This is a genomic window from Undibacterium sp. GW821-FHT07F11, from assembly GCF_059418665.1.
The window spans coordinates 288,358-346,028 of sequence record NZ_JBWKQH010000007.1; the positions used below are offsets into that span (position 1 = coordinate 288,358).

At 50.7% G+C, this 57,671-nt stretch carries 47 protein-coding genes (2 of these 47 only partly in view); 31 read left to right on the forward strand and 16 right to left on the reverse strand.

Annotated elements, in window-relative coordinates; genetic code table 11:
- Nucleotides 1-590 carry the 5' portion of a TetR/AcrR family transcriptional regulator gene (locus AC07OI_RS19170; protein ID WP_495258332.1) on the reverse strand. 37 nt of this gene lie to the left of the window's left edge, so only the first 590 of its 627 coding nucleotides appear in the window; it begins with the start codon at nucleotides 588-590; its stop codon lies beyond the left edge, outside the window.
- Nucleotides 591-773: 183 nt separating this feature from the next.
- Here AC07OI_RS19170 and AC07OI_RS19175 point away from each other — a divergent pair, with 183 nt between their 5' ends.
- Nucleotides 774-1,217: a hotdog fold domain-containing protein gene (locus AC07OI_RS19175; protein ID WP_495258333.1), complete on the forward strand. Its 444-nt coding sequence runs from the start codon at nucleotides 774-776 to the stop codon at nucleotides 1,215-1,217.
- A 170-nt stretch (nucleotides 1,218-1,387) separates the two neighbouring features.
- Here the strand turns inward: AC07OI_RS19175 and AC07OI_RS19180 are convergent, their stop codons facing one another.
- The 4 genes from AC07OI_RS19180 to AC07OI_RS19195 form a co-directional block, all read right to left on the reverse strand.
- Nucleotides 1,388-1,579, reverse strand: coding sequence for a hypothetical protein (locus tag AC07OI_RS19180; RefSeq protein ID WP_495258334.1), 192 nt, complete (start codon nucleotides 1,577-1,579; stop codon nucleotides 1,388-1,390).
- Between the two features lie 156 nt (nucleotides 1,580-1,735).
- On the reverse strand, nucleotides 1,736-2,386 hold the full coding sequence (locus AC07OI_RS19185) for a response regulator (RefSeq protein ID WP_495258336.1): 651 nt from the start codon (nucleotides 2,384-2,386) through the stop codon (nucleotides 1,736-1,738).
- Nucleotides 2,387-2,661: 275 nt separating this feature from the next.
- Nucleotides 2,662-3,441: a hypothetical protein gene (locus tag AC07OI_RS19190; protein ID WP_495258337.1), complete on the reverse strand. Its 780-nt coding sequence runs from the start codon at nucleotides 3,439-3,441 to the stop codon at nucleotides 2,662-2,664.
- Between the two features lie 21 nt (nucleotides 3,442-3,462).
- Nucleotides 3,463-3,831, reverse strand: coding sequence for a hypothetical protein (locus AC07OI_RS19195; protein ID WP_495258338.1), 369 nt, complete (start codon nucleotides 3,829-3,831; stop codon nucleotides 3,463-3,465).
- Between the two features lie 291 nt (nucleotides 3,832-4,122).
- On the opposite strand from AC07OI_RS19195, the gene AC07OI_RS19200 reads away from it, so the two are divergent.
- The 10 genes from AC07OI_RS19200 to AC07OI_RS19245 all read left to right on the forward strand — a co-directional run bounded on the left by AC07OI_RS19200 (nucleotide 4,123) and on the right by AC07OI_RS19245 (nucleotide 13,440).
- A complete protein-coding gene (locus AC07OI_RS19200) occupies nucleotides 4,123-4,584 on the forward strand; it encodes a cupin domain-containing protein (RefSeq protein ID WP_423009522.1) in 462 nt (153 codons plus the stop codon).
- A 160-nt stretch (nucleotides 4,585-4,744) separates the two neighbouring features.
- A complete protein-coding gene (locus AC07OI_RS19205; RefSeq protein ID WP_495258339.1) occupies nucleotides 4,745-5,254 on the forward strand; it encodes a DUF2199 domain-containing protein in 510 nt (169 codons plus the stop codon).
- Between the two features lie 215 nt (nucleotides 5,255-5,469).
- The gene (locus tag AC07OI_RS19210; protein ID WP_495258340.1) at nucleotides 5,470-6,588 is read left to right on the forward strand and encodes a DegT/DnrJ/EryC1/StrS family aminotransferase; all 1,119 of its coding nucleotides are present in this window, start codon (nucleotides 5,470-5,472) and stop codon (nucleotides 6,586-6,588) included.
- 2 nt (nucleotides 6,589-6,590) lie between these two features.
- Nucleotides 6,591-7,340, forward strand: coding sequence for a WbqC family protein (locus AC07OI_RS19215; RefSeq protein ID WP_495258341.1), 750 nt, complete (start codon nucleotides 6,591-6,593; stop codon nucleotides 7,338-7,340).
- Nucleotides 7,341-7,551: 211 nt separating this feature from the next.
- Nucleotides 7,552-8,280 carry a class I SAM-dependent methyltransferase gene (locus tag AC07OI_RS19220; RefSeq protein WP_495258342.1) on the forward strand — a complete coding sequence of 243 codons (729 nt, stop codon included), beginning with the start codon at nucleotides 7,552-7,554 and terminating at the stop codon, nucleotides 8,278-8,280.
- 3 nt (nucleotides 8,281-8,283) lie between these two features.
- Nucleotides 8,284-9,570: an ATP-grasp domain-containing protein gene (locus AC07OI_RS19225; protein ID WP_495258343.1), complete on the forward strand. Its 1,287-nt coding sequence runs from the start codon at nucleotides 8,284-8,286 to the stop codon at nucleotides 9,568-9,570.
- A 46-nt stretch (nucleotides 9,571-9,616) separates the two neighbouring features.
- Nucleotides 9,617-10,591: a glycoside hydrolase family protein gene (locus tag AC07OI_RS19230; protein WP_495258344.1), complete on the forward strand. Its 975-nt coding sequence runs from the start codon at nucleotides 9,617-9,619 to the stop codon at nucleotides 10,589-10,591.
- Nucleotides 10,588-11,553 (forward strand): glycoside hydrolase family protein, encoded by a 966-nt coding sequence (locus AC07OI_RS19235; protein ID WP_495258345.1) that lies wholly within the window; start codon nucleotides 10,588-10,590, stop codon nucleotides 11,551-11,553. Before AC07OI_RS19230 ends, AC07OI_RS19235 begins: the two co-directional genes overlap by 4 nt.
- Nucleotides 11,554-11,564: 11 nt before the next feature.
- Nucleotides 11,565-12,347, forward strand: coding sequence for a class I SAM-dependent methyltransferase (locus AC07OI_RS19240; RefSeq protein WP_495258346.1), 783 nt, complete (start codon nucleotides 11,565-11,567; stop codon nucleotides 12,345-12,347).
- Between the two features lies 1 nt (nucleotide 12,348).
- Complete coding sequence (locus AC07OI_RS19245; protein WP_495258347.1) at nucleotides 12,349-13,440, forward strand: class I SAM-dependent methyltransferase; 1,092 nt, start codon at nucleotides 12,349-12,351, stop codon at nucleotides 13,438-13,440.
- A gap of 45 nt (nucleotides 13,441-13,485) precedes the next feature.
- On the opposite strand, the gene AC07OI_RS19250 is transcribed toward AC07OI_RS19245, so the two are convergent.
- A complete protein-coding gene (locus AC07OI_RS19250) occupies nucleotides 13,486-16,143 on the reverse strand; it encodes an O-linked N-acetylglucosamine transferase family protein (RefSeq protein ID WP_495258348.1) in 2,658 nt (885 codons plus the stop codon).
- A 704-nt stretch (nucleotides 16,144-16,847) separates the two neighbouring features.
- On the opposite strand from AC07OI_RS19250, the gene AC07OI_RS19255 reads away from it, so the two are divergent.
- From AC07OI_RS19255 to AC07OI_RS19265, 3 genes are read left to right on the forward strand one after another with little or no spacing between them, the layout of a single operon-like run.
- Nucleotides 16,848-18,554 carry an SH3 domain-containing protein gene (locus AC07OI_RS19255; protein WP_495258349.1) on the forward strand — a complete coding sequence of 569 codons (1,707 nt, stop codon included), beginning with the start codon at nucleotides 16,848-16,850 and terminating at the stop codon, nucleotides 18,552-18,554.
- A gap of 38 nt (nucleotides 18,555-18,592) precedes the next feature.
- Nucleotides 18,593-18,925, forward strand: coding sequence for a hypothetical protein (locus tag AC07OI_RS19260; protein ID WP_495258350.1), 333 nt, complete (start codon nucleotides 18,593-18,595; stop codon nucleotides 18,923-18,925).
- Nucleotides 18,926-18,931: 6 nt separating this feature from the next.
- Nucleotides 18,932-20,752, forward strand: coding sequence for a formylglycine-generating enzyme family protein (locus tag AC07OI_RS19265; protein ID WP_495258351.1), 1,821 nt, complete (start codon nucleotides 18,932-18,934; stop codon nucleotides 20,750-20,752).
- Here the strand turns inward: AC07OI_RS19265 and AC07OI_RS19270 are convergent.
- Nucleotides 20,747-20,881 carry a hypothetical protein gene (locus AC07OI_RS19270; RefSeq protein ID WP_495258352.1) on the reverse strand — a complete coding sequence of 45 codons (135 nt, stop codon included), beginning with the start codon at nucleotides 20,879-20,881 and terminating at the stop codon, nucleotides 20,747-20,749. The two genes, AC07OI_RS19265 and AC07OI_RS19270, sit on opposite strands and share 6 nt — an antisense overlap.
- 313 nt (nucleotides 20,882-21,194) lie before the next feature.
- On the opposite strand from AC07OI_RS19270, the gene AC07OI_RS19275 reads away from it, so the two are divergent.
- Together AC07OI_RS19275 and AC07OI_RS19280 are read left to right on the forward strand one after the other, a co-directional pair.
- Nucleotides 21,195-22,400, forward strand: a complete 1,206-nt coding sequence (locus AC07OI_RS19275) for a hypothetical protein (RefSeq protein WP_495258353.1) — start codon at nucleotides 21,195-21,197, stop codon at nucleotides 22,398-22,400.
- A gap of 156 nt (nucleotides 22,401-22,556) precedes the next feature.
- Complete coding sequence (locus tag AC07OI_RS19280; RefSeq protein ID WP_495258354.1) at nucleotides 22,557-23,528, forward strand: alpha/beta fold hydrolase; 972 nt, start codon at nucleotides 22,557-22,559, stop codon at nucleotides 23,526-23,528.
- A 219-nt stretch (nucleotides 23,529-23,747) separates the two neighbouring features.
- Here the strand turns inward: AC07OI_RS19280 and AC07OI_RS19285 are convergent, their stop codons facing one another.
- The 3 genes from AC07OI_RS19285 to AC07OI_RS19295 form a co-directional block, all read right to left on the reverse strand.
- Nucleotides 23,748-24,437 carry a hypothetical protein gene (locus AC07OI_RS19285; RefSeq protein ID WP_495258355.1) on the reverse strand — a complete coding sequence of 230 codons (690 nt, stop codon included), beginning with the start codon at nucleotides 24,435-24,437 and terminating at the stop codon, nucleotides 23,748-23,750.
- A gap of 84 nt (nucleotides 24,438-24,521) precedes the next feature.
- A complete protein-coding gene (locus AC07OI_RS19290; RefSeq protein ID WP_495258356.1) occupies nucleotides 24,522-24,977 on the reverse strand; it encodes an SRPBCC family protein in 456 nt (151 codons plus the stop codon).
- 519 nt (nucleotides 24,978-25,496) lie between these two features.
- Nucleotides 25,497-28,217 (reverse strand): DEAD/DEAH box helicase, encoded by a 2,721-nt coding sequence (locus AC07OI_RS19295; RefSeq protein WP_492701247.1) that lies wholly within the window; start codon nucleotides 28,215-28,217, stop codon nucleotides 25,497-25,499.
- A 384-nt stretch (nucleotides 28,218-28,601) separates the two neighbouring features.
- Between AC07OI_RS19295 and AC07OI_RS19300 the strand changes: the two genes are divergently transcribed.
- Nucleotides 28,602-29,432 carry a hypothetical protein gene (locus AC07OI_RS19300; protein WP_492701249.1) on the forward strand — a complete coding sequence of 277 codons (831 nt, stop codon included), beginning with the start codon at nucleotides 28,602-28,604 and terminating at the stop codon, nucleotides 29,430-29,432.
- A gap of 195 nt (nucleotides 29,433-29,627) precedes the next feature.
- On the opposite strand, the gene AC07OI_RS19305 is transcribed toward AC07OI_RS19300, so the two are convergent.
- Nucleotides 29,628-30,863 carry a hypothetical protein gene (locus AC07OI_RS19305; RefSeq protein ID WP_492701251.1) on the reverse strand — a complete coding sequence of 412 codons (1,236 nt, stop codon included), beginning with the start codon at nucleotides 30,861-30,863 and terminating at the stop codon, nucleotides 29,628-29,630.
- A gap of 522 nt (nucleotides 30,864-31,385) precedes the next feature.
- Between AC07OI_RS19305 and AC07OI_RS19310 the strand changes: the two genes are divergently transcribed.
- The 4 genes from AC07OI_RS19310 to AC07OI_RS19325 are packed head-to-tail and all read left to right on the forward strand — an operon-like array spanning nucleotide 31,386 to nucleotide 37,684.
- On the forward strand, nucleotides 31,386-31,823 hold the full coding sequence (locus AC07OI_RS19310; protein ID WP_423009480.1) for a response regulator: 438 nt from the start codon (nucleotides 31,386-31,388) through the stop codon (nucleotides 31,821-31,823).
- A gap of 9 nt (nucleotides 31,824-31,832) precedes the next feature.
- A complete protein-coding gene (locus AC07OI_RS19315) occupies nucleotides 31,833-33,608 on the forward strand; it encodes a GGDEF/EAL domain-containing response regulator (RefSeq protein ID WP_492701253.1) in 1,776 nt (591 codons plus the stop codon).
- Complete coding sequence (locus tag AC07OI_RS19320) at nucleotides 33,586-36,177, forward strand: PAS domain S-box protein (protein ID WP_495258357.1); 2,592 nt, start codon at nucleotides 33,586-33,588, stop codon at nucleotides 36,175-36,177. The genes AC07OI_RS19315 and AC07OI_RS19320 overlap by 23 nt, the downstream gene beginning before the upstream one ends.
- A 4-nt stretch (nucleotides 36,178-36,181) precedes the next feature.
- The gene (locus AC07OI_RS19325; RefSeq protein ID WP_495258359.1) at nucleotides 36,182-37,684 is read left to right on the forward strand and encodes a sensor histidine kinase; all 1,503 of its coding nucleotides are present in this window, start codon (nucleotides 36,182-36,184) and stop codon (nucleotides 37,682-37,684) included.
- Between the two features lie 148 nt (nucleotides 37,685-37,832).
- Here AC07OI_RS19325 and AC07OI_RS19330 read toward each other — a convergent pair whose 3' ends face one another.
- Nucleotides 37,833-39,437 carry a M64 family metallopeptidase gene (locus AC07OI_RS19330; protein WP_495258360.1) on the reverse strand — a complete coding sequence of 535 codons (1,605 nt, stop codon included), beginning with the start codon at nucleotides 39,435-39,437 and terminating at the stop codon, nucleotides 37,833-37,835.
- 671 nt (nucleotides 39,438-40,108) lie between these two features.
- Nucleotides 40,109-42,454: a putative bifunctional diguanylate cyclase/phosphodiesterase gene (locus AC07OI_RS19335; RefSeq protein WP_495258361.1), complete on the reverse strand. Its 2,346-nt coding sequence runs from the start codon at nucleotides 42,452-42,454 to the stop codon at nucleotides 40,109-40,111.
- A gap of 407 nt (nucleotides 42,455-42,861) precedes the next feature.
- Here AC07OI_RS19335 and AC07OI_RS19340 point away from each other — a divergent pair, with 407 nt between their 5' ends.
- Complete coding sequence (locus tag AC07OI_RS19340) at nucleotides 42,862-44,379, forward strand: hypothetical protein (RefSeq protein ID WP_495258362.1); 1,518 nt, start codon at nucleotides 42,862-42,864, stop codon at nucleotides 44,377-44,379.
- 168 nt (nucleotides 44,380-44,547) lie between these two features.
- Here AC07OI_RS19340 and AC07OI_RS19345 read toward each other — a convergent pair whose 3' ends face one another.
- Nucleotides 44,548-46,221 (reverse strand): methyl-accepting chemotaxis protein, encoded by a 1,674-nt coding sequence (locus tag AC07OI_RS19345; protein WP_495258363.1) that lies wholly within the window; start codon nucleotides 46,219-46,221, stop codon nucleotides 44,548-44,550.
- A 493-nt stretch (nucleotides 46,222-46,714) separates the two neighbouring features.
- Nucleotides 46,715-48,796: an elongation factor G gene (gene fusA / locus AC07OI_RS19350; protein WP_495258364.1), complete on the reverse strand. Its 2,082-nt coding sequence runs from the start codon at nucleotides 48,794-48,796 to the stop codon at nucleotides 46,715-46,717.
- Between the two features lie 653 nt (nucleotides 48,797-49,449).
- Between fusA and AC07OI_RS19355 the strand changes: the two genes are divergently transcribed.
- The 3 genes from AC07OI_RS19355 to AC07OI_RS19365 all read left to right on the forward strand — a co-directional run bounded on the left by AC07OI_RS19355 (nucleotide 49,450) and on the right by AC07OI_RS19365 (nucleotide 51,124).
- Nucleotides 49,450-49,872, forward strand: coding sequence for an ankyrin repeat domain-containing protein (locus AC07OI_RS19355; RefSeq protein WP_495258365.1), 423 nt, complete (start codon nucleotides 49,450-49,452; stop codon nucleotides 49,870-49,872).
- 73 nt (nucleotides 49,873-49,945) lie between these two features.
- Entirely contained in the window at nucleotides 49,946-50,233 is a 288-nt protein-coding gene (locus AC07OI_RS19360; protein WP_495258366.1) for a hypothetical protein, read from the forward strand.
- Between the two features lie 114 nt (nucleotides 50,234-50,347).
- Entirely contained in the window at nucleotides 50,348-51,124 is a 777-nt protein-coding gene (locus AC07OI_RS19365) for a hypothetical protein (protein WP_495258367.1), read from the forward strand.
- A gap of 64 nt (nucleotides 51,125-51,188) precedes the next feature.
- Here the strand turns inward: AC07OI_RS19365 and AC07OI_RS19370 are convergent, their stop codons facing one another.
- The gene (locus AC07OI_RS19370; RefSeq protein ID WP_495258368.1) at nucleotides 51,189-52,379 is read right to left on the reverse strand and encodes an MFS transporter; all 1,191 of its coding nucleotides are present in this window, start codon (nucleotides 52,377-52,379) and stop codon (nucleotides 51,189-51,191) included.
- Between the two features lie 107 nt (nucleotides 52,380-52,486).
- Here AC07OI_RS19370 and AC07OI_RS19375 point away from each other — a divergent pair, with 107 nt between their 5' ends.
- The 6 genes from AC07OI_RS19375 to AC07OI_RS19400 form a co-directional block, all read left to right on the forward strand.
- Nucleotides 52,487-54,178 (forward strand): ABC transporter substrate-binding protein, encoded by a 1,692-nt coding sequence (locus AC07OI_RS19375; protein ID WP_495258369.1) that lies wholly within the window; start codon nucleotides 52,487-52,489, stop codon nucleotides 54,176-54,178.
- Between the two features lie 149 nt (nucleotides 54,179-54,327).
- Entirely contained in the window at nucleotides 54,328-55,587 is a 1,260-nt protein-coding gene (locus AC07OI_RS19380; RefSeq protein ID WP_495258370.1) for a tetratricopeptide repeat protein, read from the forward strand.
- A 33-nt stretch (nucleotides 55,588-55,620) separates the two neighbouring features.
- Nucleotides 55,621-56,121, forward strand: coding sequence for a hypothetical protein (locus tag AC07OI_RS19385; protein WP_495258371.1), 501 nt, complete (start codon nucleotides 55,621-55,623; stop codon nucleotides 56,119-56,121).
- A gap of 385 nt (nucleotides 56,122-56,506) precedes the next feature.
- The gene (locus AC07OI_RS19390; protein WP_495258373.1) at nucleotides 56,507-56,995 is read left to right on the forward strand and encodes a hypothetical protein; all 489 of its coding nucleotides are present in this window, start codon (nucleotides 56,507-56,509) and stop codon (nucleotides 56,993-56,995) included.
- Between the two features lie 108 nt (nucleotides 56,996-57,103).
- Nucleotides 57,104-57,472 carry a DUF6678 family protein gene (locus AC07OI_RS19395; protein ID WP_495258374.1) on the forward strand — a complete coding sequence of 123 codons (369 nt, stop codon included), beginning with the start codon at nucleotides 57,104-57,106 and terminating at the stop codon, nucleotides 57,470-57,472.
- Nucleotides 57,473-57,565: 93 nt separating this feature from the next.
- On the forward strand, nucleotides 57,566-57,671 hold the 5' portion of the coding sequence (locus AC07OI_RS19400; RefSeq protein WP_492701281.1) for a hypothetical protein. The gene runs 86 nt beyond the window's last position; only the first 106 of its 192 coding nucleotides appear in the window; it begins with the start codon at nucleotides 57,566-57,568; its stop codon lies off the right edge, out of view.

The following is a 57,671-nucleotide window of genomic DNA, read 5'->3' on the forward strand; positions in this document are numbered from 1 at the left end:
GCCTGCGTCAGGTGTTCACGGTATTTTTTTGGTGAAGTGCTTACCCGCCCGGACAGCCAGGCACGGCAGTAATTTTCTGCCTGCCCTATCAATAGCGATGGCAGTAAATCATCCGGTATGTGTTTGATCAGATCGCGCCTGCCAGGCGCGGCCCACCATGTATGCATGTTTTTATTGCGAGTACGGTTCCTGGCTGACAATTCATCTGCTTGCGGCCCTTTGGCAATCGCTGCCCGCGCCTGGTATTGAAAGCGCGCCAACTCTGGCTGCTCTGTCACCCAGTCTACATAGGCGCAGACAATCGCCGCCACACCTTCTTGTGCCGAGCGGGCCTTCTCCAGATAGTCTGCCAGCAGGCGTGCCTGGTCTTCCAGCGCACTAAAAAACAGTGCTGCCACCAGGCCTTCTTTACTGCCAAAGTGATGATAGATATTGCCGACGCTGGTATCACAGTGCTGCTTGATGATTTCTATCGTGGTCAGGTCAAGGCCATGTTCATTGAAACATGCGAGAGCACCCAGCAGGATATCGCGCTTTAACTGCGCGCGCCTGCCGGGGTAATTGCGTTCAAGGACATCTGATGTAGCCAAATCAATACTGCCAGAAAATGAGTAATAAGATAGTTCGATGGCGATGATACCGCAGCTCGCCCACGAGTAAACCGCTTGACACAGAAAAATGTTCTAGAATATTATTCTTAAACAGAATTTAGTTCTATTTTAGAATATTATTCTAATTATAGGTATTTCATTTACACTTCAGGAGACAAGAAAATGAGTCAAGCGCTAGAGATGTTCAAACTCGGTGGCCCCGAGCAGTTCAGCAAAATGGTATGTCAGATGGCCCCTTATTTCAGCACCATCAACCCCACCCTGAGTGAACTGCGCCCAGGCTATGCCGAGGCCAAAGTCCCCTTCCGCCGCGAAATTACCAACCACCTGGGCACCATCCATGCGATTGCCCTGTGCAATGCCGCAGAACTGGTGGCAGGCACCATGACCGACGTCTCCATCCCCGCAGGCGGGCGCTGGATACCAAAGGGCATGACGGTGGAATATCTGGCCAAAGCAAAAACCGATGTCACGGCTGTGGCAGACGGCAGCGGCCTGGACTGGACCACCGCAGGCGACAAGATCGTCACCGTGGATGTGGTCGATGGCGGCGGCGTCAAAGTCTTCACGGCGCGCATTACCATGAATGTGAAACTGGCAGAGTAAGTAACTGGATATTACTGAATTACGCTATGCCCCGTTCTAGTGGATGTAACTGAGATGCCGCAAGATCTATCGGTCGCTTTATCCAACAGCGACCGGTATGCAATGCATACTGCATATTCGATATCGACACATGCAAAGAACCCCATTCATTAAAGTCAGATGAAAGACAATTACGATTCAATTACGGGAGCTACGCATTCATCGTCATCTGAAAGTAGCATTTGCATTTTAGTATTCGGAGAAAGAACATTCTCCAAATCATTACAACGCTCTCTCCAGAGTTCGCCTAGTTCAGTTCCTGCATGCTGTTTCGCTGCATCTCGAGCGATAATGAGTTTATGCATAATATCGATGTCACTCATACTTTTCCTTAATCTTTTGGGCTCTCATTCTAAGTAACAACATCTGCGCAGGCGCATCTGCATCCAGAACCTGACGGTTCAGTTCACCTCATACTTTGCATTGATCTTTATCATGAATGAGTTTTAAAGCAGTCTGATACAAGCAACAAACTGATCTTAAGGACTGGCACTTCCCAATGGCAGCATACCTAACAGAGTTGTGCCAGAAGAAGTAATTCCGGCAACACCGGCCCTGGCAGCGTCTTCTTGCATATGTTTTGCTGCCCAAGAACCGCAAAATATGTATATCGGCGTAGTTACGCCAAGTTGTTTCAACTGATAACTCAGGTCCAGGCCCGCATGATCACTTTCAGGCCTGCCCATGTCTGAAATAATGATGTCATAGGTCGACAACTTTATTCTGTTAAGGGCTTCGTCAGTACTTAGAGCAATGTCCACGGTTACCCCCCGGCTTTGTAATGCAGCGACGAGGAAGCTGTTATTCTTTGGCCTGTCGTCCACCCAAAGCACACGTTTATTGGTCGTGGTTGGTATCTCAAGTGCAGTGCGAAGCGGCGGGGTATCGGTAACCAGGCGCTTTTCAAGTTCGATCATTTTCGCTTGCAAATCACTAATGATGGCAAGCTGTTGTTGAGAAACTTCTTCCATCGTCAGTTCGTTGCCCGCCACTTTTAAAGTGAATTTCCGTGACTTGGCAGACTCGACCAATACCCGTATCGGTTCGAACAATTTATACAGCAATATGGCAAACACCAAAGGCCACGCGAGTGATGCAATTGCCGCAATCAGTTTCGCTCCATCTTCCATATATTTCCTCTAAAAAGACAGGGCAAGGCTAAGCTATACCGGTAAAGTTTAATGTTGTGACTGCACCTTTAACAAAGGTGATTTGATACTCAATAATGTTATTTTATTGTACAAATATATAGATTATTTAGTATTTATCAAAATATAACAATCAGCAACAGCAAGTGTTTATTGCATTGTGGATACTTGAACTAGCAGACAGTGATCAAGGGCTAACCCAAGAAACTGGGACTTGCCATTGTGCCTTGGCTGAAACCGGGGAGCGCTTTTACACCTCATCTACTCTTCCACACACTCTCCAGCATCGCATACCCACGCGCATCGTATTGTTTTAGTTCTGCATGTTGATAGGGATAAAAATCATTTTCCCCAAAATAGGCTTCACTGAGTTCTGCAAAATATTCCCGGTGGTTGCTGATGGCGTAGGCTTCTTGCAGTGCTGTGCCATGGTCACGCGTGACCTGGCGGTATAGTCCGGCGGCTTTGGCGTTTTCATAGGCGCGCAGGATGGCTGCATCGAGTTCTGGATGCTGGAAGTGGTAGGCATGTGCCATTTCATGTAACAAGCCATAAGGCTGGCTGCGCACCAGGGTGGCGAATTCTTTCCAGTTGCAGATTTCTATATTGCCAGCGAATTCAACGGGGTAGTCATGTTCCTGCAGCCATTGTGCAGAGGGGTGATGTTGTGCACCAAAGGCGCGGTAGGTGCCACTGGAGACATAGATGCTGACCTTGCGCAAACTGTCCTGCGCCTGGGCTGGCAATTTTCTGAGTTTGTCCAGTTGATCAGTCAAGGCACTGATAAAGGCAGATCTGGATGCCGCATCTGCCGTTTGCAAACCCTGGTCAAACATCAGGGTCCAGCCATCGATCCGGGTTTTCTGGTAAGTGCTGGCGGCGCAAATGGGGGATGAGGCCAGCAAGAGCAATACGGGGAAAAACAGCAGCGCACGGCGGCGGCTGTTGGTAAGGGCAGATGGCATGGGATTGATCAACTGATTTTTGTCAGCAAGATTAAAGCATGCCACCTGCCACGGCGCAATAGTCTGCGCCATGCTCTCATGCAGTAGCCGGGATTAACGGCGATGCGGTGCCCAGTGCCCTTCCCTGAAATGCCAGGAGTGGCCGACATATTCCCAACGGTGCCCTACCCAGACGTGGCCAGCACGTGGTGCCGACCAGTAACCGCGATGCCAGACATGGCGGCCACCTTCCCAGAACCAGGCACCGCCTATCCAGACATAATCAGGGCTGGGTGCCACACCTATCACTTCAGCGTAGGGTGCAGGTGGTGCAGTTTCTACCACGACGACGCCAGGTGCATACGCTGGTTGCGTATACACAGGCTGAGGTTGTGCATGATAATAAGGGCGCGGTGCCACGACGCAACCTGTCAACGCGGTTGCGGCAGCTATCGCCGTCAGACCAAGTGCGATTCTTTTCATTTTTTTCTCCAGATCAATGTCCGCACGATGCGGCAGTGCAGGCATTTGGTATGCCTGCTATGTGATGACATTAACGGCCATGATAAAAGCCTTGTTGACTGGGTTTTGTAATGATTTGTAGCAGAAAATTGCAAGCCGCCTGCGCTGGTAAGTAAATGAAACCACAGCATGGCTTGCACATGGCAAACAATACCGTCGTGACAATGAAAATCTCTTGCCGGACATGGCTTTGTATTGCACACTTTGCATTCCACTCTGCCCCCTATCCGACACTGACAACCTGGAGACATCATGCGCATCAACAAAACATCTGCCATCGCCGCCGCTTTTTTTGCCGGTCTGGTCGCTTCGCCCTTGATACAACATGCCGTCAGCGACGCCCGCGCCGATGCACCTGCCCTGTCTGCCACCATCATTGATTTGCTGGCCATCAAGCATGATGACTTGCCCAAGACCGGCAATGCCGACTTGAATGCACGCGCCCTGGTCATTACCGACCATGCCACGGTCGGTATACAATCAGGCAATGTCGCCAAGCACATGCATCCACAGACCGATGAAATCCAGTACATCATTGAAGGCAGCGGCAGCATGTGGCTGGGCACAGAGCGCAAAGACTTCAAACCCGGCAGCCTGATCATCATCCCCAAAGGCACGGCCCATGCCGGCAGCATCGTCAGCAATGGCCCGGTAAAAGCCATCGCCATCAAGATCCCGCCTCAGGGCAAGACTGATACGGTGTTTGTGGATTGATGTTTGTGCTATGGGCGGTAAAGGTACTGCAATCAGCAGGGTGCGCCATGCGTACCGTTTTTTGACGCACCGATTCATGACTACGGCTCGTTGAAATTTGAATGGTGCGCGCGGCGCACCCTGCCGCCTCTTTCACCCAACTCCAAATAACAGGAAAAAAATGCCCACCGGTTTTACCTGCGCCACATGTGGTGCATTCCATGAAGGATATTCACTATGTTATGGGCCGTCTGCCCCAGAAATCTGGTACAACATACCAGAGGCCGAACGTGAATCACGCTGCGAGCTGTCATCCGACCAGTGCATCGTCGATGACAAGTATTTTTTCGTGCTCGGTCGTGTCGAAATCCCCATCATCGAGACCGGTGAAGAATTCGTCTGGCTGGCCTGGGTATCGCTGAGCGAAAAGAATTTTGAACGTGCCTGTGAATTATGGGAAGCAGAAGGCCGCGAATCTGAGTCGCCCTGCTTTGCCTGGTTTTCATCTGCCCTGCCGTATGAAAAAACCACCCTGCATCTGGAAGCTATACTGCACACCAGGCCACTGGGCGAGCGACCAGCGATAGAACTACAGGAATGCGATCATCCTATCTATCTGCAGCAAAAGAATGGCATGTCACTAACGGAGTTGCAGACTTTGACTGAACGCATCATGCATGGTCACGCATGAAAAGAATTTATCAGCATCAGAGCTCCCGCCATAGACAATATCAAATAAACAATTGCATATCCGGATGCAAGGGAAACGCACTGTGTCTGCTCATGTCAGTTAGCGTCAACACCCTCAAAATTTTGGCTGTTTATGCTATGCTTACAAATAGACAATACACAATATCTACAATAAGCAATCACTTCCGATGATGCATCTGCCACTGCCAAGGCTTTATGGAAAATTCACCTGACAAAAAGCCCATCTACGTCACGCAGCCCCATTTGCCTCCTCTTGAGGAATTTATTCCTTATCTGGAGAAAATATGGGAAAACAAGATATTGACCAATTGCGGCCCGTTTCACCATCAGCTCGAAGAGGCGCTGTGTGAATACTTGGGCGTAGAACATCTTGCCCTGTTCACCAATGGCACTCTGGCCTTGGTCACGGCCTTGCAGGCACTGCGTATTACGGGCGAAGTCATCACCACCCCCTATTCATTTGTAGCAACCACGCATTCGTTGCTTTGGAATGGTATCAAGCCAGTGTTTGCTGACATAGACCCACAAACCTTCAATCTTGATCCATCACGTATAGAAGCAGCAATTACCCCGCAAACCACGGCCATCATGCCGGTGCATTGCTATGGCAATCCATGCGATGTTGAAGCCATACAGGATATTGCCGACAGGTATAACCTGAAAGTGATCTACGACGCTGCGCATGCCTTTGGCGTCAAAGATGAGGGTGGCAGCATCTTGCGCCATGGTGATTTGTCGGTATTGAGTTTTCATGCAACCAAGGTATTCAACACCTTTGAAGGCGGTGCAATCGTCTGCCGCGATGCCAAGATCAAACGTCATATTGATCACCTGAAAAACTTTGGCTTCGTCGATGAAACGACGGTCACAGCACCCGGCATCAACGGCAAGATGAGCGAGATCAATGCGGCCTTTGGCCTGCTGCAGCTCAAGGATGTGGATAATTCCATTGCCAGACGCAGGGCCATCGATGCCCATTACCGCCAGTTGCTCAAGGATGTGGCTGGCATACGCTGTCCGGACCACGTCAATCATGAGCTGGATAACTGTGCCTATTTCCCGATCATGGTCGGGCCAGATTACCCTTTAAGCCGTGATGCACTGTATCAAAAATTACGCGATCACGAGATATTTGGCCGGCGCTATTTCTATCCGCTGCTGTCCGACTTTCCCATGTATCGCGGCCTGCCATCGGCCCAGAGTTCTAATTTACCGCATGCCACCCTCGCTGCGCAGCAGGTCCTGTGCCTGCCCATCTACCCCGCACTGGAATTGGAACAGGTTGAAACGATCGCGGCACTCATCGCCGCATAGTCATGCTTGTTCACTCCGATACACAAAACAGACACGATGCGCAGGGCAATCACATCCGGCTAGGTGTGATGCAGCCCTATTTTTTTCCCTACATCGGTTATTTTCAACTGATTGCTGCGGTTGATCAATTCATCGTCTACGACAACATCAAGTACACAAAAAAGGGCTGGATCAACCGTAACCGCTTGCTGCAAGACGGCAAGGATGTATTGTTCTCACTGCCGTTGAAGGCGGGGTCAGATGCACTGGATATAGTTGAACGTGAACTGGCGCTTGATTTTGATCGTGAAAAATTCCTGCGTCAATTCCGCAATGCCTACCGGCGCGCGCCATACTTTGATCAAACCATGTCACTCATAGAGGGTATCATGCGACATGATGAGCAAAACCTGTTCAGGTTCCTGCATCATGGTTTGAGCGCGACCTGCCAGCATCTGGGTATCACGACGCCTATCCATGTTTCTTCGACTATCAATATTGATCATGGTCTCAAAAGCCAGGACAAGGTCATCGCGTTGTGCGAGGCCATGGGCGCAGGCAGCTACATCAATGCCATAGGAGGAATGGATTTGTATTCAGCCACGGCATTCAATGAACGTGGCATCAGCCTCAACTTCATACGCTCTGCCGCATTTGAATATGCACAATATGGCCAGGCATTTGTGCCATCATTGTCTATTGTTGATGTCATGATGTTCAATTCACTGGAGAGTATCAGGCGACAGATCACACAGGGCTATGATCTGATCTGAGCAGCAATCTTCAATGCAGAAATGGCAGGACTGCAGGGCGATAAACAAAATCCCGGGCCGCACTGGTTTGACAACACCCTGCAGGGCGACGATAATTTCAGCAAAGTTGCCAGAAAAAAACGTTTAAATGCGAGCAAATGCTCTTTGGCAAGCACAACATCATGAGTGAAAATCCGACAATTCACTTCAATTACCAGGAAATGGATTAGGTATGACCAATATACTCGACACTCATGTGCAGGCCTATGAAGGTTCCAGTATTTATGAATTTGACAATCAAATTCAACTGCAGTGGTATCCAGAACGCATAGCGCAATTTTCCGAGGGTGCCAATTCACTGCTGGAACTGGGTTTGGGCCATGGCATTACCGCCAATATGTTTGAGAAACATTTTTCCCGCCATGTGGTGATTGATGCTTCCCGCGCTGTGATTGATCAGTTCCGTACCCGCTTCCCTCAGTCCAAGGCAGATATCGTCGAAGCCTATTTCGAAAATTTTGCGACGGAAGAACGATTTGACGTCATCGTCTTTGGTTATATCCTGGAACATGTAGATGAACCGGTGCGCATACTCAAGCACTTCCGCCAGTTCCTGGCACCGCAGGGGCGCATGTTTTTGACAGTACCGAATGCTGAAGTACTGAACCGTCGTCTGGGCCATTTCGCAGGTTTGCTGCCTGACATGCAAGAACTATCAGACTATGATCATCAATTGGGTCATAAGCGCTATTACACGGTAGAAACCTTGAAAAAAGATATTCTTGAAGCTGGCTATGACATCAAGCGCATGGAAGGTATTTACCTGAAACCGCTAACGACCAAACAAATGCTGTCGCTCAATTTTGACGCGAATATTATCCGCGCATTTTGCCTGGCAGCGATTGATTACCCTGAACTGTCCTGCGGTATTTTGGCTGAGCTGGCCTCGCCGGCAAACTGATCCATGATCAGCAAAAACAAGGTTCTGGTGTTTCCTGCTGGCTCTGAAATCGGGCTGGAGATATATAACTCGCTCAAATACAGTCACCATGTTGAATTGTTTGGTGCCTCCGGCAAAAATGATCATGCCTCGTACGTGTATGATGAAGCGCATTATGTTGAAGACCAGTTTTACGTAGACCGCCCGGATTTCATTGAGCGCTTCAATCAATTGTTGCGCAGGCTGGGGATAGAGTTTGTGTACCCTACCCACGATACCATTGCCAATTTTTTGGCAGCGCATCAGGATCAGCTGGCTGCACACGTCATCACGTCCTGTGCAGATACCAACCAGATTGCACGCTCCAAGAGCCTGACGTATGCAAAGTTTGGCTCCTTTGATTTTTGTCCCAGGATTTTTGTTGCGGGTGACAAGCACCTGGAGTTTCCTCTATTTTTAAAACCCGACGATGGCCAGGGCGGCAAAGGTAGTTTCATTGCTGAAGACCAGGCAGATCTGGATTTCTATTTGCGTAAAAGCCCTGGCTTGTTGCTCAGCGAATTTTTGCCAGGCGAAGAATTAAGTGTTGATTGCTTCACTGACTTCAAGGGTGAATTGAAATTCATCGGTCCCAGAACGCGGGAGCGTGTGCAAATGGGCATCTCGTTTCGCTCAACAGCGATGGCAGTCACTGACGAAATTCTGCAGATTGCCCAAGCGATTAATAACACTGTCTCGCTCAATGGTGCCTGGTTCTTCCAGCTTAAAAAAGACGGTGCAGGTAAATTCAAGTTGCTGGAGTTCGCACCGCGCCAGTCCAGCACCATGGGTTTGTACCGGGCCGCAGGGGTCAACTTTGCGCTGCTCAGTCTGTTCAATGCCTTGAAAATTCCTGTGCAAACGATGAAAAATAATTATGCGCTGCAACTTGACCGTTGCCTGCATAATCGCTACAAGGCAGACTTCAAGTATTCACATGTGTATATCGATCTTGATGAAACCATCATCATCGGCACCCATGTTCACCCCATGGTGATGGCCTTCGTCTATCAATGCCGCAACCGTGGCATAGACCTGACGCTCATCACCAGACACCGTTACGATGTCAGCGCCAGTTTGCTTGCCTGCGGTATTGCAGAAAACCTGTTTGCATCCATCATCCACCTGACAGATGATGAGCCAAAATGGAAGTCCATCAACAAACAGGGCGCCATTTTTATCGACAACTACTGGAAAGACAGACGCGAGGTGGCAGAGGCACTCGGCATACCGGTATTTGATGTCGATGCCATCGAAACCCTGCTGGCCTAGCAGCGCTGCACTGTACTGCACATCTACTATTTGCAAGGAAAGATACATGTTCAAGTGGGAAAAACTGGGGAAGATATTTGATCCCCGGGATCTGCAAGGAGCGAACTGGATGCATGAGTTCGCCCAGTCCCCCTCTGTCGTTATCCATGATGATTACGTCAGGGTCTATTTTTGCTCCCGCCCTGCCCCGTCTGCAGATGGCCAATACCTGAGCTATCTGGCTTTCATCGACCTGGAACGCCATGACCTGACACAAGTCCGGCAGGTATGCCAGCAAGCGGCGCTCAGCCTGGGGGCTTGTGGCACATTTGATGAGTTTGGCACCAACCCCACCTCCGTCATTCGTGACGGTGAACAATACCGCGTCTATTATGCTGGCTGGACACGCTGTGAATCCGTGCCCTTCAATGGTGCCATCGGCGTTGCTGTCAGTAATGATGGCGGCAATTCCTTTCACCGGCTGGGTGATGGCCCTGTCATCTCCTATAGCCCGGATGAGCCCTTTCTCATGGGCAGCCCAAGGATAAGAAAATTCCAGGATCAGTGGACGCTCTGGTACGTGGCAGGCAAAGAATGGCTGAAAACCAGTGGCAGACCCGAGCCAATTTACCGCATACGCATGGCGACATCAGCCAATGGTTATGACTGGGTCAAGGCAGGCAAGGATTTGATAGAAAGCCGCCTGGGTGAACTGGAATGCCAGGCTTGCCCGGATGTCTTGTACCAGGACGGTTTGTACCATATGTTTTTTTCTTACCGCACTACCGAAAACTACAAGAGCAAACAAGGTGGATACCGCATAGGCTATGCCAGTTCCAGTGACATGCTGAACTGGGCAAGGGATGACGACAAGGCAGGCATGCACGTCTCTGATACAGGCTGGGATTCTGAAATGGTTAACTACCCGCATGTTTTCATGCTCGATGGCCATACCTATATGCTATACCAGGGCAATGAGATGGGGCGCACAGGCATGGGTCTGGCGCGCATGCTGCCGGGGCAGGATTGGGGTCATTCATGAAATGGATAAAACTGGGTAAAATTTTTGACCCGGCCGCCCATACCCTGCCGCCGCCTTGTTTTGGCTATGCGCAGTCGCCCCAGGCGCTGGTCTTGGCAGACAGGGTACGCATCTATTTTTCGACCAGGGAGCGCGACAGCAGTGGCAAATTTCTCAGTCACATTGCTTTTGTTGACTTCGAGAAAAATATGCGCGACATCATCACCACCTCAACCCATGCCGTTATCAAGCTGGGCAAACTGGGTTGTTTTGACGAGCACGGGATTTTCCCGGTGAATGTATTACGCGACGGTAAACGCGTACTGGCCTACACCACAGGCTGGAACAGGAAAGTATCGGTCTCCGCAGATGCAGCCATCGGGCTGGCGATCAGTCATGATGAGGGTCGTACTTTTGAAAAAGTTGGCGACGGCCCGGTACTGGCAGCCTCATTACATGAGCCTTTCCTGGTCGGTGATGCCTTTGTATTGCATGAGCAGGGGCAATACCATATGTGGTATATCCATGGCACCAAGTGGATCAAACAATCGGATGCCACCCCGCCTGACCGCGTATATAAAATTGCCCATGCCACCTCAGACGATGCCATTCACTGGAAGCGTGAAGGACGTCTTATCATTGCTGACAAACTCAATGAAAATGAATGCCAGGCCCTGCCAACGGTATTCAGGCAGGCTGGCATTTACCATATGTATTTCTGCTATCGGCAGGCGCATGATTTCAGGAGCCAGCACAGCAGTGCATATCGACTGGGTTATGCATGGTCAAAAGATATGCTGCACTGGGAAAGGGACGACAGCCTCGCCGGTATTGATGTATCCACGGACGACTGGGACTCGCAGATGCAGTGTTATCCTCATGTATTTGAACTTGATGGCAAGTTTTACATGCTTTATAACGGCAACGAATTTGGCCGTGGTGGCTTTGGTCTGGCCGTACTTGATACCAGCGCCGAGCAATAAAAGGAATATTCATGGACAGCAAACGCAATTACAACGCCGAACTCAATGATGCAGGCAATCGTGAAAACGAAAAATACGCCTACTCGTTTGACTTTGATGTATTACATCATTACATGATCAAGTCTTTCGAGCCCTTCATTAACACCGGCAGCATACTGGAGCTGGGTAGCTACAAAGGCAACTTCACCAGGCGACTGCTGGCTTTTTCAGATGATGTCACTTGCGTAGAGGCATCGGATGCGGCAATTGCCGAAGCACGTGCCAACTTTGGTGAAAAGCTGCATTTCTTCAATGCCGAATTTGAAAAAGTGCAATTACCACGTCGCTATGACAATATCGTGCTGACCCATGTGCTGGAACATCTGGACGACCCGGTGCTGGTGCTGAAGCGTATCAATGATGAATGGCTGTCCGACAAGGGCCGATTGTTTCTGGTTTGCCCCAATGCGAATGCGCCTTCACGCCAGATTGCCGTGAAGATGGGGTTGATTTCACACAATGCAGCGGTCACGCCTGCCGAGGCAGAACATGGGCACAGATGTACCTATTCGCTCGACACCATGGAGCGCGATGCCGTTGCCGCAGGTCTGAAGGTGGTACACCGCTCCGGCATTTTCTTCAAGGCACTCGCCAATTTCCAATGGGATCGCCTGCTCAACACTGACATCGTTTCACCGGCTTACATTGAAGGCTGCTATCAATTGGGACAACAATACCCGGACTTGTGTGCAAGTATTTTCTTGATGTGTGAAAAAGGACAAACGACGTCGCAGCTGGATAAGGGAGCTGCCTGAGATGGACAAGTCGATCTTGATTTTTCCGGCGGGAATGCCGCGTGCGCTGAGTTTTCTTGAGCAGTGTCTGCGCGATGGCCGCAAGGTGATTGGCGCATCTTCGCTAGCACATGATCCATCCCGCCCGTCTTATCCTGGCTGGCAGTTTCTGCCATATGTCACGGACGCGAATTTCGACCAGGCGCTGGCCGAAGCCATTGAGGAACAAGATATAGGCAGCATCTACACAGCCAACCCTGTGGTCTGGGATCACCTGCAACAGCGCCTGGCACAGATTGCACCGGGCGTGCAATTGCTCAATGACGCACCGGCCAACAATGAACTGGCGGTATTTCGTGCCGCAAAGAAACGCGCCCTGGAAGTGCTGGAGCACAGCTTGCCACTCAATGATGCGCGTCATGCAAAACCTGATCTGAGCATAACCCAGCTCAGCGCATTGTTGCTGCATGTGGAAGCTATCCCTGGCATGTGCGACCATCAAAAAGTCCGTGCCTTATACGAAATCGCCCGCCATTGCCCGGCTGGTGACCTGGTTGAAATCGGTAGCTGGTGGGGTAAATCTGCCTTTGTGCTATTGCAGCTGGCGCAGTGTTTTCACATCGGCAATGTCCTTTGTGTTGACCCATGGGCGGATGAGCATCTGGTACAAAAAGACGCCAGCGGCATCGTCGACAGGGTATCGAAACAAGTCAGCGCAGATGAAGCCTTCGAAGTATTTTTGGGTAATCTGCTGCCATATGCCAGGGGAGATATCAATTACCTGCGCATGCCATCAACATCAGGGGCTGCACAATACCAACAGCAGAAAATAGTTGCCACCGATGCAATGGGAGAAACCCCTTATCAAGGTCACATTGCCCTGCTTCATATCGATGGCAACCATAGTTATGAAAACGCCTGTGCCGATATCGCCGCCTGGAGCAAACTGGTGGCAGATGGCGGCTGGATAGTCGTCGATGATTACTCATGGCCTTTCGGCGATGGCCCGCGACGTGCGGCCGATGAATATCTGATCGCCAATCAGGCCGGGATTGACTCAGCGTTTTTCATGGGTGGTGCCCTCTTCATCCAGAAAAAAGCCAGCCACTCTTAATTCTCCCAATTATCACCACAGTAAAAACCGCTGACGTGCAATCAATCAGGGCACGTCACCCAGATCCTGTTCAAGCACTTCAAACGACTGTGCCGGCAAACCCTGGCACCAGTTTTGCCACATGATGCGCAAGGCGCGTCGCAAACCCTGGGCGATCAGTTCGGGGCGGCCTGGTACAGACTGGTGTATGCGTTCGCGCATACCCATGCGCAGGTTGGCCAGGCTGCGCAGGTCAGTCGCTGCAGCCACTGCCTTGCGTACAAATTCGTCGGCATCTGCGGCGATAAAATTATCCAGCCCCAGATGCCCCACGACGGACGTACTGGTACGGCTAGGTACGGTCTGGCCGTGCATGGTCATGGTGGGCACACCCATCCAGAGCGCATACATGGTGGTCGTGCCGCCCGAATAAGGGAAGGTATCGAGGCAGATATCAACCTGCTGATGTAGCATCAGATAGGCTCTCAGATCACAATGCGGTTCAAAACGCAGGCGCTCAGCGCTAATGCCGGCATCTGCAAACCAGCTACGGATAACTGGATGGTCACCACTCTCTGGCATTGAGCCCAGCAGCATGCGCGAATTAGGCACAGACCGCAAAACCCTGGCCCACATGGCAACCGTTGCTGCATTGATCTTGCCAACCCGGTTAAAGCTGCCGAAGGTCACATAACCCTTGGCTACAGCTGGCAAAGCCACCAGCTCAGGCGGATTGACCGTGGACTTGAACGGTGCATTGGCTGGCAGGCGAACCAGCTTTTCGACAAATTGCCGGTCAAATTCACCCGGCGGCAAGATAAATCGGTCTGTCAGGAAATAATCGACTGAGCGGAACCCTGTTGTACCCGGATAGCCCATCCAGCTAGCCTGTATCGGTGCTGGCTTGTGCCCGAATGCCTGCAACCTGTGCATGCTGGTGTGGCTGGACAGGTCAATCAGGATATCTATGCCATCCTGCATGATTTGCGCAACCAGGGCAGTGTCAGACACATCAGATACCTTGCGCCATTGCTTGAAACGGGAACGGATGCGATAAGTGATCTCGTCTTCCACGCTATTGTTATAGTAAATAAACACCGAGACATCGCTGGCACCGGCCAGATGCTCAAACACAGGTTCGATGAACGATGCCACAGCATGATTGCATAAATCAGCCGAGACAAAACCGACCTTCAATACTTTTTGCGGATCGCGCTGGTTTTGATGTTGCGGCCACGAGGCGCGCAAGTGTGCTTCGTAGATATCACCGATGCGGCAATGTTCTGCGAACAGGGCTTGCGGGTCAGCCCCCTGGTTTTCGACCAGGTTAAATAATTTCCAGCTAGCCAGTTCTATACGCTGGTTGACCAGTTCAGGGCTGATTTCCAGCGCCTGCTTGAGCGCTTGCTCGGCATCGGCAATCTGCCCCTGGGACTTCAGGATGGACGCCAGTATGCAAAAGAAGTCACCTGCTTGCGGTGCATACTGGATAGCAGTGCGACAGCTGGCCTCAGCCTCGTCCATTTTATGCTGCCCCATCAATAACAGGGCAAGATTGATATGCGCGTATGCGTGCTGCGGATTGATGGCCAGCACGGCCCTGAAGCATCGCTCAGCACTGGCAACCAGCCCTTGCTCAAGCTGTATGCCGCCCAGATTAAAATGGGCATCAGCAAGATCGGGTCTGATTTTAATTGCAGCCTGATAGCAGGCTACTGCCTCTGCCACGTGCCCTGACTGCCCCTGTTTTACGCCAAGCTCATAATGCCAGTTGGCATCATCAGTGACGCTGGTAAGCAGGCGCTGATAACCTGCATCTGTCTGCAACAAACGGTTTTGCGTGCCCAACATATCCAGCAGGACAGCCCTTGCTTCTGCATGGTCTGGCTGCACTTCCAGCAAACGCCACAGCCATGCTTCAGCGTCTGCAGTTTTAGATTGCGCCATCAGTGCATTGGCGAGCATCCACAACATCTGAGGCGGCACCTGTTCGTTTGTACTCACCCGCTTCACCAGCAAGTCTTCTGCTTCAGCATAGCGCGCCTGCATCAGCAATATCCCGCCCAAATTGATACAGGCATTCACGGACTGGGGATTGATTTCCACGGTGCGCCGATAAGATTGCTCCGCTTCCAGCATCCTGTTCTGGCGTTGTAACAAAATGCCCAGATTGAAATGGGCAAAAGCAAAAGCCGGATTGATCTCAATGGCACGGCGGTAGCTGGCCTCTGCTTCTGGCAAACGGTTTTGCGTCGTCAGGCTGGCTGCCAGGTTGAAATGGGCAACATCATGATCCGGTTCACGTGCGATCACTTGGCGGTAACAGCTTTCTGCCTCTGGACTGCGACCCTGTGCATCTAGGGCCAGCCCAAGATTGATACTGGCATCGCTAAAGTCAGGTGAAATTTCCAGGGCACGGCGATAGGCGGCTTCGGCAGCAGCCAGTTGCTGACGCTCATAAGCTACGTCGCCCAGCTTGTTGTGCACCTGCGCATCCAGTGGGTCAAGCGCAAGGGCCTGCTGATAACATTGCTCAGCCTGATCCAGCTCGCCCGCATCAAAAAAACGCTTGCCTTGCGCCAGCAAGCTGCCAGCGTCTTGCGCCTTGCCCGCAACAGGCGGGTTGTCACGCGGATTGTCAGGTGAATTATCAGCCGCAGCTTGCGCAGGCTGGCTATCAGCCTCATTACCTGAACTCAGGCGTTTTTTAAACCAAGAAAACATGCAAAGTTCCTTCACTTAGAACTGTTTGCCAAGAGCTATCAAGCGCTCTTTCAGATGCAATGGCAAAACACAAATATTAACGAAGGATAACATCGCTATGCCTTATTCTGAAACCTGGATCATGCAATCCAGATAAGGAGAGAGAAAACAAAAGATTCGTGGAATCATGTCTTACGCATTGCTTGGCATATATCAGAGCGTATTAGGGTCTGGGCCTGATAACAGTTCATGAATTGCAGCATTCAAAAAACTGAACGCATGATCTGTTTATAATTGTTAAATTTCGTAGAAAACAAGATAATTATTACCATTTAATTATAATAGACATTATGCTATCTCTAATGATAAACACTACTAAATAACGCTAAACCGGGTTTGTCATTGGCAACATGCAATAGTTTCGTCAATATCTGCCAGTTTCCTGTATTGCATCTCCTTTTTTGCCTTTGAAATACGCGTTTTGCTCCATTCCCATGGCAGCCCGCATCCATTATCCGGTGGTGCCTGGCCCAGGGTTAAGTCTCGACTTCTCACAGCGGAATCAAAATATGTGTGCACTGAACATCTCGTGGCCAGGTAATCCCCTACAAAATCAAAGTCAGCACCAAAGTCAAGGCCACCGATCACGGTGAGAGCATCGCCGGGTTGATTGTATGAGTTTGTATAAATATCCCCCGCAAATAATGTAATCAAAGGAGATGAATATGCCGGACAAACAAGACATTGCATGGTTTAAAGAACAGTTCCAGAGTCGCATTACAAACAAGCTGGTCGACACGCCTTTCAGTGTGGACATGATTGTCGCTCTTGCCTGCCAGGAGACAGGTGAGGTATGGCCCGTCTTGCGCAAGAAAGGTCTGTCAATTGCAGAGATACTGCGGCTTTGTGTTGGCGACACGCTCGATGCGGATAAAGGACGCAGCGCCTTCCCAAAAAATAAAACAGAATTACTGGCAGCAAAGCAGGGCCAGCAAATGTTTGATGTTGCCCACCAGGCCCTGGTCGACATGGCAGTACACATCAAAGGCTATGCGCCTGCCGCAGCAAAACCAAACAAGTTTTGCCGGGGCTTTGGCCTGTTCCAGCGCGATCTGCAATTTTTCAAGGAAGACCCCAGCTATTTCCTTAACCAGAAATACGCTGATTTTGATCAGACCCTGCAGCAGTGCCTGAATGAACTCAAGCGCGCTGTCAAAAAACTCCAGTTTGAAGGCAAAACTTCGCTGACTGACATGGAAACCGCCGCCGTTGCAATTTGCTATAACACTGGCGGCTTCAAGCCAGCCAATGGTTTGAAGCAAGGTTACTTTAACGGCAGCCAATATTATGGCGAAGCTTTTTTTGATTTGCTGCGCCTGTCACAAACGGTCGCCGTTGGCGGGGAGACACCCAAGCTTCATGAGCTGGCCCATGGCAATGCCATCCTGCCGCCAGCCAGCCCGCTGGCTGCAACGGGTGATTTTTTCAAGGTCAATACCGAACAAGGCATGCTTAACCTGCGTAGCGAGCCTGCAATTTCTGACCCAGCCCAAAAAAATGTCATTGCTGCGCTGCCATTTGGCCATCCCGTACGCGCAGTGAGTAAAAATGCCGTGAATGGTTTTCGTGAGATAGAAACCAGTTTATCGGGCGCGCTGCTGCGTGGCTACTGCTCTGCCAAACTGCTGGTGCGCGACGCAACGCTGAACGACATAGAGGTGATACAGCCAGCCACCAGCAATCCCGTTGATGGCATCATTGCCGTGAATCTGCCGATTAAAGCGGGGCAAATCATCCGGCGTAGCGAAGCGGCGGGAGCCCGTCCACTCAATGAAAAAAATCAACCTGGCAGAACTGGTACCAGCGCAGAAGAACTGCGTGCAGAGCTGGGCAGTATCATCAGCTGGCTTGCCGTTGACAACCCCGCTCACTTGCGCTACCAACCGCACTCAGGGCTGACTTTCTGCAATATCTATGCTCATGATTATTGCCATCTCGCTGGAGCGTATCTGCCAAGGGTATGGTGGACACAGCGCTCCGTCATTGTCCTAAGCAAAGGTGAGACAGTGCCTGTCAAGATTGATGTCACCGTCGATGAAATGCGCGCAAATAACCTGTTTCGCTGGTTCCGGGATTTTGGGCCAGGTTTTGGCTGGCGTCAGGCCAGCAGCCTGTCAGATCTGCAACAGGAAGTCAATCAGGGAGCAATCGGCATCATTGTCGCCCGCCGCAGGGAAGAAGGCCGCTCTGGCCACATCGTTGTGGTGGTGCCCGAAACGGCAGAACAGCGGGCCCGCCGCGACTCTTCTGGCGCTGTCACTGCCCCGCTGCAAAGCCAGGCAGGTGCCACTAATTTTCAATATGGCACAGGTCGCCCGAACTGGTGGAAGGGTGAAGAATTTGCCGAGAGCGCCTTCTGGTTGCACGCCTGACCAATAACCTGCCGTTTTACCTTTGAAGAGAGCCATGTATGATATTGGACAGTATTTTGATACAGGTGCTGGTGGCACTGACTGGTGGCATTGCTGCTGAGTTACTGCATTGGTATGCCCTCTCAAGACGACCGGGGGCGATCCAGAAATACCGGTTCAAACCTGTCTATTGGTTTACCACGGGTGCAATGATCGCGCTCGGCGGCATGATGCCTGTACTGTATATCCAGGGTTCGGCATCTGCGCTGCTGTGCTTTCATCTAGGCGCCGCCACACCAGTCATCGTTGAAAAATTAATCACCAGCATCCCCACTCAGGTTGCAGAGCAAGGCGGCGACAGTGCTTCGTTTAAAGATTTTTTTCGCTGGTAAGCAAGCATGGCTTCAATCCAGAAAATTGACTTCGTGAATTTGAATGGAGACACCCCGCCTCATCTGTATCTGGATACCTTGCCACCAGCAGACGCAGTAGAAAAAATGGTGCGCAAGATGTTCGCGCCTTTTTCTGCATCCGCCCCCGTACCTGTATCTGTACCAGCACTGCTCCCCGGCGAAGCTTTGGGATACGTCACTGATTTATTAACGATCGTCTATATATACGGTCATGCATGGATGGCAGAAACAGGCTTGCATATCGCCGTTTTAGACCAAGGCAGCATTGTCATGATGGATGCCAGTTCCCTGCTGGCATCCATCTCTCGCCGCCATGACATGAGCAAGACCATACTCATCCTCGACTGCTGCCATGCAGCAGGATTTGACACGCATATTGCCATGCTGGCCCAGGTGCCACGGATGGTGGTGTACGCCGCAGATGCCCATGAGAGTGCCATCTCCTTGCTCAGTGACAAGGCAACGCAATTGGCTTTTACTTTGCAGTTTGTCATCGGAAAGAACAAGGAGCGTATCGATCTCGCACGGGTCATTGCTGACACAGCAGAAATCCTGTCGAAAGATTCTGTCATAAAAAAACAGACTGTCAGTTATCGCATGCATGGCCAGGCAATACAATTGCTCGCCACCGGAAGTACAAAAGGCAGGAAAAACATCACCGCATTGAAAATCAGGAACAGGTTACTCATGTTAGGTGCCGTTACGGCTTTGCTGATATCTGGCCTGAGTTGGTACTACTGGAGCCATGCCATGATCGAAGTCGATCTGGGTCAATTGGCAACGATAGCAGCACCTGTGCATATCCTGGTCAACCATGAGTCGCCAGCAGAAAACGAGAGCCAGGTTTTGTATGAACAGCTTGTAACAACAAAACGCGCACGATTCTGGGTTCCCGCAGGCGACCTGATTTTGCGTACCGCCGCCACTTTTGCAGATGAAAAAAGCAGAGCAATGGCATTCCATCTGGATTTAACACCCGGCTGGAAAATGGATGCAAAACTGCAAAGCCTGTCACTACCTGATGCAAAGGACATCCAGGCACACCCTGGCATGGCATACATACCGGTGACGCATTGGTATCACGGCAGGGACAAGGAGCCGCGCCAGAATAACAAAGCATACTGGATAGATATTTCCCCGCCTACTGTTCAACAATATCTGCCTGAGGCACGGCAGCTGGAGCAATCAGGAAAATTAAACAGCCAGAATTCTTACCTGCTCACAGCAATGCAAAAATCAGATGCAATCAAGGCTGTTGGACTAGAGCAAATCAAGCCTCTGACAAAAGATCTTGGCAATATCTTCGCCGTCATTGCGGCAGATGCAAATCAACTGACTGATCCCGGCGATATCGTGCTAGGCGCAGCACCGTTGCCCTGCCCCACCTGCCCAGCCCCCATGACCAGATATGAAGCAAAACTGCATTGCGAACATCACGGCAAAAAACTGGCTACCGATCTGGAATGGGAACTGGCAATCCGTGGTGTGGATGGACGTATTTTCCCTTGGGGAGACCGGCTTGACGGGCGCAGGGCCAACATCCCCGGCTTGCCGGAAAAAGGACAAGCTCCACCAGCACTCAAGCCTGTGAATACATACAAAGCCTTTCCCAGCCCATTTGGCCTCATCGATACCGTAGGAAATGCAGGTAACTGGGTAGAAAACACCCTTGGCTCTTATGAGAGAATCTATATGGGCGCTACCTATCGCTTTAATCCTGAAGACGCCACAGCCTACAGGGTGCTGCCAATCACTGAATCTGATTACTTCTTGAAGGAAATCAGCGCCCGCTGCGTAAGCTTATAGCCAAGGATTCGGATTGGCTCTGTAGTAAGCACGAATTTCCGGGTCGGTCTTGAACTGGTCACCAATCATCGCCTTGATGGCTTCATGTCGATCACAGTCAGACGGCAGGGCCGGGGGGGCGTGTGCCATCTCACATGACGGCTATCACGTTACGGCTACGTCACGGCAATGCTTAAGCATGGGTCATAAGACTGCATGATAGCTTGCTGATCAGCGCGGTTGGATGCGCAAGCCGTATTGTCTTGCAGCTTACCGGCAGACTTATGGCCGCCGCCATCGCGAAATGAACGGGCTGTTCATCGCGCCCCTGCTTCCTCCAACTTTATCTCACTAACTGGCTAAATTGTTGCATACTTGCTACCGCGCAATTGCTGGCCCACTTCAGCAAGATCAGCGACAAAAGAAAAGTGAACCAAAAGTTCACGCAAAATACGGAGACTTCATGAATAAAAAAATCGCAAGTGCACTGGCAGTCGGTTTATTGGCAACGACCCTGGCTGGATGCGGTGGCGGCTCAGGTGGCAGCAACAGCAATGCGCAGAATTCCACCGCACAAAACCAGGTCAGCACTAGCCTGGTGCCTGTGATATTGCCTGGGCCTGTTCCTGCGGATTCGCCACCTCCGCCAACTGGTGCCACCTATGCAATGTCATTGGCGATTCCGCCACGCCACCAGTGGAATGCCAATTACGGCTATTGTGGTGAAACAGCATTTATCAGCGCCGGTTTGTATTATGGCCAGTATGTGTCGCAATACACGGCACGCGCTGCCGCGACACCGGGCGTCAATCAAACCGACGTCAACAGCCAGTTGCTCGTTTCGGTCAACGATTTGACGGCAGCAGCCAATATGCACCTGACTGCGGTTGAATGGAATGGGCAATCCAACGCGGTCACCACTAACCAATACCTGGCCTGGATCAAGGGCTACGTGCTGGCAGGTTATCCGGTGATCATGGGGATCTATGTCAATCAGTATCAGCCTGGCGGCAATCCCTCGGCTGGCTTCTCCAGTTACGATCATATCGTACCGGTCAATGGCATCGCCTCCAACCACCCTTTGGTACCGGGATTGAACCAGACCTATTACCCCGACGATATTTTGCAGATCAGCGACAATAGCGGCACTAATAACGTCAACTACCCCAACCAGTTTACTGCCCCGCCGGTGGCAGCTGCTTATTTGTTTCAATATGGTTTCGACAAATTCCAGATGACACGTGTGCAAGCTAACTCCTCAACTGCACCACCGTACTCGCTTGCCTTGCATACCAGCGTCAACAATCAAAATTCAGCCGTCGCCATCACCGGTGTCATCGACCTGAACAGGGAAACTGTTCCGGTGCGCCTGGCGACCGACTTGAATTACGAAAACCCGGCAATGAGCAAAGACTCGAATACCCCACCGGCAGCAGCACCATTGACCTTGACCGCAACCGTCTACGGTTTGACCGCCGGTGTTAAATACAATGTATATCAGTACAACTCACTGGCAGCCATCCCCAATTCATCCTTCAACGCCAATGCTGCCGCTGCCTCGCAGATATTTACTTTCACTGCCACGGATTCCACGTATGTGCTGCCTCCAGTAAAAATCATGTCGAACCAGACTGCTGCTTTCCGTGCTGTGCCTGTATCGGCGCGTTGAAGCAAGACCTTAAACTGCGCATTGGGCAAATATGCAGTCATCAGCGATTGTCTGCATTAACCAAATACCCAGTTGCGCAGATGCAGTTTCACCAGTTCCATCTCCGCAACATGCAAGCAACCAACCTGAAATAAACCGATGATAAATAAAAGTATATTGGCAATTTTATTTGCTGCCCTGATTCCATTTTCTGAATGTACAGCGCAGGACGTGAACCAGACCAAGGCTCAAAACATGTCAATAAAAATCGACAAAATGCTGACCCCGGAAATTGGTGGAATAAAACAGTTTGTAGAAATAAAAACGGATGATGCAAATAAGCCTGTCCTGCTATTTTTATCTGGCGGCCCCGGAAGCTCGATGATGAACAATGCGGCTTCTTTCACGAATATCCTGAAAGACAGATTTACGATAATTCAATGGGATCAAAGAGATGCCGGAAGGACATTGAAATTAAATCCCTCACCTGTTCAGCCCTCTGTTGAACTCATGGAGAAAGACACCTATCAAGTCATAGAATTCATCAGAAAAGAGTTAAAGCAGGAAAAAATATATTTATTGGGCAGCTCCTGGGGCAATGTCCTGGGTTTTTACATCGTCAGAAATCATCCAGAGTTATTGCATGCTTATTTTGCAGCAAACCCTGTAATCAGTCAGCTGGCCAGTGAGAAAGAATTGCTTGGCGCATTGAAAATCCACTTCAAGGATAATGCACTCGCCAGCCAGGAACTGGCCAGCGTCAACATCCCATTTAAAATCGACGAAGACCTGTTCTATCTCAGAAAGTGGCTGTTATACAAAGAAGGCAAAGAGTTTGTAACGAGTACTGATTTCAAAACCGGTTTTCTGCAATGGTCAAAAACCTGGTCACCAGTATGGAATGCAGTCATGAATATGGACTTACCAAAGACCTTGAAAGAAGTCGATTGCCCCGTCTATTTTTTCGTGGGTAAAAACGATATACAAACATCAGCTCAAATTACAAAAGACTATTTCGGGCAATTGAAAGCACCAAAGAAAAATCTGTTTTTATTTGAAAATTCTGGGCATCAAATTCATAAAGACGAAGCAGAAAAATTTCAGCAAACTATCATCAGCACCTTGCCTGCTACTTCAACGGTGAAGTAGCAGCTACTTTTAAGCCGGGGTTACCCAATAACCCCGGTAGCTTGTAGGTGCGATTAGTGTAACGTAATCGCACGTATTTCAATCACTGCTGACTGTTCATTCCAGGTCTATTCCAGGGTTATACTGGTGATGGAATTTATGTGTGTTGTTCAGCATGCGTGCGATTACCTTACACTAATCGCATCTACGCACTGATTCAAAAGCAGATGTCTATCCAGCTTAATAAACGACACCTATCTCAGCTATCGGCCCCCGAAACGCGATGGCCAGTTCATTGACAAAATCGCGTGCGGGCAGTTGGCGTAGCTTTTCGCAAAAGCCCGGCAAGCTTTTCCCAAAGTCCAGCATGACAGCGCCGCGCCAATAGCCTGCATAGTCGGTCCAGTCATACAGTCCAGGGAAATTTTTACCCAAATGAATACGCATCTCAGGTGCGCCTGAATACTCCCCGTGAACCAGGTAGGCATCAAAGGTTTTTGAAACCGGCCAGGGAATTGCATCCAGGTCATACACAAAACCCGTGCACGCCTGGTCCGGCGCAGGTGAAATCTGTTCGAAATAACTGTATTCGTCAGACTGCTGGATACGGATATCATTGCCAGCGACAACAATGATTTTTGAAATGTAATGATCCTCATCCTCTATGGTATCGTAGTAACACGGCCCGGCGATGTCAACTACGGGCTTGCCTTTGGCTTCATCGTAGATAAGCGCCTGGCCAGCACCCGGCATGAAGTTGGGAATGGTTCTTTCTGACGATTCTTTCATCGTCGATAAATCAAACACCATGGTCGGCGTGTTGATCAACGACCATTTATACAAAACCGCATCGACACGTGCCAGGGTATCCGCCGCTGGCAGCCAGTCCTTGTCATTGACGACAAAAAAATGCCGGTATTCCACGCCCATCTTATGCTCCCTTAAATTCCCTTAAAAAGAAGGCATCAGTGTACCCGCTTTCGCATTATGCGAGTACGATTGGGAACCCCAGAGTCATGGCCGCTTCTCGAGAGTCTTCTGCAAGCGTTTTATACCAATAGCTGCCCTTTTGCGTAATACGCTCCTGAATAAATGCAAGAGCGTGGCTTTGAATAGAAAACTATCATTGCGACTGAACATCTTCCACGTGACGCTACAGGATTCAGCACCGGTAGCCTGAAAGCGCATCTCCATTCTTGGCATCAAAGGCGGAAACTCACCTTCCGTAATAAACACCTTGCCAAATTCAGCCTCCCTGACACAGATTTTTATTTTTCTCTTGCCTCTGAGCGGGGCCGCGATTGTTTCCAGATATTCCTTGCCACGCTGCCCATGCTCGAGTGTGTTGGCTGACTCTATCGATAAAACCCCAGGAAACCACTCAGCAAAATGCTCAAGATTTGTCGCGTACTGATATGCGGCCTCGACAGATCTGGCGACGGTTGTAGTCTGTTCAGTGAGTAGTTGCAATGCAATCTCCTTTTTGGAAACTAACTAAGCTGGTAAAAAATTGCGCGCACTTGATTACAGCACGATTTTGGGGGTATCTTACCTGACTTCCCTGATACTACATCTATTATGCACAGCCTTAAGGTTAACAGGCCCGGGCAAATGCATGATTTCAGGCTGTGCTTGAATCAGTGTGCGAGGCAACACCATAAACTGCGGCAGATATAGGCAGTGCCGCTCGTCGTGGCACTCTGGTAATTCTCGTTCGGCATGAGTATTAGGTTTGCCCCTAGATTTGCTTTACCTAATAAAAAGCCACTCGTACCTTATAGAGGAGTGAGTGGCTTTTACTACAAGGTCTGAGTTTTGGCGACGTGTAAAGCTCGTAGGTGCGATTAGTGTAACGTAATCGCACGTATTTCAATCACGGCTATGCACATGTATGCGTGCGATAACGGTGCACTAATCGCGCCTACACTAGCCACAGTCCACGGACTGAAATCGTATGAATATTCGACCTGCCCCAAAATTTCTTGGAATTCAGATAATTGGGAGACGTCCTAGTCGATCAATCTCGCTAACACCTGGCGTTATCATCCATTCAAAAACCTCCTTCGCACTTTTACTGCCAGAACGTAGTAACAGCATTGCTTCGACAAAATACGAATGCTGAAGTAAACTGATTTCAATGGAAGCACATGCTTTGCTCGCGGAAAAGGTATCGAATCCTGGTTTCCCTAGAGTGACTTTATGAACATTAGCAATATCTGCCGCTTTATGCAGTACAGCGAAAGCCTCCTCTTTATTAATTTGCGGGGGTTTCTTTGTAGTTGTTTTACACTCCAAAACAAGCGAAACTTCGTCCATAGTAATCATAAAATCCGGCACGCCTTGACGCATACCATCGTCTAATTTTTGAATTACCCATGTAGTCTCGAGAGACAAAATTCTCTCCACTGGATTTTCATATTCACCTCCAAGCAATGAATACAATTCCTCAACCAACTCTTCTAACCCTAAAGTCTTTGCAAATCGCATATGTTGACGTTCCATTCGCTTATATGGATCCGACTCACTATTTTCAATTGCTTTAAGTAGTAATTTAGTACGCTCTCGGTTCACCAAGACTCCTTCAAGTGCATCAAAAGGGGCTTCCAGAATTTTTTCTGGACTGTCGAAACCAACTTTCCGAAGAGCTAGCGCCCTTTGACGGCCGAAACCGGGAACTTTTGCTCGTTGGGCAATAGTAACCAAGTCAATTAATTCCATCGGCACGCCTAACTGAACCCTGCGCGCAAAAATTCCTATTTGATTCATCACTTTTTGTGATACCAATATATTTGGCACAGTTGCGATTTGTCGAATACCATTTAAAACCCATTGAATATCCCCGGCAAAACGGTGCAATTGCCCTGACGGGACTCCAGACCAAGCGCCTATCTTCCTTTCACTTTCTCCAGATATAAAAAGGTATAACGCATATACACATTGTGCGACGGTTTTATCTATATTCTGACTTTGGATCAAAGAATAGGCCGATGCTTCATTCAGAAGTGAGTATGCTTGTTCGCTGGGAGCGCCATATGTAACGCCTGGAAGAAACCGTTGACCAATTTCCTGATTAAACTCATCGGAATGACACACAGCTAAAAGCAACGCGACTTCGAAATTTTCAAAGTTCACTTCAAGGCTTGCTGAGTTTTGACGTAGCATAACCCCGAAAAAAAGCGCCGTGGTAGGCAGCAATCCCGTTTGCGCCACGACTTTCCCAAATTTCGTTGCTCTCAATCTTCCTGCATCATTGACAATCATTTCCGCTTCAACCAGCCACTGAATAGCATCCTCAATTTTCAAAATCAGTTCGTCTAATTTGGTCGGATTTTTATCTTGAACTTGATACCAAAATAATGTGTTCTCCAAAAATTCCCGGGTGCTTACCGAATCGGTAGCGTTTTCACAGGCAATTAATTGTAAAACTATTTTTCTGACACTTAAGGATGCCAGTTTCGAATAGAGCAATTCATTTTGAGTACCCACTAAATAGTTGGCATGCTTCATTTCAAGATTATCTCGAGGAATCATAATTGCATATCCCTCATTGTGCATACCAAGCCTGCCGGCCCTCCCAGACATATTACGATACGCCCCTAAAGGTATGTCAGCGGGAGGAATATAGCGGCGTCTAATTCTATCGAATAAAACCGTTTTAAATGGAAAATTAACTCCAGCAGCTAATGTAGGAGTCGCAAAGCAAACCTCGAAATGCCCCTCTGTTAATCCTTGCTCTACAACAGTTCTCTCACTGGATGTTAGATCAGCAGTATGAAATGCCACATTTGTTTCTGAAGAGGATTTCAATCGGATAGAGAATTCAGTTGCCTCAGAAAATAGTTCCAGTTGTTCCGCAAACTTATAGCCAGCAGCAGTCTTTGAGCATCTAGCTGAATACTCTGTCGCTAGCTTCATCGCATCGGCTCGCGTTTCGGTAAACACGAGAATTGGCCCTCGCCCTTCTTTCCTTAGCTGATCAACGGCGTCCAGCGTTGTAGTTGGCAGCCTAGTAAACTGAGTTGAAGCACCTTGATCCTGTCCAAATTTGACTTTGTAGATTTGATCTCTTGCCCATATTTCTTGTATGAGATCTACATCACGATGAGTCGTTTGAACAAGCTCACAATTCAACCATCCAGCCAAATCCTTACCGTTTTCAACTGTAGCAGTCAGAGCAACGAACTGCTTTGGATTACGTTGCCTAAGCGCTGCACATAAAACTTCAATCTCAGGCCCTCGTTTGTCCTCACCAAGAATCTGTAATTCGTCCGCTATGATGGTTGTCTCAGATATAGATAAAACACCCATCATAACCAGAGCTATTGCTTTCTCATAAGTTGTAACGAGTACATCTGGGTCAGGATCTCCGTCATCTCGGTCACCAGTTGAAATGCCGATTCGAGCAATTGGATCTTCTCCACTCAGGCCGTAACGTAGCTCAAAATCCTCAAACTTCTGATCCGCCAACGCCTTGTGTGAAACAAGGTAAAGGGTTTTTGCACCAGCACGAATTGCGGATAACATAGCCAATTCGCCAATTAGAGTTTTCCCAGATGAAGTCGGTGCGCAAATAACTAAGCTTTTGCGCTGACAAACTCCGGCGTCAATGGCTAATTGCTGAACCTTAGTAAAGGTTTTAATTTTTTGGAAATGTAGTCGGCTAATGAGCCAAGGGTCGAAAACGATTCCAGTTTGTTCTGAAATATTCATGACATCCTCAATCAAAATTTTCCCCATTCAACTTCATGATTGACACGAAAATCACCGCGTTACTGTTATGCAACTAGTAATTTCATTAAATACTACACACATTGGAATATTTAATTGTTAATTAATGTAGAAAATAAGATAATTAATAGCGAGATTGTTTTGCGTGCACAGCTTATGAAATACATGAATGTGAAATTTGCCCCCTGCCACAATGAGGCAGCATAAAGGTTTAAGGGCAGTCTTTCAGGCAGAGTGCGTCAATCTTAATACGCAAAGAAAGCTAAAAGTCATTCAAATGGACAAAGAACATTTAGTTTTTACTCCTTCGGAGCTAAATTTATTGACTTATGAAGAGGCATTAACTCTCACGAATGAAAGAATCTTATGATTGAAAAAGTTGGCCACATAAAGAATCCGCTTACGGTAATTGCTATCTTTGCAGCATTAGCAGAAGTGAGTGGAACTGTAGTTCTCCCCTTTCTAAATGCCACGACGCAAGAGCGCTATGTTTGGTTTCTGATGGGATTCCCACTATTTCTCGTGGCTATCTTTTTTTTCGTTCTTTATAAAAAAAATCACGTACTTTACGCGCCATCGGATTATAAAGACGATCAGACCTTCAGAGATATGCTCGTAGGTGCTTCCGTCGCAAAGGTCGACAAGATATTTGGCGAGATTGAGCAACCAGCCTCAGAGTCAAATGAGGAAACCACTTCATCGGCTTCTAATGGCACGCATCGAATCCCCGCTTCACCACTTACACCGTCCTCCGAGGCTTTAATTCGCGGTTTCCGTGGAGAAGGGCTTCTAGCTGAGGAATTGGTTCTCGCAAAATTTTCCAAAGATTTGGGCATGCGGTTTGAAAGAAACGTTGCTCTAAAAGATCAACCGAAGATCGTGTTTGATGGAGTGGCTATCTCGGCCTTGAAGGCAATTGTGTTAGAAGTTCGATTCACTCGTATGGGAGCAATCCCCATCACTTCACTTGAGGAATTTTTCGATCGAGCAAACAAATTCGCCAACGCACTTCCAGACAATCTAAAGGGAAATTTGGAATTCAACTATGTGATAGTGTCTGATCGAGAAGAAAAAGCGAATCAACTTGAAAGGACAATAAATCGCATCAACGAGCTTGCCCTAAATTACTCCTTCAGAACCAAAGTTCAGCTTTTCAAGCTTCAGGAGTTAGAGAGTGAGTTTCAAGTAGAACGCTAAACCAGCAGTAAGCGTGAGGAGGCGACTCTCAAATTGCAGCATTTGAATGGGTCTCAACTTTGACAATTCAATCTTCTCAACTAAAGGCAATTTTTAAAAAATTGCCTTTAGCAAGTCTGGGTACAACTGAAACATATGCAACTCAACGCTTTAGCTACAATAGCTTACACCTGCTGCTCAGCAAATCTTGGCTCATCACGAAACCCTCCCCAAACAAGCCCCCACCACAAACCAAGGCAAATGCAAACCCCCTTTGTGCAAAACAACACAAGCCATCCCACCTGCCGCAATACTTTCATAAACCTCACGCTCAACAGTCACATCATCCGCATGCCTTACTGGCCCCCAGGGGGCGAGTTGCAGGTGGTAGGAGGTGTGTTTGCCGTGGGAGATGTGCTTGCTTAACACTTGCACCTGGTAGGTTTCTGCGGCGGCGTGGTCAAGCTGGCTGTTGAGCAGGCCTGTTGCGCCGTAGCCGTAGGCGAAGGAGATTGCTGTGAATACCAGTATCATCATTGGTTTGCTGCGCAAGGGCCAATCGAGGTGCAGGGCCAGGGCGGTGAATGTGAGGCTGCAGGCGAGTGCCATTTGTAGTGCCGGGGTGTAGTTGACAAGGTTGAAATCTGTCACTGCGCGCATCATGAGGGCCAGGCCGGGCATGAAGATCATGATGGCGAGGTTGGGTTTGATGTCCTTGGTATTGCCGTCGATCTGGTAGACGCCTTTTGCGGTCTTCATGAGCAGCAGGGCTAGCCAGGGCATGACCAGCAACACCAGCATCAGTATTTGGTAAGACTGCGGGTAGATGATCATCCAGATGGATAGCACGAAGGCTGCGCCGTTGAGTAGATTGGCTCTCTTTTTTGCGGTGGCGAGTTTTTGCAGGCGTTCTTCTTTGTTGCTGCCAAGGTTGGTGTCGGCGGCAATTTCAGCTAGTGTTTTTTGCTGGTCTTGCAGGTCGAGGTCTGTGATGGTGCTCATCCATGCCTGGAAGGCGGCATCGATTTTGAGCATGCTGGGGACGTGGATTTTTTTCTCATGAGATTCTCGTGGGATGAGTTCTATCTCTTCCGGGGAATTGTTACGGCGCACCATGCGGCGACCATGCAATTGGGTGCGCAGCAGGCGGGTAGTGGCGGATATCTCCTGTATTTCTATGGCATCGCTGTGCAGCACTACTTTATACCTGAGGGTTTTGAGCAGCATGTACAAGCCCAGGGCACTAATAACCAGGCTCAAAACCAGCACGATCCACATCAGCATGCCCGCTTCACGCAACATGGCTACTTCCAGTACTGTGGCAGTCAAACCACCGACGATAAAGATAAATGCCAGCAAAGAAATTGAGACGCGCCAGATGGGCTTGATGCGATATTCGCGTGGGTAGGTGTATCTGTCTTGTAAAGGAAAGGGATATTTGTCTTCTGTCATGCTGCTTCCTGTGAATTCCGTAGTGGTATCAGAGCCTGCCTTGCTTGCCAGGATGGCAAAACTGAGGCTGATTGTATCGAATCCTTTGTTATTGCAAAACGGGAAATTTGACAGTGCTGGCAGCAATCCACTCCGCACAAATTTACAACCCTGAAAGCGGATATGTTTACCTGCCTGAATTCTTACATGACGAGGCATTTTCCTACATACAAAAAAAAACCGGAGGTGCATTATTACTTCACGGCAAAATCAACTCTAACCACAAAAGAGTCAACAAATGCAAATTAATCATATCAATATTGCAGCGATATAGACAATTGCATAATATAAATGTAAATTTGGTAATCATGATATATTTGCACTGGTTTGCAAGCAGGTAACCAGGGCTGGTTTCATAGGTAAATTGTGCTGCGGTGGGCTTGTTACACATACCGTCTTACAGATGTTATGTTACAAATTTCGCGTTGCAACAATGTTGCCTTAGAGTATTATTAATTATTGTGCGCAGGCGAAAGGTGTCAAATGAATGACAGCATTCCGCAAACCAGACCGGTCACTATCCTGGTCGTCGATGACGACGATGTTGATGTGCTGGGTATAGAGCGCGCACTGAAAAAACTCAAGATCGCCAACCCCATAGTACGTGCCCATGACGGCGTCGAAGCGCTGGAAATCTTGCGCTCGCCCGAGGGCTTGCCACGTCCCTATCTGATTTTGCTGGACATTAATATGCCGCGCATGAACGGGCAAGAGATGCTGGCAGAACTGCGGCAGGATAAAAACCTGTCGTCCGCAGTTGTATTCGTACTGACCACTTCACAGGATGACCAGGACAAGCTCATGGCTTATTCCAAACACGTGGCCGGTTATATCGTCAAACAGCATGTGGGTGATGGCTTCATGCGTGTGACTGAGATGCTCGACCATTACTGGCGGGTAGTTGAACTACCCGTCGCCTGAGGTGTAATCATGATGCTGACCGCTCCCCCACAAACCTCTACCCTTGATATCCTCATCATTGACGATGATGAAATCGACAGGCGCAATGTTATCCGTGCGCTGAAACAGGTTTCTGTCAGCGTAAAAATCGTTGAAGCCAATAATGCCCTGGATGGTTTGCTGAAAGCCAAGGAGACCCTGTTCGACGTTATCCTGCTCGATTATCGCCTGCCTGACCGTGACGGCATTGAAGTATTAAAAAGCCTGCGCCTGGATAAAACCCATCACACTGCCATCATCATGCTGACGCACCAGGAAGATGTGAGCCTGGCCGAGCAAGCCATAGAAGCCGGTGCGCAAGATTTTTTGCTGAAAGAAGAAGTCAATGCCCGCCGCCTGATGCGCGCCGTGCACCAGGCACGCCACCGCCACAAGCTCGAATCTGAACTCAGCCGCAGTTATAACCAGTTGCGCGAGCTGGCCGAACATGATGCCCTCACTGGCCTGGCCAACCGCTATGATTTTGAACGGGCGCTGGCCTTTGCCGTCAGCCGTGCCAAGCGTGAGAACCTGCATGGCAAGATGGCGGTGCTGCTGCTTGATCTTGACCGCTTCAAGAATGTGAATGACACCTATGGCCATGCGATTGGTGACCAGTTGCTCATCAAGGTAGCACGCCGCCTGGGCACCACCACGCGCGGCAGCGACTTGCTGGCGCGCCTGGGTGGTGATGAGTTTGTGGTGCTGGTGCAGGATATGGACAGGGTTGACCAGGCTATCTTGCTGGCCACCCGCGTGGTCGAGGCATTCAAGAAACCCATCGTGCTGGATGGCCTTGAATGGCACGTGACCATGAGCATAGGCATTGCCGTGTTTGGTTCTTGCGCCAACGATGCGACTGAACTCATGAAGTGTGCCGACATTGCCATGTACCGCGCCAAGCAGGAAGGCCGCAACCAGAGCCATTTTTATTCTGACCAGTTGCACCAGGCCGTGCGCCATCGCATGTACCTGGAACGTGATTTACGCCATGCCCTGCGCAATGAACAACTGCAAGTGTATTACCAGGCCAAGATCAATCCTTTCGATGGCAGCATAGGTGGCATGGAGGCGCTGCTGCGCTGGCACCACCCGGTAGAGGGTGTGCTGACGCCGGGCATCTTCCTGCCCATGGCTGAAGAACTGGGCCTGATGTTTGAAATAGACCAGTGGGTCATGCGCACGGCCTGCGCGCAGTTGCAGGAATGGCGTTCGCTGCCGTTCTTGCATGCACAAGACCTGACGATGGCGGTGAATGTATCAGCCATACAATTGCAGGGTGACAACCTGATCTATACCGTGGATGAAGCCTTGCGTACCAGTGGCCTGGACCCGCGTTATCTGGAGCTTGAGATCACCGAGAATGCCCTGATCCGTGACCCCAGCCATGTTGCCGCGATCTTGCACAAGCTGGTGGGGCGCGGGGTCAAACTGTCGCTGGATGATTTTGGTACTGGCTATTCATCCTTCGGGCATTTGAAGTTATTCCCTATCCATGTGCTGAAGATAGACCAGAGTTTTGTCGCCGGTGTCGGCAAGGGTGAGTCACAAGAACGGCTGCTGTCTGCCATGATCGCCTTTGCCCAGACCATGGAATTGTCGCTGGTGGCCGAGGGTGTAGAGACTGAGCGACAGGCACTGTTTTGTGCTGAACGTGGTTGTGAACTTTTGCAGGGCTTTTTGTACTCACGCCCTATTCCATCGAGTGAATTTGAAGATCGCTACCTGACCGGAAGCTTCCGCCATGACCCCATCGGACCGCAATGAAGCAGATAGCAATCACCAGTCAGATTACGTGAATGAACAGCATGCTCTGCTGGCTGCCATTGTCAATTCGTCTGACGATGCAATCATAGGCAGCGACCTCTGCGGCAATATCCTGAGCTGGAACCATGCGGCAGAAATCCTGTTTGGTTATAGCGCCACGGCGATCTACCAGCGCCCTTTTGCCAGCCTCTTCCCCGCCGGACAATTACCTGACCATCTCTCGCTGATCAAGCTCATGCAGCAAGGCGCTTCGATAGGCCATTTTGAAACCATGCGGCGCTGTCAGGATGGGACTGAGTTACCAGTAGCATTGACCATTTCTGCCATGCGTGACGAGGGCGACAATATCATCGGCCTGTCGCTGATTGCGCGTGACTTTAGCGTCGGTTACCGCATGGCTGCCCGTCTGACGCAAAGCGAACGCCATTTCCGCCAGGTGGTGGATGCCGCACCGAACGCCATGGTGATGATAGACCGTCGCGGCCTCATCGAAATGGTGAATTCGCAGACCGAAACCATCTTTGGTTATACCCGCACAGAACTGCTCGGCAAGCCTCTGGAAATTTTAATCCCGTCACGCTTCCAGCGCCATCACCCCAGTCTGCGCACCGGTTATTTTGCCAACCCTGTCAGCCGCGTCATGGGCCAGGGGCGTGAGCTGTATGGGCTGCGCAAGGATGGCACAGAATTCCCGGTAGAGATAGGCCTGAACCCGATAGAAACAGCTGATGGCATCAAGGTCTTGTCTGCCATCGTTGACATCACTGAACGCAAGCGCCAGGAAGAACGCTTCCGTCTCGTGGTGGAAGCCGCGCCGAATGCCATGGTGATGATAGACAACCAGGGCATGATAGAAATGGTGAACACCCAGACTGAAGAAATCTTTGGCTATGAACGCGAAGAATTACTGGGCCAACCCATGGAAATTTTGATACCTGAGCGCTTTCGCCACCACCATCCCGGATTACGCACGCATTTTTTTTCTCAACCCAGCAGCCGCAGCATGGGCACAGGACGTGACCTGTTTGGCTTGCGCAAGGATGGTACAGAATTCCCGGTGGAGATAGGCCTGAACCCGATAGAAACTGCGGATGGTCTCAAAGTCTTGTCTTCCATTGTTGATATCAGCGAACGCAAGCGCCTGGAAGAACGCTTCCGTCTCGTGGTGGAAGCAGCGCCGAATGCCATGGTGATGATAGACAGCCAGGGCATGATAGAAATGGTGAATGCCCAGACCGAAGAAATCTTTGGCTATGAGCGCGAAGAATTGCTGGGCCAGCCTATGGAAGTATTGATACCGGCACGCTTCCGTGCCCATCACCCCGGTTTGCGCACACATTTTTTTGCCCACCCCAGCAGTCGTACCATGGGTTCTGGCCGCGACCTGTTTGGCTTACGCAAGGACGGTACAGAATTCCCGGTAGAGATAGGCCTGAACCCGATAGAAACTGCCGACGGCCTCAAGGTCTTGTCCGCCATTGTCGATATCAGCGAACGCAAGCGCCAGGAAGAACGCTTCCGCCTCGTGGTGGAAGCCGCGCCCAATGCCATGGTCATGATAGACAGCCGTGGCATGATAGAAATGGTCAATGCCCAAACCGAGCACCTGTTTGGTTACCAGCGGGCAGAATTGCTGGGCCAGCCTATGGAAGTACTCATCCCTGCCCGCTTCCGGCCACAGCATCCTGGCTTGCGCACCGGCTATTTTTCCAGCCCCAGCACCCGCGCCATGGGCACAGGCCGCGACCTGTTTGGCTTGCGCAAGGACGGCAGCGAATTCCAGATTGAAATTGGTCTCAACCCCATACAAACTGCCGATGGCTTGAAAGTGCTGTCTGCCATTGTCGATATCTCGGAACGCAAACGCTTCACCGATGAGCTGTCGAGGCGCAACCAGGAATTGAACAATTTTGCCTATGTCGCCTCGCATGATCTCAAGTCGCCTTTACGAGGCGTTGATCAACTGGCTACCTGGCTGACAGAAGACCTCGCTGGCAAGATCGATGACGACACCAATGAACACCTGCGCCTGATGCGCGTACGCATCAAACGCATGGAAAGGCTGCTGGATGATTTGCTGCTCTACTTCCGCGCCGGGCAACTGGGTGGCACGGTAGAGCACATCGACTTTGCCGACCTGGTACGCGATGTGTTTGACCTGTGCTGCCCTGACCAGTCTTTCAGCCTGGAATTGCAAGGCGATTTCCCGCGCTGCCATACCCACAAGGTGCCGCTGGAACTGGTGTTCCGCAATCTCATCAGCAATGCCATCAAACATCACGATACCAAACGCGGCTGCATCGCGATCCACTCCATCCCGAATGAACAGTGGCTGGAATTTGCGGTCTGTGACGATGGCCCCGGCATCGCGGCTGAACACAATGACCGCGTCTTCGCCATGTTTCAGACCCTGCGCCCGCGTGATGAAGTCGAAGGCAGCGGCATGGGCCTGGCCATCATCAAAAAAACCATAGAATCATTGGGTGGCAACATCAAGCTGAGCGCCAACCAGCCACGCGGTGCCATGTTCAAATTCACCTGGCCACGCAATACGGCAGAGGCGCTTTAAGATTATGGCCAATACCAACGCAAATACCGGCACAGATACCAGCACAGATACCGGCAACCACGATGCGCCGCTTTCATTATTAGCCGCCATCGTTAACTCATCCGACGATGCCATCATAGGCAGTGACCTGAATGGCCGCATCATCAGTTGGAACCATGCCGCCAGCACCTTGTTCGGGCATGCACATGATGTTATTTTTGGCCAGCCGTTTGAATCGCTCTTCCCTGCCGGGCAATTACCTGATCATGTCGCCCTGACACAGCTGCTGCAGCAAAACAGTGCCATAGGTCAGTTCGAAACCATGGGCAGGCGTGCCGATGGCAGCGAGATACCGGTGTCACTGACCATCTCAGCCATACGCGATGCCAGCGGCAATATCTTTGGTCTGTCGCTGAGCGCACGCGACTTCAGCAATGGCTACAAAATGGCTGCCCGCCTGACGCAAAGCGAAAGACATTTTCGCCAGGTCGTGAATGCCGCCCCCAATGCCATGATACTGGTGGGCAGCAATGGCCTGATAGAAATGGTGAATGGCCGCGCCGAACAATTGTTTGGCTATACCCGCACAGAACTCATGGGCCAGCCACTGGACATGCTGGTGCCCGAACGTTTTCGTGAACAAAATCCCGGCCTGCCTGCCACTTACTTTGCCCAGCAAGAAGCAGCTACCATTGCCAAGGCCAGTGAGCTGTATGCCCTGCGCAAGGACGGTACAGAATTCCCGGTTGAAGTGGGCCTCAATCCCATCGACACTGCTGATGGTGTCAAGACCCTGTCGGCCATAGTCGATATGTCGGAACGCAAACGCTTTACCGACGAACTCTCGCGCCGCAATCAGGAACTGAAAGATTTTGCCTATGTCGCTTCGCATGATTTAAAAGCGCCACTACGGGGCGTCAACCAGTTGGCCACCTGGATCACTGAAGACCTGGAAGGCCAGATCAATGAAGAAACCACCGAACACCTGCACCTTATGCGCGTGCGCATCAGCCGCATGGAAAAACTGCTCGATGATTTATTGCTCTACTTCCGCGCCGACAACCTGGGTGGTGGCACAGAATGCATAGACTTTGCCGAGATGGTGCGCGATGTCTTTGAGCTGTGCTGCAACAATCCCTCGTTTGCGCTGGAGTTGCAAGGGACTTTCCCCAAAGACCATACCCACAAGGTGGCCCTTGAACTGGTCTTGCGCAACCTCATCAACAATGCCATCAAACACCATGACAAAGCCAGCGGCCACATCATCGTGCGTTCACTCCCTTCCCCTGACGAACAATATTACCTCTTCGAAGTCGCCGACGACGGCCCCGGCATCGCCCCCGAACATTACGAACGCGTGTTCGCCATGTTCCAGACCCTGCGCCCCCGCGACGAAGTAGAAGGCAGCGGCATGGGCCTGGCTGTCATCAAGAAAACCATAGAGTCACTCGGCGGCGGCATCAGCCTTGCCGCCAACCAGCCACGCGGGGCGGCGTTCAGGTTTAGCTGGCCAAAGGTGATGGGATAGCTTGGCTGCCATGACTCTCGTTTTTATCCCGCCGACGGTACGCGATCCATAACAAACCCAACGCGCCCTACACACTGCTCACGGTACTCCCACTTCAATCCAGAACAGGCGCTTTGCCCGACAAAAGCGCAAAACGCCCGCATAGCCACTACTTGGGTGGGAAGGTGTAAGTCACCGTGTAATTCCCACTGCCAGAATACGATTTGACCTGCACATAGTAATAGCCCGTCGCGCCTGCATAGCTGATAGATTCGGTCGATGAACTGCCTTCGCTGCTGGCTACCTTGACCCAGGCGCTGCCCGAATATTTATACAGGTAAAGGTCAAAGTCGGTGCCTGCCGGGCCGCTCAACTGTACGCTATAGGTGCCATTGCCTGCCTGGACATAGCCAGGTGATGCACTGGGCGCATTGGCCGTGGCGCCGTTGGCCAGGTTGCCGGTCTGGGTGACTGGGCCGCCCGTTGGTGTGTACGAAGCAAACACTGTCCTGGCCAGGCCTTCGTTGACTGCGTGCCATGGATAGCCAAGCGTGCGCATGCGCGAATTTTCTGTAGGGCGGTATTTCCCGGTCTTGCAATATTGCGCTCCCTGGAATGTGCCTACCGTCCCGTTGGGATACTGCCCCAGGCCAGTTGGTACCGCAGTGGCAGACGAGATCAATCCACCCCATTTGACATTGCGCGTGCCGTTCAGTGATACATCACCTGAGGTCGGCTCAGCGCTCAGGCTGCAGGTGCCATAGTCATATTCGTCAGCCAGGGCAAAGGCGGTGTGGCCTATCTCATGCAGGGCAATTTCCACTGACTGGGCATGCATGGACAAGGTCGCTATCTCGCCACCAGAACCGCCATAGCGGGTGGAGTTGGACACCACCACGATGACATCGCGCTGGTCAGGTGCCAGTACCGAACCAACGATGTTGTAGACCTTGGTCGAGTTAACGCAGAGCAGGCGATCAATGTTATAGCAATAGAAGTTGCCATCCATGGCGGTGTCGCGGTAGATGCCTCTGTCCGGCTCGTCCACTCCCGATTGATTGCTGGCGATATCGACGCGGTGCACGTTCATGCTGGCCCGGTTGGCTGCAAACAAGGGGTCGTTCATGAAGCCATCAATGACTTTCTGCGCGTCAGTGTGCCATTTACTCATCTCGGCAGCCGTGTAGCCGTCACCGACAAAGACAATATCCATGCGCGCATTGGCCGGGCCGTTATTGATGATGGTGGTGGCAGTCGCGGCAGGTGGCGGGGCCTGCATGCGTTCTACCTGGCTGCTACGCAGGATTTTCTCCAGTGAGGAGCGGCCAAATACCACTGGCTGCGGCGGTGGCAGCGCCATACGTGCATCGCCTGCGGCTTGCTGCTGGATTTCTATACTGGCGATCTTCTCATCAAAAGGCATGGAAACCTCAAAGACACCGTCGGCTTGTCTGACTTGCTGTGACACGTCAATGGCACCGGTCCTGGGGTCGAATACTTCAACATGTCGCTGCTGGGCGTTACGCACCAGCACTTCATGGATGACCGTCCCTTGTGCATTTTTGGCGATGACACGCCATTTTTCACTTTGGCCACCGTCTGCCAAACTGGGCGTGAGGGCAAATTCGCCAAGCTCGGCATGAACCGGCGTAAAGCTCGTACCCTGCCTGCCATCGCTGTAAGCGACGCGTAGGGAAATATTCCCCGCATAGGCCGTACTGATTTGAAACACTGAAATTGCAACGGACATCAAAATAAGTTTGAATGAATTCATATTGTCTCCGAATAAAATTAGGTGAATATCTGAACTGTCGATGCTGCTAATGCTAATGCTGTTGACTAAGGAAGAGCCTCCCCCGATGTTAGAGAGCAGTTGATGGAAGATGTTATCGGGGCAGTCGCTGCGCGTGATACTGGCAGCTGGAGATCAGTATAGTAAAATAAATATATTAAACAAATATTAGTGTAAGCAAATGTGAATAAGCTGGATGGATGCAGGCGAACCGGGCCAGCCAATTCTGACATTGTCTATATTCGTTACTGATTTAAAATTCAAAAAAATTGAGATGACCCTAACCCAATTCAAGGTCATCCCAGCGCAGGCTGGGACCCATCTGCGCAAAGTCCGGTTACATGGAATAACCAGCAACTTGCAGGGTGCACCATGCAAGTTGCTATTGCCATGTTCACAGCTGCAGTTAGCAAAGGCCCGGTCGTAGGGCGCACGGATACGATTAGCAGAGTTCTATCTGACGTTAATGCGGCGTACACCATGTTCACAATGTTCGAGCGCATGGCTTTGAATACAATGGATTCCTGCCTGCGCAGGAATGACGATAGAGAGGGCATCCAAATAAGTAGATGGCACAGTTTGCCCAGACTTATGTAACCATAAGCGCAGGCAAAATTAGATAGTCGCCTGCAAACTGTGTTTGAGAATACCCACTAGGCATTGCCCAACAACGGCAACTCCAGTCCCCTCCCATACACCCTTATCAACTCGTCGACAGGCTTGGGGCGGCTCAGCACAAAACCCTGTATTAGCGTATCCCCAAACTGCCGCAAGAAGGCAAGCTGGTTGTCGGTTTCTACGCCTTCTGCAATGACATTCAGGCGCAGGTTACGGCCCAGTTCTATGATGGTGCGGACGATGGCGCGGTCTTCGCTTTGTTGTGGCAGGCCCTTGATGAAGGAGCGGTCTATCTTCATTGATGAGATGGGCAGGTTTTTTAAGTGGGCGAGTGAGGAATAGCCCATGCCAAAATCGTCAAGGCTGATGCCAAAGCCCAGCCGCCGCAGCATGCTCATGATGGGGATGACATGGTCGGGCTGGTGCATGAGCATGCTTTCTGTCAGCTCCAGGCAAAGGTGATGGGGCTTGATGCCGGATTTGTCGACGATGGCGCGCAATTCATCCGGCAAGCTGCTGGAGGTGAATTCAGAGGCGGCCATGTTGACATGCACTTTCAGGTTCTCAAAACCGCAACGGTGCAAATGTGCCAGGTCGTGGCATGCGCGGTGCACGACCCAGTTACCAATCTGGATGATGAGGCGGCTTTCTTCGGCAATAGGGATGAAGACATCAGGCCGCACGATGTCACCATTGGCGCGACGCCAGCGTATCAGGGCCTCTATCGCATGGATCTGGCCGTTGCCAGCGAAGATGGGCTGGTATTCGAGATACAAGCCTTCATCCGTAATGGCCTGATGCAATTCGGCTTCCATGGTCAGGCGCTGGGCCAGGTCAGATTGTTGCACCGCCAGCGTATACGAGGTGCTGCTGGAAAAATAGCTCATGGCATTGCGGCCATTTTTTTTGATGCGGTACATGGCAGTATCTGCGCCACGCAATAGCTCAGGGCCGGTCAAGCCGTTTTCAGGATAGATGCTGATACCTATGCTGGCCGAGACGGTAATTTCATGGCCATTGAACATGAAAGGTAATTGCGCAGCATGCAGCACTTGCTTGACCAGGCTATCAAGCTGTTCAATAAATGGCATGCCGGAGCCATCGGGTTGGTACAGTATCGCAAACTCATCACCGCCCAGCCTCCCGACCAGTTTGCCAGGTATAGACAGTGCCAGCACTCGTTGCGAAAAGCCGCGCAAGACCACATTGCCAGCTTCATGACCAAAGGCATCATTGACAGGTTTGAAGCGATCAAGGTCAATAAAAATCAAGCCAAATACCGTGCCATTGGCGGCGCTTCTTTTACAGGCGGCATCCAGTATCTGATAAAAATGGCTGCGGTTGGCCAGCTCAGTCAGGCCATCGATTTGCGCCAACTGGCGTATAGTTTCTTGCTGCTCCAGCCTTTGCGCCGTTTGCGCGATCAGTGCGCCTATGGTGGCCGACAGGGTCGGTAATTGCGCTTCGCTCTGACGTGTCAGGCGGCTATAAAATTCCAGCACACCGGGGCAATGACGATCACCTTCATCGGTGATATACGCCACCGGGAAGATATAGCCAGAACGCAACTGGCACAGGGCCGCGCTTTTATTGCGTAAAAAATCTTCATCGCTGTTCATGTTTTCGACCCAGCGTGGCTCGCCCTGCTGCCACACCTGCCCTACCAAACCAGTACCCGGGCGCACTTGCAGGGCCTGGCTTTCTTGCGTGAACAAACTCAATGTCTCTTGCTGAGCATGCCAATAATTTTGCAGCTTCAGTTGACTATCCTCAAGCGTATCTGTCTCAACAGTCCAATACGCGCCCCAATCCCAGCCCAGGTTCTCACATACCAGTTGTATGACCTTGGTGACGGCGACTCCGATGGAATCCGCTCCGACAAACAATCTGGTTGTTTCAAAACTCAGGCGCTCACGCATGGCTGCGTGCTTGGCTGTCGTAATATCTGTCAGGATGCCTTCGCAAATGCCAGATGCACCAGACTCAGGCACTTGCGCTGGCGGCAGGGATTGCAGACGCAACCAGCGCAGTCCGCTGCCTTCATTGAAAATACGGAACTCATACTCTATCTGTACCCGCCCGGCAGCCGCATTGTGCAGCATGGCATGCAGTTGCAACAAGTCATCCATGAGCACTTTGGTAAACCCGGCTCCCAGCGCGGCATGCCAGCCAGACGCCACACCCAGCATATTCGCCGCAACCATGGAAAACACAATCTCATCACTAGCAGCGTGATACCACCACCGTCCAAAAGCTGCCGCCTGCTCGACCGCATCCATACTTGCTGTTTGCACAAGCAAGGCACGCAGTTCAGGTGTGCGGCAGTGTTCTACATATTCTGGCAAGAATAAAGCATGGGATAGAGAGATGGATTCATGCATGGCGTGAAATACTTCCAGATATGCAATGGGAATATTTATAGCCAGCAATTTTTGTACCAGTCAATTCGGCAGAAATGCTGGTCTTTGGTGCATACTCAGATGCAGTTGGGGTCTGACCGGAAGGAACTCTTGCCTGATTGCGTGCGCACGGACGAATTTGCACCATCAAAGTACTTTGCACGGGCTCTCAATATAGACCAGATATGCGCAGGCATACGCTGGCCTCACGCCAGGTACTTGACATCTTGTCACCCTCTTGCAAATGTACTTGTCAGTTTTGTGTATTGCTTCCATACAAGATGCGGGTTAAAGTTAAAACGATAGAAAATTGACATGTGCTAGAAGATCTTCCATAGTCTTCTATTTCTTCTGTTCACAACTGCAAACCACACTCATCTGGACCTTCCATGAAATACCTGAGCGCTGACATCCTGTTCAAAGAAGAAACTGCAGCAAGCCACTTTTTTACCACCATAGAGCCGCATCTGAAAGCAGATGCATGGACACTCAACAAATCACTGGCGCGCTTACAGCTTTCACCAGCCATCCCCGCAGATTATTTTGAATTTTCCATCGACGCCTTCAAACAGTTTCGCAATGTCATCAATATCGAATTTTATTCTGGCACACGGGATGAATACGAAGAAATCATCAAGGCAATTTTTGCTGCAGGCGCGCACTTGCTCAAGTTGCGTGTGCGGGCAGATGAGTATAATGAAACCGAACGCTACGCCGCAGGCAAACGCATCAAGAAAATCAAGGAATTTGACAAAGAATTTGAAGGTCTGGTCATCCCCGATGTGAATCTTGAATTCACCCGTTCCATAGGCAAATACAACTTCAAAAAAGCCCTGAACCTGCTTGACCAGATAGACCTGAGCAGAATAGTCTTTGAAGAAGAACACCTGCTGGCACTGGTCGATGACGTGCCGTCCAGCGAACTCGTGCTGGCCCTGATCACACGCGGTGCCTTCCCTGAGAACCGCCTGATCCGCGAAGAGACACCTCTCTTCACATTTGTTGCCACCATGGGCAGCACCGCCGTATTGCAAGCTTTTTTTGAATTGGGTTTTGATCCCTACCAGGCCGACAGCAGTGGACACACTGTCTTGCACGCCGTGCTGTGTTCAAGCAAACCAGGCAGCATAGACGCCGCCCGTTATGTGGCAGAGCAATGTGCCGCCAAGCTCAATCCGGTAGGTGAAGATGGCAGCCCCTTGTGGGAAGCGTATTACCAGCAACTGAATATGGCGGGTGCAAAATATTTCCGCCAGCTCGGCGCACAATCGATAGCACCAGCAGGGTTCTATGATGAACTATCGCATGAAGAAATCATCATTGAAGCAGCCAGCCACGGCGACCTGGATACACTCAAGGTGCATTTCATTGAAGCCGATTACGACATTGCTGTGCGCAAAGCCATCTACAGCCAGGCACTGGAAATGCTGCAATGGCTGGACAGCATCAAGAAAATCGACTGGTTGAGCGTCGTAAAAACCGACCAGTTCGATGATGCTTTCCCGCGCGAAGTCTTGTTGTTTGAAACACCCTTCATATTCAACAGCGGCGACAACGTGGACCTCGATTTCTATGCAATGATTATCGACGCTGTCGCCCACCATTCCCCTGCCCTGGACGTCATCGCCGTCTATCTGGCAGGCTTTAACGGCAGCAACAAACTATTGCGCAAACTGGGCAAACTAGGTACGCGCTTTGCTCTCGCTCAGATAGAACATGGTGAGCAAGAATACCCACTATTCAAAGCCGCCCTCGGCGGCCACCTCAATAACATCAACGCTTTGCTGGAAATGGGTGCTGTTGTACCGACCTATGAAGATGAGACATTTGGGGAATTCGCATTGCGCAGTATTGACAAAAGCAAAGCGGCAGAGGCAAAGGCGCTGTTTGCCAAGTATGGGGTGTGAGTTGGGTAGCAGATGAGACCTGATGTTGGAGGTTGATTTTTTTTACCAGACCATTTTCATTCCCGACAGATTTTTAGATACATTCAATCGATAGCATCTAAGTCTCCGGCCACATCGTCGAAGTCGCTCAAGTAATCCGTCTGCTCAATACCGCATCCCCTTTCAATTTCAGGCTGCGCGCAACTGCAGTTGCCTGATCCTGCCACTCACTGCCTTGCCCTCCTTGTTTCTGCTTGCAGGAATGATATTGGCAGCACTTCCCTGACGACTTGACAAGCCGGTATCATTGAGCTTGAAGACACTGATCGCCTGTTGCAAATGCCTGGTCTCTTCAGCCAGGCTATTGGCGGATGCGGCGGCTTCTTCGACCATAGCGGCATTTTTTTGGGTCAGTTCGTCCATCTGGGTAATGGCCTGGTTCATTTGCTCTACACCGTCGCTCTGTTCACGGCTGGCATTGCTGATTTCATGAATAAGACCGGCCACACTCTGCACAGATGTCACAAGTTGCGACATGATTCTGGTTGTTTCTTCAACCAGTTTATTGCCAGCACCAACTTTGCTCATGGAATCGCCAATGAGTGTCTTGATCTCTTTTGCTGCTCCGGCAGAACGCTGGGCAAGATTGCGCACCTCGCTGGCGACAACTGCAAAGCCGCGCCCCTGTTCGCCTGCACGCGCCGCTTCTACTGCCGCATTCAGGGCAAGTATATTGGTCTGGAATGCGATGCCATCGATCAGGCTGATAATGTTCTCTATGCTTTTTGCCGAGTTGCTGATTTCATGCATGGTGGTACCGACTTTGTTGACCATGTCACCACCTTGCTTTGCGACGCTGGAAGCTGCTTCGGCGAGCTGACTTGCCTGCGTGGAGCTGTCTGAATTTTGTTTGATGGTGGATGCAAACTCTTCCATGCTGGCGGCAGTTTCTTCCAGATTGGAAGCCTGAGCTTCTGTGCGGTTAGACAAGTCGAGATTGCCGTCGGCGATTTCCCTGCTGCCACGAGTGATGGAATTGACATTGGTCCGGACATCACCAATGATAGAAACAAGGTTGATATTCATTTGCCGCATGGCTTGCATCAACTGCCCCATCTCACTATCATCCCCTTTGGGAACTGGCGTAGTCAAGTCACCACCTGCCATGGTGCGTGCCGCAAGAATGGCTTGTTGCAATGGCTTAATGTAAGCACGATGAATAGCAAAGCCGTTCCATGCGATCAGCACGCTTGCAAGGCTCAAGACCAGCATATCCAGCATTTGAAAACCTGAGCGCATGAATTGCGCAATGCTGCCAGCGGCGACGACAGCAAAGATGGCTAACATGCCCAAGGTAATTTTGGCAACACCTGACAACTCCAGCGCACGATGCAAGCGCCCCATGAAGCCTGTCCTGACAAGCTTCCCATGATGCAATTTCATACTGCCAGTCTTGTCTTCACGCATGCGCTGGTAGAGTTTTTCGGCATCGGCAATCTCGGCACGGCTGGGCTTGGTCCTGACGGACATATAACCAACTACCTGATTCTTTTCGATGACGGGCGTTACATTGGCGCGCACCCAATAATGGTCACCATTCTTGCAACGGTTCTTGACCATGCCATCCCATTGTCGCCCTTCTTTGATCGAGCCCCACAGATCAGCAAAGGCTTGCACCGGCATATCGGGATGGCGTACCAGATTATGCGGCGAACCTATCAGCTCGTGCTCTGCAAAGCCGCTAATTTCGATAAAGGTGGGATTGCAATATTCGATATTGCCCTTGAGGTCAGTTTTAGAAACGATGGATTGACCATCCTTGACTTCAACTTCATTCCCGCTGACTGGTTGATTGATACGCATAAGACTGGGCCTTTCAAAAATTTCATGCACATGAAGTTGCGAGAGTGGAAATGAATCCATCAGAAATCTGAATCAAATCTGTATGCGTGCCAAGTCTGGGTCTATCAAAAATTACACCTGATTTATTTTTGGGAGTTGATGAAGATCAAGATACGTTTGCGTTGCCCAATCCTGTAAGCCCCCGTTTAAGCAATCATGGCACAAGCGAAATGACATATATTGATCTGCGGCAATATTTTTATGCGGCTTCATGAATCTGTACAGCCGCGACAATGACATCCGGGCACTTGCACTTTTACCGCGCTCAGGTTAGCGTCTTGTCATCGTAGATATGTGAGCTAGTTGTACGAGGAAGACTCATATGCAGTGACAAGCAAAATCTTAAAGAAAAAGCCAGAGCACCCGCCCTGGCTTTTCTCATCCTACCTTGCAGACAACAGGCAAACCAAACTTCAATCCACTCGTCATCCACCTTCAATACAACTTACACGCCTTACACAAACGACGCCTCATTCACATCACAAGCCGCATGGCGTGCATAGATTGCACTGGCAAACGCCCTGCCCTGTGACAAAGAACGCAGGTCGGTCGTGTGACCGAACAGCTTGGTCAAAGGTACATCGGCCACCACTTCAACACGGCCTGTGTTTTCTGTGATGCCCAATACGCGGCCACTGCGTCTTTGCAAGTCACCGATGACATCGCCGGTGTTGATGGCGGGTGCATCGACGGTGACTTTCATGACGGGTTCGAGCAAGACCGGGTTAGCCTTGCGCAAGCCTGTCAGCACCGCTTCTTTGGCGGCGATGATGAAAGCCATTTCGTTACTGTCAACGGCATGGAAATCACCATCAAGCAAAGTGACTTTGACGCCTGTCACTTTTTGCCCCAGCGGGCCTTGTTGCAGGGCCTGCTGTACACCTTTTTCTACCGCCGGAATAAACGCCACCGGTATCGCGCCGCCTTTGACGACATTGGCGAAAGCAAATTCACCTGCATCGGCTGCCAGCAACTCCAGTCGCAAGACCACGCGGGCATACATACCCGTACCGCCGGTTTGCTTGCTGATCTTGCCTTCTGCTTCGACCACAGGCAGGCCCATGGTTTCTTTGTAGGCCACATGCGGCGCGCCGACACGTATGTCCACCGCAGCTTCACGGCGGGCACGTTCCAACACCACATCCAGATGCAATTCGCCCATGCCCCACAGAATCGTCTCACCTGTATCGGCATTGCTTTCCAGGCGCAAAGACGGGTCTTCACGGCGGAACTTGTCCAGCACGGCCAGCATCTTGGCACGGTCAGTACCACTGCCTGGTTCAACTGCCAGCGCCACCACCGGTTCACCGGCGTGGATGGTTTCCAGCGTCCACGGCTGCGCCTTGCTGGTCAAAGTCTGCCCTGTCAGCGCGTCTTTCAGGTTGGCGATGGCGATGATACTACCCGCGCCAGACTGCGTGGTACTGGTACGTTCATCCGCGTGCACGACATACAGACGGCCTATGCGCACAGAGCTGTCCAGGCTGGCATTCCAGATGGTTTCACCTTCATGCAAGCTGCCACCATAAATACGCACAAACGCCAGCGAGCCATGTTCATCATGCGTCACCTTGAACACCAGCGCTGCCAGGGGATCAGTATCACCAGTGCCAACTGTCACGCTATTGCCATGCAAGTTGGCAACAGGTGCGGCGCGGTCATCAGGCGCAGGCAGCCAGTCAATCACGGCATCAAGCAACGGTTCTATACCTGCATTTTTATACGCAGAACCGGCCAGCATGGGCGTGGCTTTTCTGGCCAGAGTCAAAGCGCGCAAACCTTGCAGAATCTCTGCATGGCTGAGCGTGTCGTTCGCCAGATAAGCATCCGTCAATGCATCACTTGCTTCTGCCGCGACCGAGGCTGCATACACATAGGCAGCCTGCGCTTGCGCCTGCAGTTCTGCTGGTATTGCTGTTACCGTCATATTGCCCTTGGCATCCCATTGCAGCAAACGCTGTTGCAGGACATCGATGACGCCACCGAATTCATCCGCCGCACCAACAGGTATCGCCAGCGGCACAGGGCGCGCACCCAGGTGCTTGCGCACTTGTTCTGTCACGCGGGCAAAGTCGGCACCCGTCTGGTCCATCTTGTTGACGAAGATGATCATGGGCACGCCATGTTTTTCGGCCTGATGCCAGACAGTCTCAGTTTGCGGCTGCACGCCAGCCACGCCGGACAAGACAGTGATAGCACCGTCAAGCACGCGCAGCGAACGTTCAACTTCAATCGCAAAGTCAATGTGGCCGGGTGTATCAATCAGCGTGAACTCATGGCCATTCCAGACGCAACGGGTCGCCGCTGCACCGATGGTGATGCCGCGTTCTTTTTCCAGTGCCATGGTGTCCATGGTGGCATTGCCTTCATGGACTTCGCCAGTACGGTGGATTTCGCCGGTTTTAAACAGGATGCGTTCAGACAGCGTGGTCTTGCCAGCGTCTATGTGCGCGATGATGCCAAAGTTGCGCCAGAATTGACGTGAAGGATGAGCAGATGCCTTGTTGGAAGCGGCACGGGGTGTGGTGTTCGTCATGATGGTACTTTCTACATAGCGAGCGGTCGTGGGTTGTCTTGGTGACAGCGCCGCGGGGCCATGCGACCACCCTCATTTCAGTGGACCCGCGCGCGTTCTACATCTGCTGACTTCATGTTATATGGCTCCTCAATAAGAGAGTATGTTGGTTCAAAGTGCTGACTAAAGTGGTGCTGAGTTTTTGGATATCAAGGGCAAAAACAGAGCGCCGGAAACAAAGTACTGGAAAACAAAAAAGGCCCTTGTGGGCCTTTTTTGTTTTCTGATGCTATCTGATCAGAGTTTCAACGGGCACACATCAGCGGCCCCGGGATGTCGTCTGACATGCCGGGAGGGCGGAGGTAAAAAAGAGTATGCTCAGTGTTTTCATCTTTATAGAATAATCCTGTTTTTATCAGTTGTCAAATGGGTCTATACTGCTCACGTCACAAAAAAAGCAGGTACAGAAATGCCATCCTCATAGGTAAATCCCCTGCATTTCTAGTTTGACCAGTACGCCGATAATAAAATTTAATCGATCTGATATAAACTATCAATCACCACGATGCGCTACAGATTTTGAACGTGGAATTCAGCGATCTCACCTGTTTTACCGCCGGAGATGCATACGTCCGGCAAGTACCAGCATAAATCCAATAATGATCTCAAACTACATGGCGGGACACCCAGGAAAAGACTATGGCTATGACCGCTTGATGGAAGCGGTACGCTACACCCCACATCTGGTGCGGGAAATGATTAACAGTGAACCAGAATTATTAAACTGCAAGAACTATTCTGGCGAAACTGTCATGCACTGGTTTGTCGTGGAAAACGACATCGAAATTGTTGAGTTACTCAGCTCTTGCAGTGGCATGGTATCCGATTACGCATTGACCGAGGCATGCAGTTTAGGGCATGTCGATATGGTCTACTTATTATTGGGCATTGGTGTGGTTCCAAATATGACATCCTGCAAAGCACAAATAAATCTTGGCTTCAATATGCCAAGAAAAACCTTGATCAAACTCCGGCGTGCATTCAACCGGTATGGGTATAAGCTTGATTGGCCCTTGGCCGGAAAGCTGACATTCTGAAACTGGTCACTTCTTTAGTCAAAGACGGTGCGTTATAACGCACCCTACACACTGAATCTAAGTAAGGAATGTTATGTATTCACGCCGTGCAATTTTCATGTTTTCTGTTTCTGTAAAAACCTCAGAAAGACTCGCTCTGTTAAGTCAATTTGCGAAAGTGTGTGAAGATGCGCACCCACGAAAAGACGAACAGTACCCTGTTGCGCTGACTGTTGATAGAAATGGGGAGTGTATTTATGATGCATGGAACCCTGCCAATTGGGAAGCAGCTCACAAGTTTCTCAAAAGAGCAGAGCGCGACCAAATCATCCTGATTCACTACCCGAAAACAACACCAGAAGAAATGGCAAAGCTAGACTAATTCTCAGCAAAGCGTCGCCAACAACGGGCATGAACTTCATCGTACGCATTTGAGCAAGAGAATGAAAATAGCAACGACAAGCTACCGATTAATTAATTTCTATGGAACCGTATTGTGAACTACCAAGAATTTAAGAAGACCTACTTCAAAACCTTGACGAGTCGTATGGCAGAGCTGGGGTTTATCAAAGGGAAAAACGATACGCCAACATACTGGTGTTATCCGTGTGAAGACAAACGGCTTGTTTGGGTTGTTTGCTTTAATTTCTCAGGCAGAGGAAATCCGTACTTTGATATCCTGATTGAGCCATATTGGATGGGATACAAACTTTTGTCTGATGACCCATTCCCTCGCTGTGTTGGGTACGCGGCAGGACTAGGAAAAGCAGGTGTCAAAAGATCTTCATCTTCGTGGGATGCAGAAGAAAATCAATTTGAGCTTGCGATAGACACTATCGCCACGCATGGCATGCAATTCTTTAGCCAGTATGACTCCCCGCAATCCTTGTTATCAAAACAGCCGCGGGGAATTTTGGCGTTTGATTTAGGCGATTATAAACTAGCTTACGAGCTTTTTTTTCGCGAACTCATCAATCTGTATATTGCTGACTATACCCATACAGCTTGCTCAAAAGCGGGGCAACTAATGCATAAAGAAGATTTGCAGCGTACTGAAGCATTTTTTTGTGAAACCGCACAGTTTTTGTCAAAAGAAAGCGAAACCACTCAGCGTTTACTTCACGCCAAAGGCGAAGCAGCAAGAAGGATGATCAATACCCTGCGTAATCAGCTCAAGCAAGACCCCAGGTCCCGCTGGATCAAAAGTACACTCAAGACTTGCGAAGATCAAGTACTTGCCAGTGGCTTACTCATCCCAAAACCAGTGCCATAGTGGTGCAGATTCTCAAAGAAACGGTCAGTGAGTCATTGCCAATCAGCTTGTCCAAGGCTCTCCCCTACTCCACCCCATAAACCGCCGACACCCGCGTCCCCAGCACCAGTAAAAAATGCGTGACCGCACAGGCACTCAATATCCAGGCCAGTGGCAAATCACCCACCAGTGCCCCAGACAACACCAGGCTCACCGGCATCAGCAGTTTGAATAGCGAACCTGTCAGGCCGGATATCCGCCCTATGTAGCGGCTGTCTGTGCTTTCCTGGCGATAGCCCCAGATGCATACATTGCCGATGACGGTGCAAAAACTGTTGATGGCCAGCGCCAGCAATAGCAAAGGTATGCTGCTGCCCCAGGCCAGCAAGAGCATGGAGCAAGCCTCGACACCCAGTTCCAGCGCCAGCAGGCGGCCCAGGCCGAAGCGCTGGCGCAGGCGGCTGGCGACCAGGCCGCCGATGACGCCACCTGTGCCTGCCACGCCATACATGAGGCCGACTTCGGCTGCACCCAGTTGCAACTGGTCACGGGCGCGGAATAAAAAGAGTACATCCACCACGCCCGCGCTGCCATTGATGACGACCACCAGCCAGGCCAGGTGCCACAGGGGTTTGTTGGCGACCAATACGCGCCAGCCATCGCGCCATTCACTCCAGTAGTTGTCGGCATCCGGCTTGCGCACCGGCAGTTGCAAGTCCCTGAGCAACCAGGCGGCCAGCAGCATGGCAAGCATGGGCAACCACAGGCCAAGGTCCATGCGTATGGAAATCACTGCACCAGCCAGTGCCGGGCCAAGAATGCTGAACACCTGGCTTAGAACCGTCAGATGCCCGGTGGCGGGTAACAGCATTTGTTCTGGCAACATTTCCTTGAGCATGCCCATGCGGCAGATCGCATACACATAATGCAGGGTCATGAGCAGGAAGGCAGTAATAAAGAAAAATGACAGCGCTCTAGCGCCATGGTCCAGCAACACCGCCTGCATGCCGGTCAGCACGACGATGCCGACGATGGCAAAACGTGCCCAGCGGCCACGGTCTATGCGGTCTACCCAGACGCCAATGAACATCGCCAGCAGCAGGTTGGGCAGCAATTCAACCGCGCGCATGCCCGTCATGACCCCGGCTGATTGCGTCAACTGGTAGAGTATCAGCGGCATGGCGAGCTGGTAAATTTGCGTGCCAAGTGAAAAGCTGATGGTCGATGCATACAGGCGGCGAAAGCTGGCGTGCTGCCAAAGCGAGGGAGTGGACATGAAAGTATGCAAGCAAGGTTGAACAGTGCCACTAGCGTATATCAAAGGCGGAAGGAAAAAAACGGATAGAATCAGGTATTTCTTTCCTCCTTTATTATTGCACCAAGATGCGACTGCTTGATCACTTCCAGCGTCTGGCCGAATGGTACCCCAGCGCCGATGCGCCCGACCTGGCCCAGATCGCCACCGCCCTGTGCTGCAGCGAACGCAATGCCCGCTTGCTGCTCAAGCGCATGCAAGAGCAAGACTGGATAGACTGGCAGCCAGGCAACGGGCGCGGCCACCGCTCAAGTCTGATCCTGTTGCAAGACCACGAAAGCCTGCGCCTGCAAAGGCTGCATCACTTGCTGGCTGACGGCAAACTGGAAGCCGCCTTTGATGGCTTGCCCAGTGCGGGGCGTGAGCGCCTCAAGCAATCGCTGCCTGGTTATCTTGGCAGTGGCCGCGCTGGCACTTTGCGCATGCCCTTCTATCGCCCCCTGCATGCGCTAGATGCCATTCACATCAACCGCCGTACTGAACAGCACATCATCATGCAGATTTGCGCTGGCCTGACGGAATATGACCGAACCAGCGAACAGATCATCCCTGCACTGGCGCACAGATGGGATGCCAGTGCCGATGGCAGTAGCTGGGAATTTGTCTTGCGGCCCGGCCTGCAATTCCACGATGGCCGCCCTGTGCGTGCCGAGGACGTGGTCTATTCACTGCAACGCGCCCGCGATAGCGATGGCCCCTACCGCGCCATGTTTGCTCACCTCGTCTGCATCAGTGGCACTGAGCGTAGCGTGAAGCTGCAACTCAACAAGCCTGATCATTTGTTGCTGCATCTGCTGGCCCATCATGCCGCCGTGATCGTGCCTGCGGATGATGCCCAGGGCGCAGATTTCGCCACGCTGCCCATAGGTGCCGGGCCATTCAGGCTCATGCGCAATAATGAACACAGGGCGACGCTGGCGGCTTTTGATGGCTATTTTCGCGAACGCGCACTGCTTGATGAAATCGATTTATGGGTAGTACCACACGGCAGCCCCTTGCCTGAAGTTGACCTGCACCTCGCACATGCATCGCCCGATCAAATACCCGCGCCTGATGATAGCTGGTCACGGATACGTGCCCTCGAACAAGGCTGTGACCTGGTGATGCTGAACCCAGCACGCACAGAATTTGCCACGCCTACCGCCCGCCTTGCCATCGGTGCCTGGCTACGCCCCGCTGCGGCTGAACTGGCTGCGAAAGAAACCCGCCCCATGGCTTTTGGCATGCTGCCTCAGTGGAATCACTTACCTGAACAATCGACGACAACAGCACCAGCATTGCCAGGCCACTTAGACGTAGTGACCTACGAACTCGACAGCCACATCGCGCTGACGCATTGCGTGGCAGCCAGGCTGCGCGAGGCAGGGGCAGATGTCACCATCCACATCCTGCCCTTCCCAGAATTTGGCCCCTATGGCTGGCGAGACTGGGCTGACGTGGTGATTGCCGGTGACGTGCTCGACAACGATATGGAATTTGGCCTGTATAGCTGGCTGGCCGGAGAGTCACTGGTCAAGCAAATGATGGATGCAGCAGAACGAAACTGGCTAGCAAAAGCCAGTATAAAAATCGCCGCTGAAGCAAACGCGGAAAAACGTGCCAGCCTCATCGAAGCCTGCTTCGCCCGCATGGTAAAACAAGCCTGGATACTGCCCATGCGCCACACCCGCCACGGCATAGATTATGGTCCGCAACTGGGCGGCGTCACTCTGGCACGCTGTGGCTGGATGGATTTTCGCAAGCTGTGGTTGCGGCCTTGACTATTCTGCCGGCAAGTGTCTCTCAAAATTTCGTCATTCATAAACGGTGCGTTGCAACGCAAGCTACACAGTAATCCATGCGCCACACCTGTCGCGATCTACTTATTTCATTTACAATAAATCTTCCCCCATCAATGACCGACATGTCCATGCGCAAAATAATCCCCCTCCTTTTGTTATCAACTGCATTCCACACGTCCCTGGCTTATGCAGATTTTGCCGCAGGACTTACTGCAGCAAAAAACAAGGACTTTGCAACAGCACTCAAAGAATGGAAGCCCTTGGCAGAAAAAGGAGATGGCAGCGCACAGTTCCATCTCGGGTATTTGTACTACATGGGTCTGGGTGTGGCTAAAAGCCATGCTCAGGCTTTTGAATGGTTTAGCAAAGCAGCAGATCAGGATATACCTTTGGCCCAGTTCAGGCTTGGTGTCATGTATGAACTTGGTGAAGGTGTCCCGGCAAATCCATCACAAGCGATCATTTGGTACCGCAAGGCTGCAGAGCATGGCTATGCCGATGCGCAATTCAATCTTGGCTACCTGTATTACCTTGGAAGTGGTGTCCCCAGGGACTATGCGCAAGCACTGACTTGGTACCGCAAAGCGGCTGACCAGGGAGCATCAGGTGCCCAGCTCAATCTGGCGCATATGTATGACAAAGGTGAGGGGGTCACCCAGGATCGTGTACAAGCCATGGAGTGGTATCGCAAAGCAGCAGAACAAGGTCAGGCTGTTGCTCAATATAATCTGGCGCTCATGTATGACAATGGCCAGGTGGTACCGCAAGACTATGCACAAGCGCTAGTCTGGTATCGCAAGGCGGCGGAACAGGGAGACCCACGTGCACAACTCAACCTTGGCTACATGTACAACAAAGGGCTTGGAATAAAGCAGGATCATGCACAAGCCCTGGCCTGGTACAGCAAAGCGGCAAACCAGGGCAATGCCAGCGCACAACACAACATTGCCACCATGTATCGTGATGGCGAAGGCATGGCACCGAATATCACGCAAGCCTACAACTGGTATCGCAAAGCTGCAGACCAGGGGCACGCCAAGTCACAATTTTCTTTGGGATATATGTATGCACATGGCATAGGCGTACCCAAAACATTCTCTTTGGCCTTGAGCTGGTATCGTAAATCGGCTGAACAGGGCAATGGCAGTGCCCAGACAGAATTGGCAACGATGTACGAAAAAGGTCAGGGTGTACCAAAAAACAAAGTGATTGCCTGCGCGCTTTACACGCTGGCAGCCAGCTCGGATACTTACAGTGCGAAAAAAAATCGAGACAACATCCTGGCGACGATGTCTGCACAATCAGCCGATGCAGCGCAAAAATTGTCAATGCAGATGGCTGGGCCTGGCAACTTGCTCAAGGCAATTGATCAAAACACGGCGCAGTGAGTTGGGTTAAATAAGCGGATCAAAGTGACTCACATGCAAAACATCCGCCCCATCACCCGCGCCGATATCAGCAACGGCGCTATCATCATTACCATCGGCATTCCGTATGCCAGCTTCGTTGACAAATTTGGTGAAAAGCATTCAGCACATCCCAGTGACTGGGATAGCCCCGGCCCGGTAGAGCTTTGGTTTTTTGAGCTACCTTGGGGACATAGAATCACGCTGGAATATCATCTCAGCATAGACCAGTGCAATATCTATCTGGACTTGCTGGAAATTGATGCGGTGCTGGATTATCTGCAGTTGCATGCATATGAAGTTCACTTATGGACAGCCAACATCACCTATATCAAGAAGTCTCATCCGGAAACGCAAGCAGCACTGCAAGCCCATGATTTATATCGTCTGGATGACAATGGCAACCGCATCTTGATGCATACTTACGAAAGCTTCAGGGTCGCTGACTATTACAGAAAACTGTATGAAGAGCGCGGACACAAGCAGTTGTACAGTGTGGAACGGGCGGTGAATTGATGTCATTCAATTTACCTTTTGGCAGGCTTGCAAACATCAAATGTATATGAGTGGAAAAAAATGCCTGATATCATTCATGATATCAATACGACTCTCGTGTAATTGGCTGAAGATGAGTGAGCTGAAATCAAGAAAATGATTGGTAAAGAATTTTCTATTTATGAAATCGATGAGTATGGCTCTGTTTGGGTAGGGCAATGGTGGGATGGGGCAGAAAAAGGGGCAATGTATGCCATTCTCTTGGCCTGCTCCTCAATAAATTTGAGCTCGTCGTCAAAAGAAATGCACTAACATAGCACGCAAGTCGAACTGACCAAATATGGTACAGTTCATTTTATTTCTCTGGGCGGCCAGCCGCTCAGTTCAACGTTAATCTATCACTTCCATGCTGTCATTACCTTCTGAAGAACTCCTGCAAAAAGCCATCGCCGTGCTTGGGCGTGACGGCATTTCTAAAGATGAAATAAAAGTTGAAATTGCTGCACTTGCTCAAGAACAAATGTTAGCAAGGCGCTTGATAGATTGGCTTCCTGAAGTCTTTGGCATTGTTCTAATTTCCCACACTGTGGATATTCAATTGCCGGATACTTTTAGTGCACAGGACAAACATGGCAATTGGTTTCGGTTGGAGTTTAGGCATGAGCCTATCATTCAAATGGCAGGTAAAGTAGCAACTGAAATGTATCATGTCGGGCCGCGTAATACCTTCAGCAACATTGCGTTTCGCAGTGCTTTGCTTGGTGCTGTAAATAGTGCTTTCAACGAATCAGGATCCTTCAATGGAGGATACTTATCCGGGCCTGCACTGATAGGTATTCCTGCTGAGGTTTATCTACCACCGGCAAAGCCATTTTTACAGAGGTTCTTCAAGTGAACCTTATTAAGGCTCACTGGATGGTCGATCTGGCTGGCAGCGATACTGCTCCATATTTTATAAACTTGTGGGCGGTCAGGCTTGCCGATCAACTTAGCGTTATACGACATGAGTTCTGTACACGAAAAAGTGCTGCGCCAGATTTCTAGCCGGAATCTGGCAAGTCACATGAACAACACCAAATGGAGCTTATTGCTTCCGGCTCTCAAAGATATTGCATTAAGAATTGATGTAAAGTGGCTATTGCAAGAGGAGCCAAATGGATGGACCACGCGATATTTAATTCCCAGTCCAACATATTTTGAACCGCTACCTCCAGGCCCAGTTACATTTCGTGAACTAGAGTGGCTGCTAATCGACCCGATCGAAATAGAACTGGCCAAGTCCCATTTGGCAGAGCCAAAAATCCCCTTCTCCTTGGAGGGCAGACTTCTAAAGGTATGGGGGTATTCAAGCCATGCCGTCAATTTCGTTTAACATGGCAGTCGGGGTCGCTACAGCCTGCGCTTGACATCCAGCAAGCGGGCCGCCACCAATCTAAAACATTAAACATCATGAAAAGGGTTTTCAATGCCGCAGTTTGAGACATGGCCGCACAAAGTTGAAGTGGATCTTCGAATTTTCCGAAGGGATGGGGATGAAGAACAAGATTATCGAATGATCTACAGCTATTCGA

Coding starts and splice junctions, on each gene's coding strand:
- AC07OI_RS19215 (WP_495258341.1), top strand. CDS start 6,591: ATGCTTGTTCACTCCGATACACAAAACAGACACGATGCGCAGGGCAAT.
- AC07OI_RS19390 (WP_495258373.1), top strand. CDS start 56,507: ATGCTGTCATTACCTTCTGAAGAACTCCTGCAAAAAGCCATCGCCGTG.
- AC07OI_RS19180 (WP_495258334.1), bottom strand. CDS start 1,579: ATGAGTGACATCGATATTATGCATAAACTCATTATCGCTCGAGATGCA.
- AC07OI_RS19285 (WP_495258355.1), bottom strand. CDS start 24,437: ATGGGCGTGGAATACCGGCATTTTTTTGTCGTCAATGACAAGGACTGG.
- AC07OI_RS19385 (WP_495258371.1), top strand. CDS start 55,621: ATGCAAAACATCCGCCCCATCACCCGCGCCGATATCAGCAACGGCGCT.
- AC07OI_RS19330 (WP_495258360.1), bottom strand. CDS start 39,437: ATGAATTCATTCAAACTTATTTTGATGTCCGTTGCAATTTCAGTGTTT.
- AC07OI_RS19220 (WP_495258342.1), top strand. CDS start 7,552: ATGACCAATATACTCGACACTCATGTGCAGGCCTATGAAGGTTCCAGT.
- AC07OI_RS19235 (WP_495258345.1), top strand. CDS start 10,588: ATGAAATGGATAAAACTGGGTAAAATTTTTGACCCGGCCGCCCATACC.
- AC07OI_RS19200 (WP_423009522.1), top strand. CDS start 4,123: ATGCGCATCAACAAAACATCTGCCATCGCCGCCGCTTTTTTTGCCGGT.
- AC07OI_RS19275 (WP_495258353.1), top strand. CDS start 21,195: ATGAATAAAAAAATCGCAAGTGCACTGGCAGTCGGTTTATTGGCAACG.
- AC07OI_RS19355 (WP_495258365.1), top strand. CDS start 49,450: ATGGCGGGACACCCAGGAAAAGACTATGGCTATGACCGCTTGATGGAA.
- AC07OI_RS19395 (WP_495258374.1), top strand. CDS start 57,104: ATGAGTTCTGTACACGAAAAAGTGCTGCGCCAGATTTCTAGCCGGAAT.
- AC07OI_RS19320 (WP_495258357.1), top strand. CDS start 33,586: ATGACCCCATCGGACCGCAATGAAGCAGATAGCAATCACCAGTCAGAT.
- AC07OI_RS19300 (WP_492701249.1), top strand. CDS start 28,602: ATGATTGAAAAAGTTGGCCACATAAAGAATCCGCTTACGGTAATTGCT.
- AC07OI_RS19340 (WP_495258362.1), top strand. CDS start 42,862: ATGAAATACCTGAGCGCTGACATCCTGTTCAAAGAAGAAACTGCAGCA.
- fusA (WP_495258364.1), bottom strand. CDS start 48,796: ATGACGAACACCACACCCCGTGCCGCTTCCAACAAGGCATCTGCTCAT.
- AC07OI_RS19325 (WP_495258359.1), top strand. CDS start 36,182: ATGGCCAATACCAACGCAAATACCGGCACAGATACCAGCACAGATACC.
- AC07OI_RS19250 (WP_495258348.1), bottom strand. CDS start 16,143: ATGTTTTCTTGGTTTAAAAAACGCCTGAGTTCAGGTAATGAGGCTGAT.
- AC07OI_RS19380 (WP_495258370.1), top strand. CDS start 54,328: ATGCGCAAAATAATCCCCCTCCTTTTGTTATCAACTGCATTCCACACG.
- AC07OI_RS19255 (WP_495258349.1), top strand. CDS start 16,848: ATGCCGGACAAACAAGACATTGCATGGTTTAAAGAACAGTTCCAGAGT.
- AC07OI_RS19315 (WP_492701253.1), top strand. CDS start 31,833: ATGATGCTGACCGCTCCCCCACAAACCTCTACCCTTGATATCCTCATC.
- AC07OI_RS19345 (WP_495258363.1), bottom strand. CDS start 46,221: ATGCGTATCAATCAACCAGTCAGCGGGAATGAAGTTGAAGTCAAGGAT.
- AC07OI_RS19360 (WP_495258366.1), top strand. CDS start 49,946: ATGTATTCACGCCGTGCAATTTTCATGTTTTCTGTTTCTGTAAAAACC.
- AC07OI_RS19230 (WP_495258344.1), top strand. CDS start 9,617: ATGTTCAAGTGGGAAAAACTGGGGAAGATATTTGATCCCCGGGATCTG.
- AC07OI_RS19260 (WP_495258350.1), top strand. CDS start 18,593: ATGATATTGGACAGTATTTTGATACAGGTGCTGGTGGCACTGACTGGT.
- AC07OI_RS19370 (WP_495258368.1), bottom strand. CDS start 52,379: ATGTCCACTCCCTCGCTTTGGCAGCACGCCAGCTTTCGCCGCCTGTAT.
- AC07OI_RS19335 (WP_495258361.1), bottom strand. CDS start 42,454: ATGCATGAATCCATCTCTCTATCCCATGCTTTATTCTTGCCAGAATAT.
- AC07OI_RS19245 (WP_495258347.1), top strand. CDS start 12,349: ATGGACAAGTCGATCTTGATTTTTCCGGCGGGAATGCCGCGTGCGCTG.
- AC07OI_RS19240 (WP_495258346.1), top strand. CDS start 11,565: ATGGACAGCAAACGCAATTACAACGCCGAACTCAATGATGCAGGCAAT.
- AC07OI_RS19295 (WP_492701247.1), bottom strand. CDS start 28,217: ATGAATATTTCAGAACAAACTGGAATCGTTTTCGACCCTTGGCTCATT.
- AC07OI_RS19265 (WP_495258351.1), top strand. CDS start 18,932: ATGGCTTCAATCCAGAAAATTGACTTCGTGAATTTGAATGGAGACACC.
- AC07OI_RS19185 (WP_495258336.1), bottom strand. CDS start 2,386: ATGGAAGATGGAGCGAAACTGATTGCGGCAATTGCATCACTCGCGTGG.
- AC07OI_RS19305 (WP_492701251.1), bottom strand. CDS start 30,863: ATGACAGAAGACAAATATCCCTTTCCTTTACAAGACAGATACACCTAC.
- AC07OI_RS19310 (WP_423009480.1), top strand. CDS start 31,386: ATGAATGACAGCATTCCGCAAACCAGACCGGTCACTATCCTGGTCGTC.
- AC07OI_RS19175 (WP_495258333.1), top strand. CDS start 774: ATGAGTCAAGCGCTAGAGATGTTCAAACTCGGTGGCCCCGAGCAGTTC.
- AC07OI_RS19195 (WP_495258338.1), bottom strand. CDS start 3,831: ATGAAAAGAATCGCACTTGGTCTGACGGCGATAGCTGCCGCAACCGCG.
- AC07OI_RS19190 (WP_495258337.1), bottom strand. CDS start 3,441: ATGGCGCAGACTATTGCGCCGTGGCAGGTGGCATGCTTTAATCTTGCT.
- AC07OI_RS19205 (WP_495258339.1), top strand. CDS start 4,745: ATGCCCACCGGTTTTACCTGCGCCACATGTGGTGCATTCCATGAAGGA.
- AC07OI_RS19375 (WP_495258369.1), top strand. CDS start 52,487: ATGCGACTGCTTGATCACTTCCAGCGTCTGGCCGAATGGTACCCCAGC.
- AC07OI_RS19270 (WP_495258352.1), bottom strand. CDS start 20,881: ATGGCACACGCCCCCCCGGCCCTGCCGTCTGACTGTGATCGACATGAA.
- AC07OI_RS19210 (WP_495258340.1), top strand. CDS start 5,470: ATGGAAAATTCACCTGACAAAAAGCCCATCTACGTCACGCAGCCCCAT.
- AC07OI_RS19225 (WP_495258343.1), top strand. CDS start 8,284: ATGATCAGCAAAAACAAGGTTCTGGTGTTTCCTGCTGGCTCTGAAATC.